The organism is Adhaeribacter sp. (assembly GCF_057359045.1).
Map to the genome: position 1 here is coordinate 1 of NZ_JBMQUD010000030.1, position 46,556 is coordinate 46,556.

The following is a 46,556-nucleotide window of genomic DNA, read 5'->3' on the forward strand; positions in this document are numbered from 1 at the left end:
TGCGCTTCGGTAAAAAGCATAAAGGTCTTCCCGTTCAAATCGCCCGTAATACCCGACCGAACCACAAAGTATATTTCTTCGAATTCGTCGATCACATCGGGTAAAACCTGTGGTTCAATAATTTTTACTTCCGGCACATTCAGCAACACGCCGGATTTAGAAAAATCAGAAAAAGAATCGGCTGCCCGGGCTAAACCAATGCTGATTATTTCCCGCAGCACATCTTTTTCCAACTCATTTATTATAATATACATCTTTAAAAAACTAAATTTCAAATCCTAATGACACAAGTTCATTGCTTTAACGCCATCAGCTACCCTGTATTTAAACGTAGGTATAAATACGAACACAATTTTAAAAAGTAAGTTTTAAACAGAAAAATATTTGAGCAACATTTTATTATTTTTAGCTGATAATCAACTATTTCAACCTACCTGTTTATCTGCTAAGCAAGCGCCGCAGTCATTTACATACAAGGTTACCGCAATTATACTTGCCCAAGCGCTGGTTGCCGTAACGTTTTTTTTCACCTGCAACTGGCTGGCCAAATGACGCAACCAATACAGCTATTGAAGTAATCTGGCTCAAGTCCAAACAAAGAAGAACTAATAACAGCAAAACTGATTTAATGTTTTTTCAGAAGCCACTCCTACGTATTTATCTTACCATCTTTGTTTTAATAAGTTATAAGTTGCCGCATTATTACTTAGAATATCAGCATTAGCAAGAACCAGAAAGGCTGTACCTTCCAAATAAAGAAAGGCGCCACTACAAATATCAGCATACTAATTTTTTAATTATCAGTCGTTTGTAAATCCAATAATTTACCTTAACTTTGCACCTCCTTTTCAGAATACCTGAACAGGAAATCATTCATTCATAACCATTTAACCATAAATAATGGATCATTTAAGTTATAAGACGCTATCAGTTAATAAGGCGACCGCTAATAAAGGTTGGGTAGTGATAGACGCCGGAGACGCAACATTAGGCCGGGTAGCCAGCCAAATTGCTAACATTTTAAGAGGCAAGCACAAAGCTTCTTTTACCCCTAACGCCGATTGTGGCGATAACGTAATTGTTATCAACGCGGTTAATTTACGGGTTACCGGTAAAAAATTAGACAACAAAGTTTTTGTTACGCACTCTGGATACCCCGGCGGACAAAAACATACTACCGTTCGCGAACTGAAAGCCAAATCTCCGGCTAAAGTAGTAGAAAGAGCGGTACGTGGTATGTTGCCCCGCACCCGTTTGGGTCGCGAGCAATTCCGCAACCTGTTTGTGTACGATGGCGCGGAGCACCCGCACGAAGCACAACAGCCTAAACAAGTTAAAATCAATTTATAATCATAATTAATGGAAGTTCTCAATACATCTGGTAGAAGAAAAACCTCGGTGGCGCGTATTTATATGACGTCTGGGCAAGGGAATATCACTATTAACGATAGAGATATAAAAGAATACTTTCCGAGCGAAGTATTACAAACAATCGTTAATCAACCACTTAAAACCTTAGATGCGGTTGGTAAATACGACGTACGGGTTAACGTAAAAGGTGGCGGCACCAGCGGACAAGCCGAAGCTATTCGGTTAGCCATTGCCAAAGCCCTTATCACAGAAAATGCCGACAGCCGTCCGGCGCTGAAGAAAGAAGGCTTCTTAACCCGCGACCCACGTATGGTAGAGCGCAAGAAGTTTGGTAGAGCGAAAGCAAGACGTTCATTCCAGTTCTCTAAACGTTAATATTTAAGGTGTATCAGAAAAATGGCTAGTACAACAAATTATAAAGAATTACTTGATGCTGGTGTTCACTTTGGGCACCTTACCCGGAAATGGGATCCGAAAATGGCTCCTTACATTTTCATGGAGAAAAACGGCATCCACATTATCGACCTGAACAAAACCGTTGCTGCGCTCGACGAAGCCGCTGCGGCAATCCGTCAGATTGCTAAATCAGGCCGTAAAATCATGTTCGTGGCTACCAAAAAACAAGCCCAGGATATTGTTGCCGAAGAAGCAAAACGGCTGAAAATGCCTTACGTTACCGACCGTTGGTTGGGTGGTATGCTTACCAATTTTGCTACCGTACGTAAGTCGTTAAAGAAAATGTCGACCATTGATAAAATGGTAAAAGACAACACCGCTTATGCTGCTATGGCAAAACGCGAGCGCTTAATGTTAAGCCGCGAGCGGGAAAAATTATCGCGGGTATTGGGTGGTATTGCTGATTTATCACGTTTACCAGCTGCTTTATTTGTAGTAGATGTTAAGCGCGAGCACATTGCTATTAAAGAAGCTCAGAAATTAAACTTACCGGTATTTGCTATTGTAGATACCAACTCAAACCCGGATTTAGTTGATTTCCCAATTCCGGCCAACGACGATGCTTCTAAATCTATCTCCCTGATTGTACGGGTAATGGGTAAAGCTATTGAAGACGGCTTATCCGAAAGAAAAGTAGACAAAGAAGATACCGAGCGTAAGCGTTCTGAAGAAGAAGGCATTGCTGAAAAAGTAGCTGCTGATTCCGGAGAATAATCTTTTATATAATAAAACTTTTAAAACTGAACATTGGAAATATTACTTCTGATGTTCAGTTTTTTTTAAACTATTAATTTAGATGTTGGATGCTGGATACAAAGTAGGGGGCGCTAGGTACTAGACCCTGGATTTAATATTCACAAAATCTAACTTTTAACTTTTCACTCATAACTTTAAACTAAATAAAAAAATGGCTATTACAGCACAAGACGTAAACAGACTCCGTCAGGAAACCGGGGCCGGTATGATGGATTGCAAAAAAGCACTTACCGAAGCGAACGGTGACTTTGAAGCGGCTAAAGATATTCTGCGCAAAGCAGGTCAGAAAATAGCCAGCAAACGTGCCGATAATGCAACGTCAGAAGGAGTTGTTCTGACGCAGGTAAGCTCCGATGGTACTATCGGTAAAGTAGTTGCTTTAGCTTGCGAAACCGAACCCGTATCTAAGGTAGCCGATTTCCAGAGTTTAGCCAAAGCTGTTCTGGAAGCTGCTGTTTCTACCAATGCTGCTACCAAAGAAGATTTACTTGCCGCTGCCCAAGCCGATGGTCGTACTTTACAGGACCACATTACCGATTTAATGGGTAAAATAGGCGAGAAAATTGATGTAGTTTCTTACGAAACCGTTACTGCCGACCAAGTAGTAGCTTACAACCACTCTAATGGTAAATTAGGGGTACTGGTAGGTTTAAAAAACACCAATGGTACTGATGTAACCGAAGTTGGTAAGGATGTAGCTATGCAAATTGCGGCCATGAAACCAATTGCTTTAGATAAAGATGGCGTAGATTCTGCTACCATTGAGCGCGAAATAGAAATTGGTAAAGAACAAGCCCGGGCTGAAGGCAAACCAGAAGCAATGCTGGAAAAGATTGCCATGGGTAAACTGAACAAATTCTACAAAGAAAATACTTTGTTAAACCAGGAGTTTGTAAAAGACAATTCTTTATCGATTGCCCAGTTACTAGATAAAACCAGCAAAGGCTTAACCGTTAGCGAATTTAAACGCGTAGCCATTGGTTAATTAAATAGAAATTATAATCTATAAAAAAGCCTTCTGGTATTCCGGAAGGCTTTTTTTATGTATTGGCGCTAAGTGTACTAATCAGTAATAAATTTATTCTCGAGTAATTGCTCCTGCCGGAAAAAAATAAGTCTAAAATCTTTGTCTACCCGGGCCCGCACCCGGGCCGTTGTCTCCTGCTTTTGCCCTTTCGATTTTCGGAAAGCTTTACCGTGCTCAATATAAGTTACTTCAAAACCGTTTTCGTCTTTGCTTACCAGCTTTATGGTTCCGTCTTCAATACTAGATTCACTGTCCTGAAACTCGGGGAAGTGGTAAGTATTAATATTTTCGTTAATGGCTTCGGGCGTAGTATTGGTTAACGTATAATACCGCTCTACACTGGGGGCAAAATGATTTTGCGCCGCAAACGGGGCCGCCTTCATATCGTTATAATAGGCTTGCAAACGATCTTTTATCCGGTTTACAGCTTCCTCATCGGTTACGCGGGCCACAGGCGCCGCCGGAGCGGGTGTAGTAGCCGGCGTAGCATTGGGTGCTTCAGCAGCCTGGTTATCGGTGGCAGTAGGTGTTGCGCCAGGTAAGGTAGTGGCAGCAGGCTCACTTCCCGGCACCGGGGTAGCAGCAATAGTATTGGGGGAGGTAGATTCGGTAGTCATAACCGGCTCGTTTTCTGCAGCAGTTTCGGTAGTTGCCGGTGTTATTTCTGTTTCAGCATCTGGTCCGCTGGTACTGGTAAGGCGTTCCGATTCGGGATTACTTAAAAGCTGATAGGCCACCAAACCAATAAGTAAAACGGCGCCTAACGAAATAAGAATAGTCAGAAGCCAATCGCGGCTTTTTACTTTTTGCAGTTCGTCGGGTTGGTTAAAGTTGTTTTCGTTTAAAACAGTATTCTCAGTATCGGGCGCATCGTAAACGGGTGTTTTACTAGTAGTTGTTACCCGTTGGTACTCGGGCGTAACCGGATTACCTTCTACGGCAACCGGCGGTATAGCTTCCTGCGCAGGTGGCGGCGGCACCAAATTTTTACGTTCGCCGGTACCAGGCGCTACGGGCGGTGTTAAAGGTACGGCTCCATTTCCGGATATATTATTTCCAAAAATAATTTTTCGTTTAAGAACCTCATACTCCTGCGGCGTTATGGCACCAGAATCAAGCAGGTTTTTTAATTCCTGAATAGATTTTATTGCCGAAAAATCATTCTCCATTAGTTTATATCCGGTTTTAATATTTTTGTCTTTATACTAAACCTTTTACGCAATAAAAAGAATAGCAGCTAAATTGTCTTACTTGTGTTGGTTTGCGCTTAATCTAAACGGGCCTGCGCCGCCTGTAAAGATTTCCCCATATCAGAGAAGCGTTCTAAAGCGGCATTTATAAATTCTTCGTCAATTAATTTTAGCAGGTCGGATTCCTGCAGAATATCCATTTCACTTACTTTAAAAGTTTGCTCCAGCGGCCCGCGCTCCAGTTTTATTAAATACTTACCGTTCCAGGCAAAAACTGTTATTTTAACCGCCGGGTGCGGCACTTCTGTAACTACGCGCATATTTATATTAATAAAATAATTAAGGATAATTAATTTGCAGTAAGTAACAGGCAAAATTATTTTGCCCTGTTTATTTATATAAATAATTAAAAGCTAACGCTTTAAAAGGTTATTACTTCTAACTTAAATCTAACAACTTACTTAATTTTCTAAAGCCAATATTTAAACGTCTGGCTGTCCGGTTAAATAATCTGAATGGTTTTAAGTTGCCGGTTTTTATTTAATTTATACGTTCGTTTCTGAAAGCCCCGGAATAATTGCCCTACTAGAAAAGCACTTAAACCACTCTGCGCAGTTACCCGGCCATCTTCGCGGTCTTCTGGCTTTAGCAGGTAATTACCCGCGCCCACTAAAAAAAACAAACCACCCGCTCCTCGTAATACATTACCTACCCCGGTTAATAGCCGGCCCGAATTGCTCCGTTGCGGTATTGTTATGCGGGCTATTTCGTTTAAAGGAATTTGGGTATAGTGCACCACAATTGCTTGCGGGGTGATAGCTGTTATTACGCCGGTGTAATCGTGCTTTTCGTTTGTAAGCCGGAAATTTATCCGGCTACCTACGTAAAATCGTAACCTTTTCACTTTCCCGGGTTTATCTAATACCAAATAATATTTCTTTTCCAGTACCGGATTATCAGATAAGGAATCGGTATCCTGAGCGGCGGCCCCGGTTAACTTACCTAACCACAAAAACAAAACCAAAAGTATGCATTTTGCCATATTTTAAAGTTTAGGTAACTTCAATTGGTATAGCTTACAGCTAATTCACGGGCAGCTATTTTTATTAAGTTTGGGCAGAAGCACAGCAAAAATAAAAGCTTACTTAAAGCTGCTATTTTTTTAGCCAGCTTTAACAAATACTTCATTTAGCTTTCCATTTCAATACCCATTAACTGCATAAGTTTACTCGCATTAAAGCTGTGGCACAGGCCCGGTTGCAGTTTATAATCAAACAATATTTTATCTTCTTCAATGGTACTGTTAAAACTGTAATTAGTTATGTACTCGGGGTGCTCTTGCTGCATGTTACCCAATTCAAGGTCGTGGGTAGATACCAGGCCAGCCGCGTTGCGTTTATGCATTTGCCGGATTAGAGCTTTGGCGCCGGCGTGCCGATCGCGGGAATTGGTACCTTTCAAAATCTCGTCTAATAAATAAAATACTGGTACGCCGGCAGCTGCCAAATCCAGGAGCAGGCGCAGCCGTTTTAGCTCCGCGTAAAACGATGACGTGCTTTCGGCCAGGTTGTCTTCGGTGCGCATGGCCGTGTACACCTGCATAGGATAAACCTTAAAATTACGGGCACAAACCACCGCACCCGATAAGGCCAGCACCATATTAATGCCTACCGTCCGCAAAAAAGTACTTTTCCCCGACATGTTAGAGCCCGTTATAATGGCTGTTTTACCTACGCCAATTGTCCGGAAATTATTAGTAATCCGTTGGGCTGTAAAAATTAGCGGGTGACCTAAGGCTGTTGCATCTATTTCAAAAGGCGCGTCACTTATTTCGGGTACAACAAACGTTGGGTTTGCGTACCGGAATGCGGCCAAACTGGCTAAAGCTTCCGTTTCGGCAATTACTTCCAGCAACTGTTCCAGATTGGGGGCCACTTGCTTTTTCCAGTTTTCGAGGCGGTATATCCAGAAAAAATCCCACATCAAAACGGCGTTCAACACAAAACTAATATACACATTCATGCGGGCCGATAAATATTCTACAATAGTAGCAAGCCGGTGAATTTGCGCTGATGCCGGTTGGGTATGCACTACTAAATCTTGCTGTAGTGTTTTTAACTTAGGGGCGGCGCAACTCCGGTTTTCCAGGTGCTGGAGTAAATCGCGGTAGCTACGCAAAACATCGTACATGCCACTGCTTTGCTCGTAATAATTATCGCGGTCGGTGGTGTATTTGTAGCAAAGTAAATATTGCAGCACCAAAAAAGCCATGGCCGGATAACCGCTACCACCGGCAAAAAAAAGATAAATAGCCGCTATGGTTAATACAGGTAAAATAAATACCGCTACTTTTAGCCAGGTTTTGCCCAGGTAAAAATCGGGGGCTTTTAGCCAGTCGAAGAAAGTAAAAGGCGCTTCTACCTGTTGTTTGTAATGCAGGGCTTTGGCCTGCAATTGCTGGCGCCAGTCAATATCCGGCGCTAACTCAGAGATAGCTTCCTGCCTGGCCAGAATTTCGGGAGCGGCTGCCGCTGCTTTTAACCAGTTGCCTAGTTTTTGCTGTCCTATACTGGTTACCGACCGGTTAAGTAACTGGTAAACAGAATGCTCGCCAAAAATATCCAAATCGGCGGTATAAGGGTGTTTAGCGTCTTTAAATTGCGCGCCCGGTGAGAATATTTGCAAATTACCTTTTAACCGCTCGGTTTCATCGGTATTAATATTTTTAAGAAACCGATTATGCCTTTGCAGATATTGCAGTTTTGTATGTTTTTTTAGTGCTACTAAAAAAATGATATAGGCCAGCACCAGTACCCCAAAGCCAAACAAATTTTGATTGGTATAAAATAAATACCCGCAAGTGGCGGCTCCAGCCAGAAAAATAGTTAAACGTAGCCAACCCATGGCCTGCGCCTTACTCTTATAACGTTCTTCTTCCTGCGCAAAACCCCGACTACGGCTACTAAATATTTCTTCCGGCGAATCAATCATATTATTTAAAATTATAGCGCCAGGGAAAATAAAAGCGCTTTACTTTATACTCTTTACCATCAATACTCATCTTTATTCCGGCCCCAGAATATTCCTAAAAATTAAGGTATGGCTGAATATTATGTAAGATTTGGTTTAAAGCCCAAAGTTAAAACCTTTATTTTTAAGGACGTCTAGGTTTAAAAACTCGTTTAAAGATAAAAAGCTATTTATTACCAGAAATTATAGCCGGCAAATAGCTTTACAAGTTTATTCTTTTAATATACTTAACCGTAAAAATAATATGAGCGAACAATGGCAAGAATTTATCCGGCCTGATTCCCGGCTGGTTTTATTCCAGGGTGATATTACCAAAGTAAAGGCCGATGTTATTGTAAATGCAGCCAACAGTTCTTTGTTGGGTGGCGGCGGCGTAGATGGCGCTATTCACCGGGCCGGCGGACCCGCTATTTTAGAAGCTTGCCGGGAAATCCGGAACCGACAGGGCTCCTGCCCGCCCGGCGAAGCTGTAATTACCACCGCCGGTAAGTTGCCCGCAAAAAATGTTGTTCATACGGTTGGCCCTGTTTGGCAAGGCGGCGAAAAAGACGAACCGCAAATATTAGCAAAATGCTACCGCAACAGCCTTAAGCTGGCTACCGAGCACCAGGCACAAACCATAGCCTTCCCGAATATTAGTACCGGGGTGTATGGCTACCCCAAAGATAAAGCCGCGAAAGTAGCGGTAGAAACTGTTAAAGGATTTCTAAACCAGGACGCTCGTTTGGCTTATGTTATATTTGTAGTATTTGATCACGAAAATTTCCGGCTTTACCAGCAATTATTATCCTAAGCCAGTTTAAATATCAAATTTTATACCTTGTGCCAGGGGTAGTTCGGTACCAAAGTTAATCGTATTGGTTTGGCGGCGCATGTATATTTTCCAGGCATCGGAACCTGACTCGCGCCCACCCCCTGTTTCTTTTTCGCCGCCGAAAGCACCGCCTATTTCGGCGCCGGAAGTACCAATATTTACGTTGGCAATTCCGCAATCAGAGCCCCAGGCCGATAAAAAGGTTTCGGTTTCGCGGATGTTGTTCGAAAATATAGCCGAAGATAATCCCTGGCGCACTCCGTTCTGAATAGCAATGGCATTCTCTATAGAACCACTGTATTTAATCAGGTACAACACCGGCCCAAAGGTTTCTTTCTGCACCGTGGGGTAATCGTTTTGCGCTTCTACCAGTGCCGGTGTAACGTAAGTACCGGTTTCGTACCCTGTGCCGGTTAATATTTGGCCACCGGTTAGCAAAGTACCACCTTCGGCCTGCACACTCTCAATAGCGTTTACAAAAGCCTGAGCAGCGGTTCTATCTATAAGCGGCCCTACCAGTTTATTTTCTTCCAACGGATTGCCAATCGGCAGATTCCCGTATACTTTAAGTAATCTTTCTTTTACCTCTTCGTAAATGGTTTCGTGAATAATCAGGCGCCGGGTAGAAGTGCAACGCTGGCCGCAAGTGCCTACTGCCCCAAATACAACCGCCCGGATAGCCATTGCCAAATCGGCGTGCGGTGTAATAATAATCGCATTGTTGCCGCCTAATTCCAGCAAAGCCCGGCCCAACCGCGCGCCTACGGCAGCCCCTACTTTTTTCCCCATAGGTGTAGAACCGGTTGCCGATACCAGTGGAATGTTTTCGTCGTGGGACATTAAACTACCTATGTGGGCATCGCCTAAAATTAAATTAAATATTCCTTCGGGCAATTGATTTTCCCGGAGTACTTCTTTTAAAATATGCTGACAGGCAATAGCCGTTAGAGGTGTTTTTTCGGACGGTTTCCAAAGGCATACATTGCCACAAACTGCCGCCAGCATGGCATTCCAGCTCCAAACTGCCACCGGAAAATTAAACGCCGAAATAATGCCCACAATACCCAAAGGGTGATACTGGTCGTACATGCGGTGACTGGCCCGTTCGGAGTGCATGGTAAGCCCGTGGAGCTGCCGCGATAAGCCAACCGCAAAATCACAGATATCGATCATTTCCTGCACCTCACCTAAACCTTCCTGCAGTATTTTACCCATTTCGTAGCTTACCAACCGGCCCAGAGCCTCTTTATGATGGCGTAATTTATTCCCGATTTGTCGCACAATGTCGCCGCGTTTTGGTGCGGGCACCTGCCGCCACGTCTGGAAAGCCTCTTGGGCAGTACTAACTATCGCGGCATAGTCGGTGGCGGTAGCCATCCGGACAGCGGCCAGGAGGTTACCATCTACCGGAGAATAAATTTCTTTTACCACTGCGTTATTATCGCTGCCCCAAACCAAACCGGTACTCCAGGCATTATTTACGGCTTCTATGCCTAATTCTTGTAAAGTAGCTACCGGGAAATAATTCTTAACTAAAGTAGATTGGCTCATGTTTTAATGGGCTGATGTATAAATATGCGAATGTGCTGGTTAAAAAAATGTGCTAATGTATTTACGTAAAAATTTAAGAATGTGGCAAAGCAGTAAAAGATTACGGGTAGGTTAGAGCAAAAAAAAGCTTCTGTAAAAATACAGAAGCTTTAAGCAATTTGTTTTGGCTAATTATCTGCGGCCAATGGGATAGTAAGCACGTCGGCCATCGGGATATACACCTTCTACCAGCACGCCTTCATCCTTAACGTTTTTAAGTATACGCTCTACATCTTGCGGCTTTTCTACTTTAGCTTTATCGATACGGGTAATGATAAAGCCGTCTTCCATGCCGGAACTTCTAAATTGGCTGGCCTTAATATTAGAAACTTTGGCCCCGCCATTCAGGTTTAATTTATTTTGTTCTTCTTTGGAGATTGGTTCAAATTTAGCGCCGGCCAGGGTTACAGCTTTAGCAACTTCGCGTTTTACCACATTGGTATCGCCGAGGCGGTTGCGCAAAGTGGCGGTAACCGTTTCGGTTTCGCTGCCGCGCACAAAAGTAACTTTAATTTTATCGCCGGGGCGGTAACGGGCTACCTGTTCTTGTAACTGGGCCGCCGTATTTACCGCTACACTATTAATATGAGTAATAATATCGCCTTCTTTCAGACCGGCCGCTTGCGCCGCGCTGTTTTCGGTTAATTTAACTACATAAATACCGTTCAGATTCTTGATTTTCTTTTCGGCCGCTAACGTGGCATCTACTTCTCGCATTTGTACGCCCAATAATGCACGTTGTACTTCGCCAAACTTTAATAAATCATCTACTACTTTACTTACAATAGAAGAAGGCACCGCAAAAGAATATCCCTCAAAAGAACCTCTCCGGCTGGCAATAGCGGTATTAATACCAACCAAATCGCCGTTTAAGTTTACCAAAGCGCCACCACTGTTACCAGGGTTTACTACGGCATCGGTTTGCAGAAAAGACTCAATACCTGTATTCTGGTTTTTCTCGTCTACCGCCTGAATAATACCTACACTACGGCCTTTGGCGCTAATAATACCAGCTGTTACAGTAGAGTTTAAGTTAAACGGATTACCTACCGCCAGTACCCACTCTCCTACCCGCAAGTTATCGGAGTTGCCGTAACGTATAGTGGGCAAATTATTCGCTTCTACTTTTAAAACTGCAATATCGGTGCTGGGGTCGGTACCCACTAAAGTAGCTTGTAGTTTACGCTTATCATCCAGCACTACTTGAATTTTATCAGCTTTATCAATAACGTGGTTGTTGGTTACAATGTAACCGTTCGACGAAATAATTACCCCTGAACCTGAACCTTCAGAAGGCCCTTGCTGCCGGTGATAATTTTCGAAATCGTCACCAAAAAAATCGCGCAGAAACGGATCCATCATGTCGCGTTGCCGCGAAGAACCGCCGCTACGTGCCGATTGTACGCCATACTCGGTCATGACGTGTACTACAGCCGGGGTAACTGACTCGGCCGCGGTAATAAAATTAAGGCCTTCCGGCACTTTTATATCGCTATCGCGCAATAAGCTGGAGTAGCGCACATTTTGATTTTGCAATTGTATTGGTTGTGTCTGTTCCTGGTCCTCCAGAAGTTTATAGCCTCCAATGGCCATACCGCCGCCCATAACAGCAGAAAGCACGAGGCCAAACATAAATTGTCTTGCTTTCATTTCTTTATAAATATTAATGGTGTTATTATGAAGATAAATATAATAATTCTTTCTAAAATTTTGTACCTGTTAATAGGCCGATGCTGCTATAACGACTAATATATTTTAATCGGTATATAATTTTTACAGCTATATTTTATTAACGGTACTAAAACAAAAAAGACGCCAAAATTTGCGTCTTTTTTGTTTTATTTCAAAATATTATTTTACTTCTATTTGGCGCTTTAATACCTTTTTCTCGTCTTTTGGTACTACTACATTTAAGATACCATTTTCAAAGTTAGCTTCAATGGCACTTGCTTCAATGTTATCGGGCAAGATAAACGACCGGCTAAACTGGCCGTAATTGGTTTGTACAAAATGGTACTTTTTTTCTTGCTGCTCGTGGTTAAACTTACGTTCGCCGGAAATGGTTAATTTACCTTCCTGAAATTCCAGGTTGATGTCTTCTTTTTTAAAGCCTGGCAATGCTACCTGAATTAAATATTCTTTTTCTGATTCAATAGCGTCGGCTTTGGGAATAAATTTACCTAAACCTGGCTTAGTGGCTGCGCCTTCGGTAAAAAATTTATCGAACAAAGAACCGTAAGTTTCAGGTAATCTATCAAGTAAATGCGGGTTTACAGTGGCTAATTTCATGACTTTTATTTCTATAGTTTTAAGTTTCTTTTTTAATACACTATCTATAGTAAATTTTGTACCAAAGCTAAAATGCACTTAAATCAGGCCAAAATGACGCAATAACTAAACCCAAAACACAGACAATGCGCCATAAAGTCATGAGGCTAAAATAATATTAAGCTAGCATTACTTAAACTAAAATTAATTACCATTTACAACCACCTGCTTTCTTTAGAGATATAAAATGGTTAAACTAATGATTCAGCAATAAAAGCTTCTGGATTATTAGCGATTGATTTTAATTGCCCGCGGGAAGGGTGTACCGCCTTTAAATAAGGTGTACCGCAAATCTAGGCCAATAATTGGGGTTATATAATTTTGATCGCCGCCCCGCCGGACAATAGTATTATCGGCATCGTATGCAGGTTCTATCACCAGGAAATCGGATTGGCGGGTAAAGAAGGGCGTGATAGCAATGTGATCATTCAGTGGGCATAACACCTCCAACCGTAACCGAGCCCGATCTACCCAACGATTAATATCTTTTAATTCCGGGTTGGGCGAATAATCTAAGTTAAAGAAAAATTCATAAGCTATTCGGGGTCTTAGGGTGCGTTTCCCGACCTTAAAATCGTGGTCAATATCGGCCCGGAGGCGCACCCTACCGTAAGTAGGGCGCCCCCATTGCACAATATGTTCGAACGAAGCCCGCTGGGTAAAACGTGTTTGCTTAATAGTACCCAGGTGCCGCAAGTATACTTCGTTAAATAATATTTTACGGGTACGTTCAACGGCGTAAGCTTCGGCAATACCGCCACTCCAGTGGTGGTTAAACATGTGCTCAAAACCGGCTCTAAACTGCCAACGTTCGAGCACTTTTAAAGGCCCGTTTTCCCGTACCTGGTTAAAATCCGGATCGAAATTATGGCGGTACTGGTTCCGGAAATATAAGTAGCTGGTACTTTTAAAAACGTACTCTAGCTGTAATTCGGGCCACGCTGCGCCACTCCGCTGCACACGGGTCTGAGCTTTTCCTTCCTGGGCAAAACTTACCAAACTGCCAATACCGAGTAAGGCAATTACAAATCGTGAAATCATACCTTCAAACGCCGCTGGCCAACAACTGATTTCTAAAAAATTATTTATTCAGGCTTATTTATTTAACTCCTGTAAAGCCAACCAAGCCATTAAACCCATACCAGTTTCCAGAGAATCTTCGTCTACGTCAAAAGTTGGGGTATGCACCGATGAAGTAATGCCGCGCGCTTCGTTGCGGGTACCTAGCCGGTAAAAGCAAGCATCTACTTGCTGGGTATAATACGCAAAATCCTCGGCGGCCATCCAAATATCTAAATCTACCACGTTCTCAGGGCCTAAAAAGTCTTCGGCAGCCACCCGCATACCGGCTGTAAGTTCCGGCGAATTTTGCAGATAAGGATAACCATTCCGAATATTAAACTCACAACTACCACCCATGGCTTCCGCCATTTGTTCCGCCATTTTTTTCATTTTAGCATGGGCTTCTGCGCGCCAGGGTTCGTTCATGGTCCGGAATGTACCTTCTATTTTTACCTCATTTGGTATAACATTGGTAGCGCCATTGGCAATTACTTTACCAAACGATAAAACCGTTGGTATGCGCGGACTGGCGTGCCGGCTTACAATTTGCTGCAAGGCCACAATTATATGCGCGGCAATAACCACTGGGTCGATATTTATTTCGGGCATGGCACCGTGACCACCCTTACCTTTAACGGTTACATACAATTCGTCGGAGCTGGCCATGTACATACCCGACCGCACCCCTACTTTACCGGCAGGCAGCATTGGAAAAACGTGTTGCCCAAAAATGGCGGCCGGAGCCGGATTTTGCAGTACCCCTTCTTTAATCATAAGCGAAGCGCCACCGGGTATTACTTCTTCGCCGGGCTGAAAAATAAGTTTAACGGTGCCTTCAAAATCATCGCGCAATTGGTTTAAAATACGGGCAGTTCCCAGCAAAGAGGCCGTATGAGCATCGTGGCCACAGGCGTGCATTACACCTTCGTTTTTAGATTTATAAGGTACTTCGTTCTGTTCCAGAATAGGCAAAGCATCCATATCGGCACGTAAAGCCACGGTTTTTTTATCGGGGTTTTTACCTTTAATTAAAGTTACCACGCCGGTATCGGCCATAACTGTTGGCTCCAGACCATACGCTTGTAATTGTTCCTGTACAAAAGCAGCCGTTTGATGTTCCTGGAAAGATAATTCGGGATTAGCGTGTAGGTGGCGCCGGATAGCTACAATATCGGCAGCATAATTGGCTGCCATTTGTTTAATTGCCTCTTTTAGATTGGCCATACGAAAATGAATATTTTTTTATTAGGATGTAGTACTAAAAATATGCCTGGTTAAAACCTGATTTCTGGTTTAGGTACGAAGGGAATAAATTTTTATGGAGGAGAAAAGCGAAATTCAATATTTTTTGTATTTACCCGAAAACTGATAAAGTTTAGTTACTAAAATGTTGGTATTGGCAATATTATATCGGTAAAACAAACCGTACAAAAGATTAATCCTAGCTATGATTATTTAACATTTATCTGGTCGGCAACAATTATGGCGCTGGGAGCTACATCTTTAATCCGGAGCAAAACTTGTTGGGCCTCTATTCTACTAAAATAATCGCCGATTTTTAACCGGTAAGTAGGCTGCTTGTATTGCAGATAATCTTTTTCTTCGGGTACCCGCCGTACAATTTCGTTCCGGATATCCATAGCTGCTTTCCGCTCAATACCAGAATAAGCCAGAATGCGGTAACCTTCGGCGTACCGGATACTTTTATTCATAATGGTAGCCGTATCGAGCAGAGTCGTAACTTTGGCATTGGCATGGCGGGTGGGCATGTTACCCGTGTTGGTATTAGTAGCAGGAGTTGCGGTATTATTACCCGCTGCAGCCGGTATATTAAACTGCGGCCGGTATTTACTTAAATCTTCGGCAGCGGTTTCGGTGGTGCTGCCCCCCGTACGATTGGAAGTACTGCTGCTACTGCGCCCGGCACTGGCACAACCAACCCCCAAAAACAGGAGCAACAAAAAAAATATAAAATTATAGTATTTATTTCCCATTCTGCATAAGTTTTATTCCGGCAGAAGTGCCAATCCGGTCGGCCCCGGCTAAAATAAGTTCGGTGGCAAAAGCCAAATCCCGGATGCCTCCGGAAGCCTTTATCCGGATATTATCGGGCAGGTTATCGCGCATTAATCTTATATCGGCTACCGAGGCTCCTCGTCCCGCAAAACCCGTTGAAGTTTTTACAAAATCTGCTTCGGCTTCGGCACAAATCCGGCAGGCGTCTACAATTTCGTCTTCTGATAGTAAAGCCGTTTCAATAATTACTTTTAGCTCGGCATTTTTAAAGTGACATAAAGTAGCCAGTTCGCCAATTTCGTTTTCTACCTCGGCATATTGCCCCGATTTAAAAGCCGCAATATTCATTACCATGTCTATTTCGGCAGCTCCGGCGGTAATGGCTTTGTGGGCCTCAAAAAACTTTACTTCGGCCGTTTGGTAACCCAATGGAAAACCAATAACAGTGGCAATTTTTACTTCCTGGCTACTAAGTACCTTAGCAGCTACTTTTACAAAGCAAGGCGGAATACATACGGCCGCAAATTTATACTTCTCAGCTTCTTTACATAAAGAAATGATCATACGCTCATCTGCGTCCGGACGCAGAAGCGTATGATCAATATAAGCTGCTATATTATTTACCGTTTTTATAGGTTTATTTATTCAATAATCACACAACGATTATTGGTTACGTCTTGTTCTACGTTTTTAAACTTAACATCCCGTACCACGCGGCCATCATTATACCTAACGCTAACCTTATCGTTACGGCCAGCTACTTTTTGGGCCCGCACCGGCATAACTTTTTCCGGTTCTGCGGCTGGTATGCCATTGCTGCTACTGCTGCCATTACTTCCATCTAAAGAAGAATGTGCTTCTTCTTTCTGCAACTTAAGCGCAGGTGCTTTGGGCTGCGGCCGGGGTTTAACTTCCTGTACTTCTTCCGGTTCCTGTACCGGTATGTCGGCCCGGAAAAGGAAAGAAATTGTTTCCTCATTTACTTTGCCAATCATCCGTTTAAATAACTCAAAAGATTCGAACTTGTAAATTAGGAGCGGATCTTTTTGTTCATAAACGGCATTTTGTACCGACTGTTTCAAATCGTCCATTTCGCGCAAGTGCTGGGTCCAGGCAGTATCGATGGTAGAAAGGGCAATAATTTTTTCCATTTCCCGGATTAACTCTTTACAATGGCTCTGAACCGCTTTTTGCAAATTGGCTACTACGGTAATTTGTCGGCGACCATCAGCAAACGGCACGGCTACATTCTGAATAATATCGCCCCGGTTGTGGAATAAATCAGAAATAATCGGGAATGAATGCTCACCAATCTGGTTATTTTTAGCGATATAATTTTCCAGGGCTTCGTTATACAGGCGTTCGGTTAATTGCTCAGGCTGTAAACGTTGCATTTCCTCGTCGGTAATATTGGTATCAAAACCAAAAACCCGGATAATATTCAGTTTAAAGTCATTGTAATCGCCGCTACCTTTATGATTTAGCGAGATATCCTCGGCCGTGTCGTAAATCATGTTCCAAATATCGAGTTCCAGGCGCTCGCCGTACAAAGCATTGCGGCGGCGGCGGTAAACTACCTCCCGCTGAGCATTCATTACGTCGTCGTACTCGAGCAGGCGTTTACGGGTACCAAAGTTATTTTCTTCTACTTTCTTCTGTGCCCGTTCAATAGAATTTGAAATCATAGAGTGCTGAATTACTTCGCCTTCTTCCAGACCCATGCGGTCCATAAGGCGGGCAATCCGGTCGGAACCAAATAAGCGCATCAGGTTATCTTCCAAACTCACGAAGAACTGCGAAGAACCGGGGTCTCCTTGCCGGCCGGCACGACCACGCAACTGGCGGTCTACACGGCGCGATTCGTGGCGTTCCGTACCAATAATGGCCAAACCACCGGCAGCTTTCGATTCAGGTGTTAATTTAATATCCGTACCCCGACCGGCCATGTTGGTTGCAATAGTTACCGTAGACGGCTTACCGGCTTCGGCCACAATTTCGGCTTCGCGTTGGTGTTGCTTGGCATTTAATACCTGGTGCGGAATTTTACGCATTTGCAGCATGCGGCTTACAATTTCCGAAATCTCTACCGAGGTAGTACCCACCAGTACCGGACGACCCGCTTTGGTTAGTTCTACAATTTCTTCGGCTACGGCATTAAACTTTTCGCGAACGGTTTTATATACCTTATCGTGGTGGTCCTGGCGCTGGGTAGGCCGGTTGGTTGGAATTACCACCACATCGAGTTTATAAATTTCCCAGAATTCGCCGGCTTCCGTTTCGGCTGTACCGGTCATACCGCAAAGTTTGTGGTACATCCGGAAGTAGTTTTGCAAAGTAACCGTGGCGTATGTTTGGGTTGCATCTTCTACCTTCACGTTTTCTTTGGCCTCAATGGCTTGGTGCAAGCCATCGGAATACCGGCGACCTTCCATTACCCGACCGGTTTGCTCATCTACAATCTTTACTTTACGGTCTTCGGTGAGAATATATTCTACATCGCGCTCAAATAAAGTATATGCTTTTAAAAGCTGGTTAATGGTATGAATCCGCTGCGATTTCTCGGCAAAGTCGTTCATCAGCTTTTCCTTGCTGTGCAGTTTATCTTCGTGCGAGAACCCGCTGTTATTTTCGATGTTGGCTAATTCGCTACCAATATCGGGCAAGATAAAGAACTGGGGATCTTCGCCCTGACCGGTAATCATATCAACGCCTTTTTCGGTTAGCTCAATGTTGTTGTGCTTTTCGTCGATGGTAAAGTACAGCGGTTCATCGGCTTCCGGCATCTGGCGGGCATTGTCCTGCAGGTAAAAGTTTTCGGTTTTCTGCAAAATGGTGCGTACGCCAGTTTCGCTCAGGAATTTAATAAGTGGTTTATTTTTAGGCAAACCGCGGTAAGCCCGGAATAAAGCCAGACCACCTTCTTTGTCGTTGCCTTCTTTAATGAGGCGTTTGGCTTCTACCAAAAAATTACCTACTAATTTTTTCTGGGCTTCTACCAGCATCGAGATACGGGGTTTCAGCACGTAGAACTCGTGTTCATCGCCGCGCGGTACTGGTCCCGAAATAATCAAAGGCGTACGGGCATCGTCAATCAAAACCGAGTCTACCTCATCGACCATGGCAAAATGATGTTTGCGCTGTACTAACTCATCGGTGTTGCGCGACATATTATCGCGGAGGTAATCAAAACCAAATTCGTTGTTGGTACCATAAGTAATATCGGCCTGGTAAGCGCGCCGACGGGCATCGGTATTGGGTTGGTGTTTATCGATACAATCGATGGTAAGGCCGTGGAACTCAAATAAGGGCGCCATCCATTCAGAGTCACGTTTGGCCAAATAGTCGTTTACGGTTACTACGTGTACCCCACGTTTAGCCAGAGCATTTAAGAAGGCGGGCAAGGTAGCTACCAAAGTTTTACCTTCACCGGTTGCCATCTCGGCAATTTTACCCTGGTGCAATACAATACCGCCAATTAACTGCACATCGTAATGCAACATATCCCAGGTAACTTCGCTGCCGGCCGCAATCCATTTATTATGCCAGGTAGCTTTGTCGCCGTTTATCTCTACGTTAGATTTGCGACTCGCAAAATCATGGTCCAGGGGGGTAGCCGTTACTACCAATTGTTTATTTTCTTTAAAGCGGCGGGCCGTTTCTTTTACAATAGCAAAGGCCTGGGGCAGCACTTCCATTAAAACGGTTTCCAGGTCTTTGTTGCGCGTCTTTTCCAGCTCGTCTATCTGGTTAAACACCGCTTCTTTCTGCATAATATCCAGCTCCGGATTATCGGCAACCTGCTGGTGTAGTTCTTTTATTTTATTATCAATTTCGGCCAGACGCTCGTCTATCTGGGCTTTAACGGCTGCGGTACGAGCCCGCAAATCATCGTCGGAGAGTGTAGCAAGTTTACTATATTCCTGATTTATTAAGCTAACGTAAGGCGTAATCTCTTTTATATCGCGCTCAGATTTTGTTCCGAACACTTTGGCAATGGTTTTTCCGATAAAATCGAACATTTCTTATCTACTTTAGAAAATTATGATAATCGTCAAAAATACGTTGTTTTTCCGAATAATTCTTAAGAATTCGGTTTAAAACAACGTATGAGCGAACAAGTTATAAATCCTCAGCATTATTAATCATAACAACGCTAAGCTTTATACGGATATTTACCCTTAAAACGATGTTGGCTATAAATGAATTCCAAATTTTAGGGCAAAGATTATACCTGTGTTTTAAAATACGGTACTATGCTTATAATTACTGCCAAAATTTCCTAAAAAATAATGCCGGCGTAAGTAAGAATTTTACATACGTCGGCATTATTAATAATTTAGAACCAATATTTAATTGGTTCCGGTATGGGTAGATTGGGAAATATTATCCAATTCAGGCTGCGGTAACTGTTTTCCAATCTGGCTTCTCTCGTGTTGCATTTGTAATAAAATATCGTGTACACAACGATACAAAGCTTCTTCTACAGTTGGCATTAAATCGGCTTTTATACTGGTTAATACTGAGTTTCTGGGCCGGTAAGCCGGCAAACTCAATTCTGCAACCGGTAGCTCTTCCAAATCGGGGCTTTCAATCCGGGCAATTTCAGCAATTAAACGGGCCAGTTCGGCCCAGGTATAAGCGCCTTTATTGGCCAGGTGCCAGATACCACAAGCATCGTCGATGAGCAAATCCAAAGCCGTATTTACTAAATCCGGCACAAAGGTAGGCGCAATGGCTACATCATTGGCCACCGTTAACCTTTTACCTGACACAAAGGCATGCAGAGCCTGGTACACAAAATTGTGTTTATCCCAAATACTAAAGAAAGCGCTGGTACGCACTACCAAAGCGGCAGGTAATATTTGTAATACTTCCTGCTCGGCCAACATTTTACTGCTACCATATATATTACGCGGTTGCGGAATATCTGCTTCGGTGTAGGCCTCTGATTTTTCTCCTGCAAATACCAAATCCGAAGAAAAGGTAAGCAGTTTAATTCCATATTCCTGACAGTTGGCAGCCAGAATTGCAGGGCCATCGGTGTTTTCGCGATAACACTGATTAGGTTCACTTTCGGCCTCATCTACCCGCACGTAACCAGCCGCGTTAACAATAGCCCATGGCCGGAACGACTGAATAGCGGCAGCAACTGATTCTTGGTTAGCAATATCTAGTTCCTGCCGATTCAGGAGTTTATACCGCAAGCCCCGGTTTCGGCAAATACGCGCAAAAGCCTGGCCCAACGTTCCAGTAGCTCCGGTAATTAAAATAGGTGGTACCTCTTTGTGCGGATGCTGCGATTGATGTTTGATAGAACGGATATAGCCGGTTTTATGCTTATACACATATCTTTCTTCCCGATCCCACCAACCTCTGGTACCTAAAACCGGATGTTGGTAAGCGCCGGTACAGGCTAAACTTGTAAGCATAGCCACCATAGCCGTTGGCCGGGGCTCACCAGACCGTAAATCAAATACGCCGTTTTCGTAAAAGTTACGTTCTTGGGTAAGTAAGCTGTTCCAGTCGAAAGCACCCAACAAAGCCCAGGCTGTTACTGCTTCCAGGTTAACATCCTGCGCTTTTAAGGTTGTAGCCACATCCCAAATTTCTTTAAACCAACGCATTTGCTCTTCGCGGGTACAGCAAATATGGGCTTCGGTAATGCTTATGGGTAATTGATACCGCTCCCATACTTGCTGGAGCAGGTTCTGAATACCTATGCGTTCTACCCCCTGCACGCGTACAGTTTCAACATCAGCATATTTATGCCATCCGTTAGAACCATGGGTATGCATTGGATAAGCAATCAGGTGTTCGTCTAAGTAGCGCTCGCTGGTAATGTAGTGGTTTATACCAATAATATCGGGAGGTAGTGGACTATCCACCAATAACAGCAGTTCTTGTTCGGTTAAACCAGCTTGCTGTAAATAATTCCAGAGCGGATGCTGGGGCGTTACTTTACCACAGAGTAAATCGAAGGAAAGCCACCGCCGGTTATTATCGAAAGTAGCTTGGTAGGCTAAAAGAGGTGTACTTTGGGTTTGCCCCAGGTCTTCGGTCTGGACTAATTTAGCCGTTGGATTTACCTTCCGGATAGCTTCCATGGCTAATTTAGTACCCAGCACCTGGTTATACAAGGCCCGTACAAATTGCGAATCGCTTTTGCCGTGCGGATACCAGAGGCCATATAGACCACTAAAGCGCGCCGTAGTTAAGGGCTCGTTAACCGGGGTATAATATTTAACCCACGGGTAACGGGCGGCTACCAGGCCGGCAAAAGTAGCCAAACCTTCGGCAAAATTATCACTTACTAAGCTGGTGTAGGCCGGACCACTTCCGTGGTGGACCAAACCCACAATTGGTTCTATGTTTAACTCCTGTAAACGGGATAAGCGCTCATCTGTCCAAGTCCAATTGAGGTTATCCAGGTTTTCGGGAGCAATTTGCTCCCAAAGTACCGGATAACGCAACTTCTTTATACCCAAGGCGGCAAATAAATCCAGATCAGAAAGGCGGCGGTCGTGCCCGCTACGGCTTAACTGATTAAAGTACTTATCGCCTACCCGATTGTAACTGCACTCAATCCCTCCCCAAAGTTCAACCTGCTCCATTCGAACTGATTTTGATGGAAGATCCGTTTAGCGACGACTTGCCCTGCACTATTTTCTCTATCTCTGCAATCGTCTTATCTTCTTCAACTTTCTCAGTTATTTTTTTATACAACGTTAAAGCCTGGGCCACTACCTGGTCCATGTTATAATACTTATAGGTGGCTAAGCGGCCTACAAAATGCACCCCTGGCGTTTGATCGGCCAGTTTTTTGTATTTGTTATACAATTCAGCATTTTCGGGCCGGGGTACCGGATAATATGGGTCACCGTCGGCTTGCGGATACTCGTATACCACACTGGTTTTTGGATGCTTCTGACCGGTTAAATATTTAAACTCGGTAATCCGGGTGTACGGCTGCTCATTCGGGTAATTTACTACCGCTGTTGGCAAGAACGTTTCGGTATTCAGGGTTTCGTGTTTAAATTCGAGCGACCGGTAAGGCAGCTTACCAAATTTATAGTCGAAATATTCATCTACCGGACCGGTAAAAATCATTTCTTTGTAAGGAATTACATTCATGATTTCTTTGTAGTCGGTATTGAGCATGATTTTAATGTTCGGGTGCGACAGCATGTTCTCGAACATTTTGGTAAATCCGTGCAGCGGCATTGCCTGGTAGCTATCGGTAAAATAGCGGTTATCGCGGTTGGTGCGGGTTGGTACGCGCGAGGTTACCGATTTATCCAGCTCCGATGGATCCATGCCCCACTGTTTACGGGTATAATTGCGGAAGAACTTTTCGTATAATTCGCGGCCAACTTTACTTACTACTACGTCTTCCGAAGTTTTAATAACCGGTGTCGATTCAGCTACCGACTCAAACCAATCTTCTAATTCAAAAGAAGTTAAATTTAAGCCGTACAGCTTGTTTATGGTATCCAGGTTAATCGGAATAGGCACTAATTGTCCGTCTACGCTAGCCAATACCCGGTGTTCATACGAGCGCCAGTCGGTAAACTGTGATAAATAATCAAAGACATCTTTAGAATTGGTATGAAAAATATGCGGACCATATTTGTGAACCAGTATGCCTTCTTCGTTATAATGGTCATAGGCATTACCGGCAATATGCGACCGTTTGTCTATGATAAGTACTTTTTTATTAGATCTTGTGGCAAGACGCTCTGCCAACACACTACCGGCAAAACCAGCTCCGACGATTAGGTAATCAAACATATTTATATACGTTATAATTTATTGTTATTTTTCTGTTTAGTTAAAGGTAATTAGTTAAGCGGTGCGCTCTTTTCAGTTAAGGATATGTGCATCAGGCAAACCATGTTCTGCCAGGTAATGTCCCAGGAAATACCCGCCAGGAAATCATCTGTTTTGGTTTGCCATTCCACATCAGTCCGTTGGGCCAAAGCTTTCTCTATGGCAGCTACAAAATCATCGGGCGTATCGGCTATGTGTACCAAACCAAGCTCGCTGTAAGGCCGCACCACATCTTTTATAGAAGTAGATACCACCGGTTTGCCAGCTGCCAAATATTCGGGTGTTTTGGTAGGACTAATAAATTTAGTTGATTCGTTCAGGGCAAATGGTAACAGGGCCACATCCCAACCGCTTAGGTACAGCGGCAACTCTTTATAATTTTTACCGCCGAGGTAATGAATATTTTCGGCTTGTGGCAAAATAGCCGGATCAATTTTTACTACGGGGCCAATTATTACAAAATGCCAGTCGGGCCGTAGGGCCGCTATGCCGCGTAATAATTCAATATCAAAACGCTCATCTACTACGCCGTAAAAGCCAAAACGCGGATGCGGAATATTCGCCTGGTCGGCGGGATCCGCAATAGTTTGGCGGGCCTGGGCAAAATGCGCTTTATCAATACTGCTGGGGAAAGCATAAACCTCTGGGTGGTGGTCTTTTTTAGCTTCGTAAATGCTTTGGCCACCGGTAAATACCAAGTCTGCCAAACCAAACATTTCGGTTTCCAGTTCGCGCAGCCGCGGCGGTGCCCCTTTAAATGCCGACAACTCATCCATACAATCAAAAACGGTTAATACCGGCTTTAACTGACGGGTTATCTCTAATGCCATGGGGGTATAATACCAAAGAATAAAGCGGTTTAAATTTCGTTCGGCAAAAAAGGCATTAATCAATTCTATTTGTTTAGCATCCGATTCTTGTGGTGTTAGCCCATTAGGCAAATGAGCCACCACAATATTTATATTACCGCCCTCACGGGTAGTTAGCTCTAAACGGGGTTCGGCGCCATCATAAAAATATGGCTCCTCAAAATAGTACAAATTACTATGCTGCGAAAAACGAGTTAATAAATGTTGCGGTCTTTGGAATACAAAATCCCAGCGTAAATGCGACATACAAACAACATCTGGCATATCGGCTAAGAAACTTTGAATATTATTTTTTTGAGCAACTGGCGCTTGGCTAAGGGCATTTTCAGCCGATGCCGCGTCTGAAGGTAAGTTGGTGTTATTGGCCGTATGGTTTTGGTCAAATTTTAGCATAGTAATTTTAGTGTTTTTTAAAACCTTATATATAATTTATTAGAAATTATACGGAAAAAGATGTAACTAAAACCAGTTAGGTAGGTTTAGGTTTTGCTTACAGAAGAGTTGTACGGATTATTAAAAAAAAGGCTGTAAAAAAAATCAAATTATCTTTGGATTTTTAAGCAATATCCGTATAAGCCTGAAAAAAAGATAAGTATTTATACTAGTTTTTACCGTAACTTAAGATTAAACCGCAATTGCATTAGTTAAATTATAAATTATAGGCAGGCACCAGTAGCTTAGATAAATTAATAGTAATACAATTTTATTAACAAGAGTTAATTCCTAACAGACTTATCTTAATTTATTTACAATGCTTAATATAAAATTAATATTAAAATAATTACAAAATATAAGCTAGCTGCTATAATATAATATATTTAATATATTGTAGCCTTCTGTTTTTATATAGAAAGAATTTTGTAAAGAGAGGATGATTACAGCTATAAAGTGCTGGGTACACTAATTATTGATAATGCTCAGCCTAATTAAAGTATCTAAAATATCTTCTGGTATTCTTCTACGTCTTCCCAACCCACGGGAGTTCTGAGCCATTGTTTCCGAAGGCCAATTAGGGTAAAACCTACTCCCCGGAAGAGCCGCAGGCTAGCTTGGTTACTCACTGGTATGGTGCAATATACCTGGTGCAGCAGTAAAATTTGCTGGCAGTAGTGCAAAAATAATTCTAATGCATTACGGGCTATTTTTTGTTGCCGGTAGTCTGCATCGATTATAATGCCAATACCGGCCCGCTGGTGCTGGGGTTCAAAATCGTATAAATCTATGGCACCAATCGGCTGGTGATTGGGAGTACAGATTATAAGACGTAATTGCCGGGCACTGTAAATATCAGCGGCATTCTCTAAATACTTTTCCAGGAGTTCCTTCGCAAAAGGAGCAACTGTATTACTTACCCGCCAAACCTGCACGTCGTTTTCCAAACGGTACAAAAAGTCCAGATCGGTACTTTCCAAAGCCCTTAAGTACAACAAATCTGATTTCAGGAACACGGTTTTAGTTGTTAGCGCTTAGTTATTAGAGATTAGCTTTTAGATGTTAATTATAAGTTAGTAAGTATTTATTGCCTGGTAAATTACTGTAAAATACATAACCATTGTTAAAGCTTGTAGTAATTTTAAAAATTATTACTAACTACTAATAGCTAACAGCTAAATACTAATCTTTCCTTCAAACACCAAAACGGCCGGGCCAATCAGGTAAATATCTGTAACCTGCTCGCCTTGCCGGTTAAAGGCCACTTCTAGGTTGCCGCCCAAGGTTTTAATTTTTACCGGACTAGCCTGCCCCCGGAAAGAAGCGGCAATTGCAGCAGCCGTTACGCCTGTTCCACAAGAAAAAGTTTCGTCTTCTACACCTCGCTCGTACGTGCGTACAAACATGGGTTCATCGGCTGCAGGTAACTGGGCAAAATTCACATTGGTACCTTCGGCCCGGAAGCGATCGTTGTACCGGATACTCCGCCCTTTTTCAAATACTTCGTAACTGCTCAGGACATCTACAAACGCTACGTAGTGCGGCGAACCGGTATTTAAATAATAGAAACTGTCAGCACATTCAATGGTCTGCACGTCGTTCATTTTTAACGAAATATCTCCATTAGGCAAAATAGTTGCGTAATGATCGCCGTCGGCAGCCAGAAAATAAGCTTTGTCAGTAATAACGCCAAGCTGCTTTGCAAACTGCACCGTACACCGTCCCCCATTTCCGCACATCGAGCCTAAACGCCCATCAGCATTAAAATAAACCATTTCAAAATCGTAGCCGGGTCGGTTTTGCAATAAAATCAGCCCATCGGCTCCAATACCTAAACGGCGTTCGCATAAGTGCGCCACCAAAGCTTGGTCGTTCCGGTCAAAATGTTCCTGCCGGTTATCAATCATTACAAAGTCGTTGCCGGTGCCCTGGTATTTATAAAAAGTAATTTCCATAATAATCTAAATGGTACTACGTACGAGCCGTTAAATTACACACCGCAGAAATAAACGAGCAAAGGTTTTTAGTGGGATAAACCTGTACCGGGTACTAAACCGTTAAGCCCTACTTAATTTATGCTTATATTTGCCGCGCTGTTTTTATATTTTTTTTGTAAAGATAAAATATTAAAGCCGCAATTTAGCCGCAGGCAGGTACAATTCGTAAATGTCGGGTTTAAAATGATTATTTAATAGTTTAAGCAGGATATTAGTTGCATGTATACCTTTCTGACGGTACAAGACTGGGCAGACTACGAACTACTCGATTCCGGTGATTTTGAGAAACTGGAAAGATTTGGGCAGTATGTTTTGGCGCGCCCCGAGCCGCAGGCCATCTGGAGTAAAAGTTTACCCAATGCCGAATGGGACCGGTTGGCGCAAGCAGTTTTTAAAAAAGAAAAAGGCAGTTCCGAAAAAGGCCAATGGCTCCTGAAAAAAGGGATGCCGGAGCAATGGTTTATCTCTTATAATTACCAAAACCTAAACCTGCGTTTCCGGCTGGGATTATCGTCTTTTAAACACGTAGGTTTGTTTCCGGAGCAAGCGCCCAACTGGCAATTTATTTACAACCAAACCCAACAGTTACAAACAGCTAAGCCCAAGGTTTTAAATATGTTTGCTTATACCGGCGGGGCTTCTTTGGCCGCGCGGGCAGCCGGTGCCGATGTTACACACCTAGATGCTGTAAAGGCCGTAAATTACTGGGCACGCGAAAACATGGAAGCCAGTAATTTAAGCGATATCCGGTGGCTGGTAGAAGATGCCATGAAATTTGCCCGTCGTGAAGTAAAAAGAGGCAACAAATACCAGGGCTTAATTCTGGACCCGCCGGCTTATGGCCGCGGCCCAAACGGCGAAAAATGGCAAATAGAAGACGAGCTAAACGAACTCATGTACCTGTGCAGCCAACTAATTGACCCTCAAGACAATTTCTTTCTGATTAACTTATACTCGCTGGGCTTTTCGGCTTTTATTTTGGAAAACCTGGTAAACCAGCATTTTGCTACCGAGTCGCGGCAAATGCCGGAATTTGGAGAACTTTATCTTCTGGATAAAACCGCGCATAAGCTACCTTTGGGTACCTTTTACCGGTTTAGTACGCACAGCAAAATTTAGACGAAAATGGAAGAAACCAAACGGCTGGCATTAATTGATATGGGAACCAACACGTTTCACCTGCTGATTGTAGCGGTAGAAAACAGCAATGTTCCCCAAACGTTGTTAAAAATAAAAGAACCGGTAAAGTTAGGCGAAGGCGGTATCAGCCACGGCGAAATAACCCCGGCAGCTTTTAATCGGGCCCTCCAAACCATTAAGCAGTTTAAAGAATTAATAAACCAGCACCAAGTGCAACAGGTTACCGCCTTAGCCACCAGCGCCGTACGCAATGCCGCTAACGGCCCCGATTTGGTAGCAACTATTGCGGGGCAAACCGGCATAAATGTAGAAGTAATTACCGGCGACCGCGAAGCAGAACTCATCTATTACGGTGTTAAAGCAGCCCTCGAAATTGGTACTGAAAAAAGCCTGATTATAGACATTGGCGGCGGCAGTGTAGAATTTATCATTTGCAACGATCACCAAATATTCTGGAAACAAAGTTTTGAAATTGGTGCCCAGCGCTTGCTCGATAAATTTTTTATTACCGATCCTATTTCGGAGCATTCGGTAGAAGCATTAAAAATTTATTTGCAGGAACAATTAGTACCATTAACCGAAGCTGTGGAGAGATGTCAGCCTACCGCCTTAATTGGTTCCTCGGGTTCGTTCGATACGCTATGCGACATCCATACCCAACGTTCCGGCATTAACCGGGAGCAGGATACCAGCCCGGAAGCCGATTTGGCGCTGGCCGATTTTTACGAAATTTATGAGGAAATACTACGGAAAACCCGGCCCGAACGCTTGGCGATACCGGGTATGCTGGCCATGCGCGTAGACATGATTGTAGTAGCCGTAATCCTGATTGATTTTGTGCTGGAAAATTATGCGCTAAATAAAATCCGGGTTTCGGCGTACGCCCTAAAAGAAGGCATGCTCCAGCAATTACTGCACAACGATTAAAATTATCGGCGTATACCTTTATAGCCGGTAAAACTATATTTTATTTTTAGCATCACCTTTAATTTAATCTTGCAATTACCTTCCCGGATATTTATATACTAATAACAACTTTATTCATTTATTAACCGCAGCTTTCAATGTTTTCTTATCCTGTTCTGCATCAGTTTACCCAAAATATATTCCAGAGCATTGGTTTATCCTTAGAAGATGCCACCCTGGCAACCGATGTACTGCTTTCCGCCGATTTGCGGGGCATCGACTCGCACGGTGTTGCCCGCTTATCGGGTTATGTACGCTTATGGGAAGCCGGCCGGATAAATGCGCAACCCAACATACAAGTGGTACACGAAACCCCCAGCACAGCAGTAGTAGACGGTGACCGTGGCCTGGGATTAGTAGTTGGGCCCAAAGCCATGCAAATTATTATAGATAAAGCCAAGCAGGTAGGCACCGGCTGGGTATCGGTTAAAAATTCTAACCATTTTGGTATTGCTGGTTACCATGCCATGCTGGCGCTGGCCCACGATATGATTGGTTTAGCTATGACAAATGCTAGCCCGTTGGTAGCACCCACGTTTTCGGTAGAAAGATTATTAGGTACCAATCCCATCGCGGTAGCCATTCCGGCCAATGAACAACCTGCATTTGTGGCCGATTTAGCCACTACTACGGCTGCTAACGGTAAACTAGAAATATTACAACGGAAAGGATTAGATGCCCCCTTGGGCTGGATTCAGGATGCTGCCGGTCAAAACACCACCGATACGCACGCATTAAAACACGGCGGTGCCTTAATGCCTTTGGGCGGCGAACATGGTAGCCACAAAGGCTATGCTTTAGGAGCTATTGTTGATATATTTTCAGCGGTTTTATCGGGTGCCAATTACGGGCCGTGGGTACCGCCGTTTGTAAGCTTTTTGCCTTTACCAACCAACCCGGTGGGCGAAGGTATTGGTCATTTTTTTGGCGCCATGCGCGTAGATGCTTTCCGGCCGGCCGATGAATTTAAATCCCACATGGATAACTGGATAAATACTTTCCGCTCCGCCAAAACAAAAGAAGGTCAGGAAGCCGTACTTATTCCGGGTGATCCGGAGCGCAAAACTTCTGAAGAAAGATTAAAAACCGGCATTCCGCTCTTAGAACCCGTGGTAAAAGACCTGGAAGCTTTAGGGAAAAGATTTAACGTAAACTTTTAATATACTGCAAATAAAAGCCGCCGCTCTTATTCTATAAAAGCGGCGGTTTTTATTTTATTAGCTCTTATGTAATTAAATATCGGCTACGGGAGAAATCTCTGAAAAAAAGGAATTCATAGCTACATCGGTATTTAAAAACTGAGAATCATAATCAGCGTTAGAAGCGTGCAGGTATAATACCGAACCACCTTTAATGGTATTGATAACTTCCCGGTAATTTTCCATAGGTAATGCCGGACATCCCTGGCTCCGGCCCAATCTGCCGTGCTGCTTCACAAATGCTTCACTTACATAATCAGCACCGTGTACTACAACATTCCGGTCAAAAGCATTGGTGTTGTATTCCTCGTCCAGGCCGCTTAATTTCAACGACAAGCCGTGTTTACCCATATAGGTATCTTGCGTTACGTAAAAGCCCAAACTACTCATTTCTGATTGGGGTACATTCGAAAATTTCTCAGCTCGTTCCCAGCCCGAGTTTTTCCCGTGTGCAACCAACGACTGGTGCAGAATTTTACGAGCACCTAAATCGATAACCCAAAATCTTTGCTCCGCCGAATGCTTATCAAAATCGGCAATGGTTAAAATATTTTTATTCTCTATTTTTCCGGCGTGTACCAGGTTTAAGAAGCCCACCATAGCCTTATTAAATACCTCTAAGTTTAAGCCAGCTTTCTCAAGACCTATTTCTTCGTACATGTTGTATACTTCCAATTCAAACTGCACAAATTTTAAGGCTTCGGCAGTAGGCGCATGAGTAGCCGCCTGCGGCTTATGGGCCATATTGCCGGCAGGCAACGGGAACTGGGCCAGGAAAAAGGAGGCAAACAACGGAATAGCTTTACGGGCGTGTTTCCGGTTCCACTTACTGCGCATTTTTTCTTTTTGTTTTTTCATGACACCAGGATTTAGAACAATCTCACCAGATATTCTTACGAATATTATCTTGTTGAGATACAATTATTTACCCTACTATAACATTCTATACATCTAAATAATTCAAATAATACAGTTTTATTAATATAGTACTATACCATTATAGCTTAATATTAAAGTTACCTTAGCGGCTTTTACTACTATTCAAAATGGTGGTTTTTAAACGCTTCTCGTTAACTTTATGCTTAATTTTGCTGTTTCATATTCGCTTTAATGAAAGCACTTACGTTAATTCAAAATGGCTAAAGTCGCAATAAACCTGTCTACGGGTACAATACAAAAAGAAGAAATTATTGTTGGTATAGATTTGGGTACAACCAATAGTCTGGTAGCTTACTTTCATCCGGAAGAAAACAGGCCTATTGCCATTAACGACCAAGGTTTGGGTACCATTGTACCCTCGGTGGTGCACTTTGTCCCGGCCGGTGAAGTACTGGTGGGCAACGAGGCCAAAGAATATCTAATTACCGATCCTGCCCATACGATTTATTCGGTAAAGCGTTTGCTGGGTAAATCTTACCATGACTTAGGCAACCACAAAAATTATTTCGGCTATAAAATTATTGATGATAATACCGAAGGCTTAGTTAAAATACGGGTCGGCGACCAGTTTTATTCTCCGATTGAGCTATCGGCCGAAATATTAAAAGAACTGCGTAAACGTGCCGAACACGCCTTAAAAACGCCGGTAAACCGCGCGGTAATTACGGTACCGGCGTACTTTAACGATTCGCAGCGCCAGGCTACCCGCGATGCCGGCAAACTAGCGGGGTTAGAGGTTTTGCGCATTGTAAACGAACCAACGGCGGCTTCGCTGGCTTATGGCATTGGCTTAGACCCTGCCGAAGAAAAAACCATTGCCGTTTATGATTTAGGCGGAGGTACTTTCGATATTTCTATTCTGCGCATTCAGCAAGGAATATTTGAAGTTTTAAGTACCAACGGCGATACTTATTTAGGTGGCGATGATTTTGACCGGGCTATAGTAGATTACTGGCTCCAGGAAAATAATATTCCGGCTGCGGAATTGACCGAAAATAAAGAATTAGCCCAGAGCTTGCGTTTAAAAGCTGAAGAAGCAAAAAAAGCCTTAAGCTCTGCAGATGAATATTCGGCTACATTGGGCCAGGTAAACTGTCGGTTATTCCGCGCAACTTTTGAAGCACTTATTAGCCCTACTGTAGAAAGAACCATAAAGGCCTGCCAGCAAGCCATGGCCGATGCCAATTTGCAAAAACAGGCCATAGATGCCGTGGTAATGGTGGGCGGCTCTACGCGGGTTCCGTTGGTTTACCGCACCGTTTCCGACTTTTTCGGCAAAGAAGCTAATAACTCACTTAACCCCGACGAAGTAGTAGCTTTGGGAGCCGCCATTCAGGCCGATGTATTGGCCGGTAACCGCAAAGATATTTTACTATTAGATGTAACACCGCTTACATTGGGTATCGAGACCATGGGCGGTTTAATGGATAGTATTATTCCGCGTAACTCTAAAATACCTACCAAAGCCGGCCGACAATATACCACTTCTATCGATAGTCAGGTAAATATGAAAATAGCCGTGTACCAGGGCGAGCGCGACCTGGTAAAAGAAAACCGGAAACTGGCTGAATTTAATTTAACCGGTATACCTGCTATGCCGGCCGGCTTGCCTAAAGTAGATGTTAATTTTATTTTAAACGCCGATGGTATTTTAAAAGTAGAAGCCATTGAACTGCGTTCGGGTGTAAAACAGCAGGTAGAAGTAAAACCCCAGTATGGCCTTACTGACGCCCAAGTAGAACAAATGTTACTCGATTCGGTAATGCACGCCCGCGAAGATGTTGCTACCCGCATGGTAATTGAAGCCCGTACTACCGCCGAACAATTACTTTACCAGGTTGATAGGTTTGTGCAAAAAAACCAGGTACACTTAACCCCTGCCGAATTGGAATTAACAGCTCAGAAAAGAAAATCCGTAGCCGAAATATTAAATTCCGGCGACAAAGATGCCATTCTGAAAGCAGTAGACGAATTAGAAGAAACTACCCGGCCATTTGCTGAGCGCGTAATGGATATTTCGATAAAAGAAGCCATGACCGGCAAGAAAATAGAATAAAAATATTCCACACTTTTGCTTAATCAAAAAGGCCGTCTAAGATTAGGCGGCCTTTTTGATTTATATGCTTTATTCTTTTACAGCTTACTATCACACAATTTATTTGTGTTTATCTTCTGTTTTCATAATAATAAATAAATCTTCAGTCGGCCTTTTCATTTGATACTTTTCTCGGGCATACTTTTCCAGGAGCTCAGAATTACTCAGCAATTCCTCTCTATCTTGTTGCACTTCGGCAATTTTATGCTGATAGTGTTCCTTTTCATCTTCCAGATCACTTAGTTTTTTGCTCATGTGATACTGGGTTACAAAATCATTCGAATCAAAAAACACCATCCAAACCAGGAAGAACAAGGTAAAAAGAAAATAAAAGCTTCGGAAAAACTTTGGGATTCTATTTAACATACGCATAAGCTCTAATGAAAAAGGGCTGCCAAACCACTGGTTTAACAGCCCCTAAATTAAAAAATTCCGGGTTATAAATTACATTTTTTTACCGGGGAAGTAAGCCGTTTCGCCTAATTCTTCCTCAATCCGGAGCAATTGGTTGTATTTAGCCATCCGGTCGGAGCGAGAAGCCGAACCAGTTTTAATCTGTCCGGTATTTAAAGCTACGGCTAAGTCAGCAATTGTATTGTCTTCGGTTTCGCCGGAACGGTGCGACATAATGCTCTTGTAACCATTTCTGCGACCTAAATTTATAGCATCAATAGTTTCGGTAAGCGTACCAATCTGATTTACTTTAATCAGAATAGCATTGGCTATTTGCTGATCAATTCCCTGCTGCAAGCGATTAACGTTGGTAACAAATAAATCATCGCCTACTAACTGCGTAGTTTTACCAATAGATTCTGTTAAAGCTTTCCAGCCACTCCAGTCATCTTCGTCCATACCGTCTTCAATAGAAATAATCGGGTATTTCTTACTCCAGTCGGTCCAGAAATTAACCATCTCCGAAGAAGTTAATTTATCGCCGGTCGATTTTTTGAAGTGGTAAGTTCCCGAAGAGGCATCGTAGAATTCCGAAGCCGCTGCATCCATGGCAATCATCACTTCCTCGCCGGGCTTGTAACCAGCTGTTTCGATGGCCTGCAATACCACTTTGATGGCTTCTTCGTTAGATTTAATATTTGGTGCAAAACCACCTTCGTCGCCTACGTTAGTAGATAAACCTTGCTTGTGCAATACATTTTTCAGGTGGTGGAATATTTCAGAACCCCAGCGCAATGCTTCTGAGAAAGAAGGGGCACCCACCGGCATAATCATAAACTCCTGGAAATCGATAGAATTATCGGCATGGCTACCACCATTCAAAATATTCATCATAGGTACCGGTAAAGTATTTGCATTTACTCCACCTACATAGCGGTACAACGGCATATCTACCTCCTGGGCAGCAGCCCGGGCAATGGCCAATGACACCCCTAATATGGCATTAGCACCTAATTTACCTTTATTGGTTGTACCATCTAACTCCAGCATTATTTTATCTAATAAGCTTTGTTCCAGCACACTAAACCCGATTAATTCTTCGGCAATGATATTGTTTACATTAGTAACAGCCTGCAATACACCCTTACCCATGTATTTAGATTTATCACCGTCGCGCAACTCTACTGCTTCGTGTTTACCAGTAGATGCACCGGATGGTACTGCCGCCCGGCCTAAAAATCCATTTTCGGTAATTACATCAACTTCAACAGTAGGATTTCCTCTGGAGTCGAAAATCTGGCGGGCGTGTATGCTCTCTATTAAACTCATTTTTATCAATAATTATAAGTGAAATTCAAAATTATTAAAACAACAACGTATAAGCCTATTCCTGGCCTTTATACTTTTTTAGCAGCTGAATAAATTCATCGAATAAATAAGCCGAATCGTGGGGGCCCGGAGAAGACTCTGGGTGATATTGCACCGAAAAAGCCGGTTTACCTTTAACCCGGATACCTTCTATGGTACCATCATTTAAGTTAATGTGGGTTATTTCTACTTTAGGGTTGTTCTTCACCTGGTCGGCATCTACCGCAAAACCGTGGTTTTGCGAGGTAACTTCGCACTTACCGGTAATTAAATTCTTAACCGGATGATTTAACCCCCGGTGACCATTGTGCATTTTGTAGGTAGATATTCCGTTTGCTTGCGCTAAAATCTGGTGCCCCATACAAATACCAAATAATGGCTTTTCCTCCACCAACATTTTGGTTACATTCTCTAGTGCCTGCGTAGTAGCCGCCGGATCGCCGGGTCCGTTAGAAATAAAATAGCCATCTGGTTCCCATTTTTCCATTTCTTCAAAACTGGTATCGTATGGGAATACCCGGCACTCGCAACCGCGTTGGGTAAAATTATTTAAAATATTCTTTTTAACCCCTAGGTCCAGAATGGCCACTTTAAATACTTTCTCTGGCGTATCAATATTATATTCCGACGTAGTGCTTACCTTAGAGGCTAATTCTAAACCATCCATAGAAGGGGTTTCTTTTAACCGCTGTTGCAGCGTTTCAATGTCGGTGCCGTCAGAAGAGATGATGGCATTCATGGCACCTTTACTCCGGATGTGCCGTACGAGTTCCCGGGTATCTATTTCACAAATGCCAATAATATTGGCTTGTTCAAAATATTCCTGTAAAGAACCTTCGGCTGATTTACGGGAGAAATAATCCGAAAATTCTTTACAAACCAAACCTTTGATTTGCACCTGTCCGGATTCTACTTCTTTCCGGACTACGCCATAATTACCCACATGTGGCACAGTAGTTATAATAATCTGGCCAAAGTAAGAAGGGTCGGTAAAAATTTCCTGATAACCGGTCATGCCCGTGTTAAAACATAGTTCACCGGAACTGGTACCAATTTGGCCTAAACTTTTACCCCGGTAAATTTTGCCATCTTCTAATAAAAGAACGGCTTCTGTACTTTTGATTTCTTTCATAATAATTCTATTACCGCAAAAATAAAAAAAGGGATATGATAAATATCATATCCCTTAAATTTATTACCTGAATAATTCTTTATTCTGCATCTGGAGTTTCAGTTGAAGCAGCAGGCGTTTCATTAGCAGTGTTAGCTGCACCTGAATCTTTTTTTCCACGAGAACGTCTTCTGGTTTTAGCTTTACCAGCCGGCGTAGTAGCAGCTACTAGATCTTCATTGAAATCAACCAACTCAATAATACACATATCGGCATTATCCCCTAAACGGCCACCTAACTTAAGTATACGGGTGTAACCTCCCGGGCGATTAGCAATTTTACCAGCTACTTCATCAAATAATTCTTTGATAGAATCTTTGTTTTGCAGGTAAGAAAAAACAATACGTCTGGAATGGGTGGTATCGTTCTTAGACTTTGTTAATAGTGGCTCTACAAATTTACGTAAAGCTTTAGCTTTGGCCACTGTTGTAGAAACGCGTTTATGCAATATTAAAGAGGATGCCATGTTTGATAACATAGCTTTCCGGTGCGCCGACGTTCTACCTAAATGGTTAATTTTTTTACCGTGTCTCATTTTACTTTTTGTGCACGTGCATACCGTCAATCAACCCAGTCGGGGATCGGGAATTATGCCGTTAATTAATTAATTAATCTTCGTCTAATTTATATTTGGAAAGATCCATTCCAAACGTAAGTCCTTTTTCCTGAACCAGGTTTTCCAACTCGGTTAAAGATTTTTTACCAAAGTTCCGGAACTTCATCATGTCCTGCATGTCTAATTGTACCAGGTCACCTAGAGTACGAATATCAGCAGCTTTCAAACAATTGTAAGCCCTAACTGATAAATCCATATCGTTTAAAGGTGTTTTAAGTACTTTACGCATGTGCAGCATTTCTTCGTCAACCGCTTCCTCTTCTTCAGGTTTCGCTGTTTCAAAAGTCATGGTATTATCAGAGAACAACATAAAGTGCTGAATCAGAATATGGGCTGCGCCTTTTAATGCATCTTCCGGATGAATAGATCCATCTGTCTGAATATCAATTAAAAGTTTTTCGTAGTCAGTTTTCTGTTCAACCCGGGTATTTTCAATGCTATATTTTACGTTTTTTATTGGCGTAAAAATGGCATCTATGGCAATTTGGCCAAATACCTGGTCATTTGGTTTGTTCTCTTCAGCCGGTACATAACCTCTTCCTTTCTGAATGGTTAATTCAAAATCTAAGGAAATACTGTTATCTAAATGGCAGATAACTAAGTCCGGGTTCAAAATCTGGAAACCATTGGTAAACCGGTCTATATCACCGGCGGTAAAAGTATCTTGATTTTTGATAGAAACCGTAATCTTATCTTCTATGGCATCGTTTATTTTTTTAAAACGAACCATTTTCAGATTAAGAATTATTTCTGATACATCTTCTATCACTCCTTCTATAGTAGAGAATTCATGCAGTACACTAGGAATACGCACCGAAGTAATAGCATAACCTTCCAATGAAGAAAGTAAAATTCTTCTGAGTGCGTTGCCAATGGTAACTCCATATCCCTTCTCTAAGGGTTTGAATTCAAATTGTCCATTAAAGTCGTCGGATTTCTCCATTACAACTTTCTCAGGCATTTGAAAGGCTAATATAGACATATAAGACTATTTTATTAGTTATAATTTTTACTAAGGAACTATTACTTAGAGTAAAGTTCCACAATTAATTGTTCCTGAATTTTCTCAGGAATCTGGTCGCGTTGCGGGGCAGAAATAAATTTACCTACCATTTCTTTACCATCCCACTCTAACCAGTTAAACTGGCGGGCATTGCGGGCTGATAAACTAGTGGTAATTGCCTCTAAAGATTTAGATTTCTCACGAACACCAATTGTTTGACCAGGCTTTAAAGAATATGAAGCAATATTTACTACTTCGCCATCTACAACAATATGTTTATGCAATACCAACTGACGGGCAGCACGCCGGGTTGGCGCAATACCTAAACGATAAACCGTATTATCTAAACGCGACTCGAGTAAAGCCAATAAGTTTTCACCGGTAATACCACCTTTACGGGCAGCTTTATCAAAAATATTAGCAAACTGTTTTTCTAAAATGCCATACAGGTATTTAGCTTTTTGCTTTTCCATTAATTGGATAGCGTATTCAGATTGCTTTTTTCTTCTGCCTCTGCCGTGCATGCCCGGAGGGTAAGCTTTCTTTTGTAAAGCTTTACTTGCACCAAAGATAGGCTCGTTAAATCTTCTGGAAATTTTGGTTTTTGGACCAGTATATCTTGCCATTTTTATCTACTATTTAAATAAAGCTAATAAACACCAGCTCTATTATTACTATTAAACTCTTCTCCGTTTTGGTGGCCGACAACCATTATGCGGCAGCGGGGTAACATCTTTAATGGTTGTTACTTCAATACCAGCATTTTGAACCGTTCTGATAGCAGACTCACGACCAGCACCCGGACCTTTAACAAAAACCTCTGCTTTACGCATACCCAGTTCATGTGCTACTTTAGCACAATCTGAGGCAGCCATTTGTGCGGCATAAGGGGTGTTCTTTTTAGAACCTTTAAATCCCATCTTACCAGCCGAAGCCCAGGAAATTACCTGACCATTGTTATTAGTAATAGAGATAATAATATTATTGAAAGAAGCTTTGATATGAACTTGTCCGGTAGACTCAACTACTACGACCCGTTTTTTAGCTTTATCTTTTCTCTTTTGAGCCATTTTATATTACTTATTTAGTAGCTTTTTTCTTATTAGCAACTGTTTTACGTTTCCCTTTTCTAGTGCGGGAATTGTTCTTAGTCCGCTGACCTCTCACAGGCAAGCCTTTTCTATGACGTAAACCTCTGTAGGAACCAATGTCCATCAAACGTTTAATGTGTAACTGCACCTCAGAACGCAATACACCTTCGGTTTTGTGTTCGGCTGCAATAACTGACCTGATAGCACCAGCTTCTTCTTCAGTCCACTCACTTACCTTTTTATCATAGCTTACGCCTGCTTTAGTAAGTATAGATTGCGATGCTCTACGGCCAATACCGTAAATATAAGTCAAGGCAATTTCGCCTCTTTTTTTATCCGGAATATCTACTCCTGCAATTCTAGCCATTTTTATAAATTAACCTTGTCTTTGTTTATACCGTGGGTTCTTCTTGTTGATAACATAAAGTTTACCCTTGCGCCGGATAATCTTACAGTCCTCACTTCTCTTTTTAACTGATGCTTTTACTTTCATTTTATTTGTATCGATAAACTATTCTTCCTTTGGATAAATCGTATGGCGACATTTCAATCTTTACTTTATCGCCAGGTAAAATTTTGATGTAGTGCATCCGCATTTTACCCGAAATATGCGAAACTACCTGGTGTCCATTTTCTAATTCAACCCGAAACATAGCATTAGACAATGCTTCTACAATGGTTCCGTCTTGTTCTATAGATGACTGTTTAGCCATATAATATTATGCCCGCTGCTCTATGTATTCAAAAGAGGTTAAAACTTCTGCTTTATCCTTTCTAATTACAATAGTATGTTCAAAATGAGCCGATGGTTTATTATCGCGTGTCCGAATTGTCCAGCCATCAGCTTCCTGAACAATATTTTTTGTTCCTAAATTAACCATTGGTTCCACTGCTAAAACTAGTCCGTTTTGCAACTTCAATCCTTGGCCGCGCTTACCATAGTTAGGCACTTCAGGTCCTTCGTGCAAGTTGCGACCAATTCCATGACCTACCAACTCTCTTACCACTGAAAAACCTTCTTTTTCAACTTCCTGCTGAATAGTAGCAGACATGTCACCCAGACGATTACCAGCTATTGCTTTTTCCAAACCTTTGTAGAGAGAAGCTTTGGTTACTTCCAACAACCGCTTCACATCCGGCGAAAGTTCTCCAACACCATGGGTGTAAGCGCAATCGCTATGAAAGCCATTTTTAAGAACACCACAATCAATAGAGACTATATCGCCACTTTTGATTATATATTTCCCCGGCATACCGTGTACAACAGCCGAATTGACCGAAATACACAAACTATAAGGAAACCCATTGTAATTTTTAAAGGAAGGTTTTCCGCCGTGATCCCGTATAAATTCTTCAGCTCGTTTGTCTAACTCTAAAGTTGTAACTCCTTCTTTGATTAAAGAAGCTACTTCGCCGTGAGCTTTACTTAAAACATCAGCACTCTCCCGGATAATCTGAATTTCTTCTTCTGTTTTGTAATTAACCATTATCAGGATGCCATCGCAATATTTTGCGTCCGGCCTTTCAACTTACCTGATTTCATCATACCATCGTAGTGACGCATTAACAAATAACTTTCAACCTGGTTAAGGGTATCTAACACTACACCTACCATAATAATAAGCGAGGTACCCCCAAAAAATGCTGAAAACTCACGCGTGATACCAAACAACATTGCAATAGAAGGTAATATAGCTATAATAGCCAAGAACAAAGCACCAGGTAAAGTAATACGATCCAAAACCTGACCAATGAATTCAGAAGTTGCTAAACCTGGTTTTATACCCGGTATAAAGCCGCCGCTTCTTTTTAAATCATTCGAAATTTGGTCGGGGTTTACACTTATAGCGGTATAGAAATAAGTGAATACAATGATTAGAATACCAAAAAGTAAATTATATTGCCATGATGTAAAATCAGAGAAGGTTGTGCCAATAGAAGCCGCTAATTCTGATGTATCACGCCATATCGAAGCTATCAATGATGGAATAAACATTAAAGATTGGGCAAATATAATGGGCATAACTCCCGCTGCATTCACTTTTAAAGGAATAAACTGGCGCTGACCACTATATTGTGTAGTTCCTCCTACTTGTTTAGCATATTGAATGGGTATCCGACGAATTGCTTGAGTAAGCATTACTACCGCCATTACCACAAAATACAGAACGATTAGTTCTAAAATAAATATTAAAGCTCCGTTCAGACGTTTAGAAAGAGCTTCTGCAATAAGGGCACCTGGCAAACGGGATACAATACCAATCATAATCAGCATAGATATACCATTACCAATACCTTTATCGGTAATTTTCTCGCCTAGCCACATACAAAACATGGTTCCGGCTGTTAAAACAAAAATAGAAGTTACCCCAAACCAAAAGGGATCAACTACTATCGCTTCAGCATTAATGGTTTGTATAAACCCAAATGATTGCGCAGCAGTGATAATAATGGTAAGTACCCGGGTGTATTGGTTGATTTTCTTTCTTCCGGATTCGCCTTCCTTCTGCAGTTTTTGAAAATAAGGTACCGCAATGGTTAAAAGCTGCAAAACAATAGAAGCAGAAATATATGGCATTATACCTAATGCAAAAATAGAAGCATTGCTAAATGCTCCTCCTAATAAGGTATCCAATAATCCAAATATTCCTTGCGAATTAGATTGTAACCGATTAGGGTCTATACCGGGTAAAACAACATAAGAACCAAGCCGGAATATTGCAATAAAGCCTAAGGTATTCAGAATACGAATCCTTAGGTCTTCAATTGCAAAAATGTTCTTAAAAGTTGTAATCAACTTCTTCATATAAGCTATTATAGCGAAACCACTTTACCACCTGCTTTTTCAATAGAAGCAATGGCAGCTTTAGAAAAAGCATGAGCATGAACCTCTACTGTACTGTTTAATTCTCCACGGCCTAAAATTTTAATTTTAGCATTTTTGGAAACTAAACCATGCGACTTTAAATAAGCAAAGTCAACTGTTTGGGCATTATCGCGCTCAACTAAAGATTGAATAACATCCAGGTTAATGCCTGCGTATTCAACCCGATTGAAGTTTTTAAAGCCAAATTTAGGAACCCGTCTTTGTAATGGCATCTGACCACCTTCAAAACCAGTTTTCTGGCTATAACCTGATCTGGATTTAGCTCCTTTATGACCACGGGTTGAAGTACCTCCTCTGCCGGAGCCTGTACCTCTACCAATTCTTTTTCTGTTTTTTACCGAACCTTCTGCAGGTTGTAGTGAACTTAAATTCATCTTATTATTATTTTACCTCAACCAGGTTATGAACTTTTTTGATCATACCCAAAATCTGAGGAGTTCCTTCTACCGTAACAGTCTTATTTATTTTGCCTAAACCTAAGGCCTGAATCGTCTTCTTCTGTCTTTCCGGACGATCAATAACACTTTTGATCTGAGTTATTGTTACTTGTGCCATAATACTAACCGTTAAAAACTTTTTGCAGACTTACTCCTCTTTGCTGGGCTACTGCTAATGGATCGCGCATTTTAGATAAAGCATCAAACGTAGCTTTAACTACATTATGCGGGTTAGAAGAACCTTTAGACTTTGCTAATACATCTCTAATACCTGCACTTTCTAGTACGGCGCGCATAGCACCGCCTGCCAATACACCTGTACCAGGTGCAGCAGGTTTAACAAGCACAAAACCACCAGAATATTTACCTTCCATGGCATGGGGAACAGTGTAATGATACATTGGTATCTTTACCAGATTTTTCTTCGCATCATCAATACCTTTGGCAATAGCATCGGTTACCTCATTAGCTTTACCTAAGCCATAACCAACTGTTCCATTGCCATCACCTACTACCACAATAGCAGAGAAACTAAATCTCCTACCACCTTTCACTACTTTAGCTACACGCTTGATCGCCACCACTTTTTCTTTGAGGTCAATCTCACTCGCTTTTACAACACGTATGTTATTTTGTGACATATATTAAAATTTAAGGCCGGCTTCTCTGGCACTATCTGCTAATGTTTTAATCCGACCATGATAAAGGTAACCTGAGCGGTCGAAAACTACTTCGGTAATACCTTTTTCTTGGGCTAAGGTAGCCAATTCTTTACCTACTGCCAAAGACAGCTCTGATTTTGCGGAATTATCTGAAGCAATTTTAGCAGAAGATACTGCTACTAATGTTTTACCCGCAATATCATCAATTAACTGCGCATAAATATTTTTATTACTTCTGAAAACCGATAGCCGTGGTCTTTCCGGAGTACCCGAAATTTTGCTCCGGATACTTTTCTTAATTCTGGTTCTTCTTTCTAATTTATTGATAGCCATGAAAGTTCTTATTTAGAAGCTGTTTTACCTGCTTTTCTTCTTACAACTTCATTAACAAACCGAACGCCTTTACCTTTGTAAGGCTCTACTTTTCTTAATGATCTGATTTTGGCAGCTACCTGTCCTAAAAGTTGCTTATCATTGGATTCTAAGGTAATCAGAGGAGCTTTACCTTTTTCAGTAACGGCAGTAGCTTTTACTTCAGCTGGCAGAGCCAGGAATATATTGTGGGAATAACCTAAAGATAACTCTAAAGTATTGTTAGCAACAGTTGCTTTAAAACCAACCCCAACCAATTCTAAAGATTCTTTATAACCTTCACTTACACCAACTACCATGTTATTGATTAAAGAACGATATAAACCGTGCATGGCTTTATGACGTTTTTGCTCAGTAGGGCGGGTAACTACTATATTACCATCTTCATTGGCAATGGTAATATCGCGGTCAACCAGAGTTGACAGGGTACCTTTAGGTCCTTTTATTGTAACTAAATTATTGTCGGCCAAAGTAAGTTCTACGTTGGCAGGCAAGGCGATGGGTAATTTACCTATACGTGACATGATTTACTCTTTTTTAATAAACGTAACACAAAACTTCACCACCCACATTCAGTTCTTTTGCCTCTTTCTCGGTAATAACACCTTTAGATGTAGACAAAATAGCTACGCCTAAACCGTTAAGTACCCGTGGCAAGTTTTCGTTATGAGTATATTTACGTAAACCAGGCTTACTTACTCTTTCCAGATTTACAATAGCAGATTGCTTTGTACTTGGATTATATTTGAGAGCTATTTTAATAGTTCCCTGTACACTAGAGTCATCAAACCGATAGCTTTGAATATACCCTTTCTCATGAAGTACTCTGGTTATTTCCTTCTTGATTTTGCTGCCCGGAATTTCAACCACCCGATGATTTGCTTTTATAGCATTTCTGAGTCTGGTTAAATAATCTGCTATTGGATCTGTATTCATTATAATAAAATTATTGTAGCTCTTTAAAAAGAGCCGCAAAGATACTAATATTTTTTAAATTAAATAACTTATTAGCAAAAAATTACCAGCTAGCTTTAGTTAAGCCAGGGATCTTTCCATCAGAAGCCATTTCGCGGAAAGTAACCCGGGAAATGCCAAACTTACGCATATAACCCCGTGGACGCCCGGTTAAGCGGCAACGGTTATGTAAGCGAATGGGAGAAGCATCTTTTGGTAATTTATCCAGGGCATCCCAGTCACCAGCTTCTTTTAATGCTTTTCTTTTTTCAGCATATTTAGCAACCATTTTCTGGCGCTTTAATTCTCTTGCTTTTACGGATTCTTTAGCCATTTTTTATTTCTTTAAATTAACGAATGGCATACCAAAAGCTTTCAGCAATTCGTAACTCTCTTCGTCGTTTTTAGCTGTGGTTACAAAAGTAATATCCATACCAGATATAGCTTTGATTTTATCTATGCTAATTTCCGGAAATATAATTTGCTCTTTAACGCCTAAGGTATAATTACCTCTGCCGTCAAAGCCTTTTTCACTGATACCTCTGAAGTCACGTACACGGGGTAATGCTATGGTCATTAAACGATCCATAAATTCATACATTCGCTCGCCACGTAAAGTTACTTTAGCACCAATCGGCATTCCTTCTCTTAACTTAAAGTTAGAAACGGAAGTTTTAGCTTTGGTTGGTACTGCTTTCTGGCCGGCAATGGTAGTTAATTCATCAACTCCGATATCAACTAATTTTTTATCCGAAACAGCATTGCCAATACCTTTGTTAATGCAAATTTTCTCTATGCGAGGTACTTGCATTATACTTTTATACTGAAACCGTTCTCTTAATTGTGGAACAATTTCTTTGGTATATTTTTCTTTTAAACGTGCAGTTGCCATATTAAATTAAATCTCCTGTCTTTTTAGAATAACGCTGCAGTTTACCATTATCGGCCAGTTTACGACCAGTTCTAACGGCGGTGCCAGAAGCATCTACTAACATTACATTACTTGCATGGATTGGAGCCTCTTGCTTAGATATACCACCATTCGGTGATTTAGCACTTGGTTTGTTATGCTTGGTTACCAAGTTAACACCTTCCACTATTACTTTATTTGTCTTGGTTTTAACGGAAACAACTCTTCCGGTTTTACCTTTATCGTCGCCGGCAATTACTTTAACAGTATCACCAGTTTTAACGTGCAATTTAACTTTTTCTAATTCTTTCATGCTACAATACCTCCGGAGCTAAAGAAACAATTTTCATGAACTGTTTTTCACGCAATTCTCTGGCTACTGGTCCAAATATACGGGTTCCTCTTGGCTCATCGTTATTATTTAACAATACCGCTGCATTGTCATCGAAACGAATATAAGAACCATCCTTGCGGCGAATTTCTTTTTTGGTTCTTACAACAACGGCTTTAGAAACAGAGCCTTTTTTAACGTTACCTGATGATAAAGCTGATTTTACAGTAACTATAATTTTATCGCCAATAGAGGCATATTTTTTTCCTGTACCGCCTAACACCCGGATAACTAAAACTTCTTTAGCTCCACTGTTATCGGCCACAGATAATCTTGATTCCTGCTGTACCATCTTATTTAGCTCTTTCTATAATTTCAACTAATCGCCAGTTCTTGCTCTTGCTCAAAGGCCGGGTTTCCATTATCCGGACTAAATCACCTTCGCCGCAATCGTTATTCTCGTCGTGGGCTTTAAACTTCGTAGATTTATTTACAAACTTCCCATAAATGGGATGTTTCATTTTGCTTTCTACGATTACGGTGATTGTCTTATTCATCTTATTGCTGACAACTCTACCGGTTCTTTCTTTTCTTAGATTTCTCTCTTCCATTTTCCTAATTATTTAGAAGTTCCCTCTAATTCTCTTTTTCTTAATTCGGTTTGTAACCGGGCAATTACTTTCCGGTTTTGGGTAATGCGCAGGGGGTTTTCTAAAGGAGAAATAGAATGGGCAAATCTCAGGCTTTGCCGGCTGGCAGTTTCCGCGCTAATTCGCTCTTTCAGCTCTTCTAAAGAGAGCGCTTGTATTTCTGAATATTTCATGACTTCTACTCAACGTAATCGTTACGTACAACAAATTTGGTTCTTACTGGTAATTTTTGAGCAGCTAATCTTAATGATTCCTGTGCAGTTTCCAAAGGCACACCATCTGATTCAAATAAAATGGTGCCTGGCTTAACTACTGCTACCCAATACTCAGGGGAACCTTTACCTTTACCCATCCGAACCTCGGCAGGCTTTTTAGTTATTGGTTTATCAGGAAATATTCTGATCCAAACCTGACCTTCCCGTTTCATGGCGCGGGTCATGGCAATACGAGCTGCTTCTATCTGACGGCTGGTTATCCAGGATGCTTCTAATGATTTTATAGCAAATGAACCAAAGGAAATGGTGCTACCACGGTGAGCAAGACCTCTTACTCTTCCTTTCTGCATTTTTCTATATACTGTCCTTTTCGGCTGTAACATCTTTTAAAA

52 protein-coding genes and 1 pseudogene are annotated in these 46,556 nt (G+C 42.0%); 9 read left to right on the top strand and 44 right to left on the bottom strand.

Features of this window, described 5'->3' with window-relative positions; genetic code table 11:
* Positions 1-254 (bottom strand): annotated as a pseudogene (locus ACO1R6_RS05015) (chemotaxis protein CheC); the annotation flags it as partial.
* 646 nt (positions 255-900) lie between these two features.
* Here ACO1R6_RS05015 and rplM point away from each other — a divergent pair.
* From rplM to tsf, 4 genes are all read left to right on the top strand, one after another.
* On the top strand, positions 901-1,350 hold the full coding sequence (gene rplM / locus ACO1R6_RS05020; protein WP_486262723.1) for a 50S ribosomal protein L13: 450 nt from the start codon (positions 901-903) through the stop codon (positions 1,348-1,350).
* Positions 1,351-1,359: 9 nt separating this feature from the next.
* Entirely contained in the window at positions 1,360-1,746 is a 387-nt protein-coding gene (gene rpsI, locus ACO1R6_RS05025; RefSeq protein ID WP_486262724.1) for a 30S ribosomal protein S9, read from the top strand.
* A gap of 21 nt (positions 1,747-1,767) precedes the next feature.
* The gene (rpsB, locus tag ACO1R6_RS05030) at positions 1,768-2,541 is read left to right on the top strand and encodes a 30S ribosomal protein S2 (protein ID WP_486262726.1); all 774 of its coding nucleotides are present in this window, start codon (positions 1,768-1,770) and stop codon (positions 2,539-2,541) included.
* A 193-nt stretch (positions 2,542-2,734) separates the two neighbouring features.
* A complete protein-coding gene (tsf, locus tag ACO1R6_RS05035; protein WP_486262728.1) occupies positions 2,735-3,568 on the top strand; it encodes a translation elongation factor Ts in 834 nt (277 codons plus the stop codon).
* Positions 3,569-3,645: 77 nt separating this feature from the next.
* Here the strand turns inward: tsf and ACO1R6_RS05040 are convergent, their stop codons facing one another.
* From ACO1R6_RS05040 to ACO1R6_RS05055, 4 genes are all read right to left on the bottom strand, one after another.
* Positions 3,646-4,779 carry an SHOCT domain-containing protein gene (locus ACO1R6_RS05040; RefSeq protein WP_486262729.1) on the bottom strand — a complete coding sequence of 378 codons (1,134 nt, stop codon included), beginning with the start codon at positions 4,777-4,779 and terminating at the stop codon, positions 3,646-3,648.
* A gap of 98 nt (positions 4,780-4,877) precedes the next feature.
* Positions 4,878-5,120 carry a hypothetical protein gene (locus ACO1R6_RS05045; protein WP_486262730.1) on the bottom strand — a complete coding sequence of 81 codons (243 nt, stop codon included), beginning with the start codon at positions 5,118-5,120 and terminating at the stop codon, positions 4,878-4,880.
* Between the two features lie 182 nt (positions 5,121-5,302).
* Positions 5,303-5,842 (bottom strand): hypothetical protein, encoded by a 540-nt coding sequence (locus ACO1R6_RS05050; RefSeq protein WP_486262732.1) that lies wholly within the window; start codon positions 5,840-5,842, stop codon positions 5,303-5,305.
* 146 nt (positions 5,843-5,988) lie between these two features.
* Positions 5,989-7,791, bottom strand: coding sequence for a MutS-related protein (locus ACO1R6_RS05055; RefSeq protein WP_486262734.1), 1,803 nt, complete (start codon positions 7,789-7,791; stop codon positions 5,989-5,991).
* 283 nt (positions 7,792-8,074) lie between these two features.
* Here ACO1R6_RS05055 and ACO1R6_RS05060 point away from each other — a divergent pair, with 283 nt between their 5' ends.
* On the top strand, positions 8,075-8,623 hold the full coding sequence (locus ACO1R6_RS05060) for an O-acetyl-ADP-ribose deacetylase (protein ID WP_486262736.1): 549 nt from the start codon (positions 8,075-8,077) through the stop codon (positions 8,621-8,623).
* Positions 8,624-8,629: 6 nt separating this feature from the next.
* Here the strand turns inward: ACO1R6_RS05060 and amaB are convergent, their stop codons facing one another.
* The 13 genes from amaB to dapF all read right to left on the bottom strand — a co-directional run bounded on the left by amaB (position 8,630) and on the right by dapF (position 26,723).
* The gene (amaB, locus tag ACO1R6_RS05065) at positions 8,630-10,195 is read right to left on the bottom strand and encodes an L-piperidine-6-carboxylate dehydrogenase (protein ID WP_486262737.1); all 1,566 of its coding nucleotides are present in this window, start codon (positions 10,193-10,195) and stop codon (positions 8,630-8,632) included.
* A gap of 171 nt (positions 10,196-10,366) precedes the next feature.
* Entirely contained in the window at positions 10,367-11,884 is a 1,518-nt protein-coding gene (locus ACO1R6_RS05070) for a Do family serine endopeptidase (RefSeq protein WP_486262739.1), read from the bottom strand.
* Between the two features lie 201 nt (positions 11,885-12,085).
* Positions 12,086-12,523 carry an Hsp20/alpha crystallin family protein gene (locus tag ACO1R6_RS05075; protein WP_486262741.1) on the bottom strand — a complete coding sequence of 146 codons (438 nt, stop codon included), beginning with the start codon at positions 12,521-12,523 and terminating at the stop codon, positions 12,086-12,088.
* 267 nt (positions 12,524-12,790) lie between these two features.
* Complete coding sequence (locus ACO1R6_RS05080; RefSeq protein WP_486262742.1) at positions 12,791-13,603, bottom strand: porin family protein; 813 nt, start codon at positions 13,601-13,603, stop codon at positions 12,791-12,793.
* A gap of 54 nt (positions 13,604-13,657) precedes the next feature.
* A complete protein-coding gene (locus ACO1R6_RS05085) occupies positions 13,658-14,818 on the bottom strand; it encodes a M20 metallopeptidase family protein (RefSeq protein ID WP_486262745.1) in 1,161 nt (386 codons plus the stop codon).
* Between the two features lie 257 nt (positions 14,819-15,075).
* The gene (locus tag ACO1R6_RS05090) at positions 15,076-15,618 is read right to left on the bottom strand and encodes a sporulation protein (RefSeq protein WP_486262746.1); all 543 of its coding nucleotides are present in this window, start codon (positions 15,616-15,618) and stop codon (positions 15,076-15,078) included.
* Entirely contained in the window at positions 15,608-16,285 is a 678-nt protein-coding gene (deoC, locus tag ACO1R6_RS05095; RefSeq protein ID WP_486262806.1) for a deoxyribose-phosphate aldolase, read from the bottom strand. The genes ACO1R6_RS05090 and deoC overlap by 11 nt, the downstream gene beginning before the upstream one ends.
* Complete coding sequence (secA, locus tag ACO1R6_RS05100) at positions 16,282-19,659, bottom strand: preprotein translocase subunit SecA (RefSeq protein ID WP_486262748.1); 3,378 nt, start codon at positions 19,657-19,659, stop codon at positions 16,282-16,284. Before secA ends, deoC begins: the two co-directional genes overlap by 4 nt.
* Before the next feature lie 330 nt (positions 19,660-19,989).
* A complete protein-coding gene (locus ACO1R6_RS05105; RefSeq protein WP_486262750.1) occupies positions 19,990-22,251 on the bottom strand; it encodes a family 1 glycosylhydrolase in 2,262 nt (753 codons plus the stop codon).
* A complete protein-coding gene (glf, locus tag ACO1R6_RS05110; protein WP_486262752.1) occupies positions 22,238-23,428 on the bottom strand; it encodes a UDP-galactopyranose mutase in 1,191 nt (396 codons plus the stop codon). The genes ACO1R6_RS05105 and glf overlap by 14 nt, the downstream gene beginning before the upstream one ends.
* A 50-nt stretch (positions 23,429-23,478) precedes the next feature.
* Entirely contained in the window at positions 23,479-24,729 is a 1,251-nt protein-coding gene (locus tag ACO1R6_RS05115; protein WP_486262753.1) for a glycosyltransferase family 1 protein, read from the bottom strand.
* 542 nt (positions 24,730-25,271) lie between these two features.
* On the bottom strand, positions 25,272-25,784 hold the full coding sequence (locus ACO1R6_RS05120) for a GNAT family N-acetyltransferase (protein WP_486262755.1): 513 nt from the start codon (positions 25,782-25,784) through the stop codon (positions 25,272-25,274).
* A 159-nt stretch (positions 25,785-25,943) separates the two neighbouring features.
* Entirely contained in the window at positions 25,944-26,723 is a 780-nt protein-coding gene (gene dapF, locus ACO1R6_RS05125; protein WP_486262756.1) for a diaminopimelate epimerase, read from the bottom strand.
* Between the two features lie 261 nt (positions 26,724-26,984).
* Between dapF and ACO1R6_RS05130 the strand changes: the two genes are divergently transcribed.
* The 3 genes from ACO1R6_RS05130 to ACO1R6_RS05140 all read left to right on the top strand — a co-directional run bounded on the left by ACO1R6_RS05130 (position 26,985) and on the right by ACO1R6_RS05140 (position 30,031).
* On the top strand, positions 26,985-27,884 hold the full coding sequence (locus ACO1R6_RS05130) for a class I SAM-dependent methyltransferase (RefSeq protein WP_486262758.1): 900 nt from the start codon (positions 26,985-26,987) through the stop codon (positions 27,882-27,884).
* A 6-nt stretch (positions 27,885-27,890) separates the two neighbouring features.
* Entirely contained in the window at positions 27,891-28,832 is a 942-nt protein-coding gene (locus ACO1R6_RS05135; RefSeq protein ID WP_486262759.1) for a Ppx/GppA phosphatase family protein, read from the top strand.
* Positions 28,833-28,969: 137 nt separating this feature from the next.
* On the top strand, positions 28,970-30,031 hold the full coding sequence (locus ACO1R6_RS05140) for an Ldh family oxidoreductase (protein ID WP_486262761.1): 1,062 nt from the start codon (positions 28,970-28,972) through the stop codon (positions 30,029-30,031).
* A gap of 72 nt (positions 30,032-30,103) precedes the next feature.
* On the opposite strand, the gene ACO1R6_RS05145 is transcribed toward ACO1R6_RS05140, so the two are convergent.
* Positions 30,104-30,928, bottom strand: coding sequence for a murein L,D-transpeptidase catalytic domain family protein (locus ACO1R6_RS05145; RefSeq protein ID WP_486262763.1), 825 nt, complete (start codon positions 30,926-30,928; stop codon positions 30,104-30,106).
* Between the two features lie 277 nt (positions 30,929-31,205).
* On the opposite strand from ACO1R6_RS05145, the gene hscA reads away from it, so the two are divergent.
* The gene (hscA, locus tag ACO1R6_RS05150) at positions 31,206-33,065 is read left to right on the top strand and encodes a Fe-S protein assembly chaperone HscA (protein ID WP_486262765.1); all 1,860 of its coding nucleotides are present in this window, start codon (positions 31,206-31,208) and stop codon (positions 33,063-33,065) included.
* 99 nt (positions 33,066-33,164) lie between these two features.
* Here hscA and ACO1R6_RS05155 read toward each other — a convergent pair whose 3' ends face one another.
* The 25 genes from ACO1R6_RS05155 to rplP form a co-directional block, all read right to left on the bottom strand.
* Positions 33,165-33,470, bottom strand: a complete 306-nt coding sequence (locus tag ACO1R6_RS05155) for an FtsB family cell division protein (protein WP_486262766.1) — start codon at positions 33,468-33,470, stop codon at positions 33,165-33,167.
* 78 nt (positions 33,471-33,548) lie between these two features.
* A complete protein-coding gene (gene eno, locus ACO1R6_RS05160) occupies positions 33,549-34,826 on the bottom strand; it encodes a phosphopyruvate hydratase (protein ID WP_486262768.1) in 1,278 nt (425 codons plus the stop codon).
* Between the two features lie 55 nt (positions 34,827-34,881).
* Positions 34,882-35,997, bottom strand: a complete 1,116-nt coding sequence (gene carA, locus ACO1R6_RS05165) for a glutamine-hydrolyzing carbamoyl-phosphate synthase small subunit (RefSeq protein WP_486262769.1) — start codon at positions 35,995-35,997, stop codon at positions 34,882-34,884.
* Positions 35,998-36,076: 79 nt separating this feature from the next.
* On the bottom strand, positions 36,077-36,571 hold the full coding sequence (gene rplQ, locus ACO1R6_RS05170; RefSeq protein ID WP_486262771.1) for a 50S ribosomal protein L17: 495 nt from the start codon (positions 36,569-36,571) through the stop codon (positions 36,077-36,079).
* Between the two features lie 73 nt (positions 36,572-36,644).
* Positions 36,645-37,634 (bottom strand): DNA-directed RNA polymerase subunit alpha, encoded by a 990-nt coding sequence (locus ACO1R6_RS05175; RefSeq protein WP_486262773.1) that lies wholly within the window; start codon positions 37,632-37,634, stop codon positions 36,645-36,647.
* Between the two features lie 41 nt (positions 37,635-37,675).
* Complete coding sequence (gene rpsD, locus ACO1R6_RS05180) at positions 37,676-38,281, bottom strand: 30S ribosomal protein S4 (RefSeq protein WP_486262775.1); 606 nt, start codon at positions 38,279-38,281, stop codon at positions 37,676-37,678.
* 51 nt (positions 38,282-38,332) lie between these two features.
* Positions 38,333-38,725 carry a 30S ribosomal protein S11 gene (rpsK, locus tag ACO1R6_RS05185; protein ID WP_486262777.1) on the bottom strand — a complete coding sequence of 131 codons (393 nt, stop codon included), beginning with the start codon at positions 38,723-38,725 and terminating at the stop codon, positions 38,333-38,335.
* A 10-nt stretch (positions 38,726-38,735) separates the two neighbouring features.
* Positions 38,736-39,113 (bottom strand): 30S ribosomal protein S13, encoded by a 378-nt coding sequence (gene rpsM, locus ACO1R6_RS05190; protein WP_486262778.1) that lies wholly within the window; start codon positions 39,111-39,113, stop codon positions 38,736-38,738.
* A 9-nt stretch (positions 39,114-39,122) separates the two neighbouring features.
* Entirely contained in the window at positions 39,123-39,239 is a 117-nt protein-coding gene (gene ykgO, locus ACO1R6_RS05195) for a type B 50S ribosomal protein L36 (RefSeq protein ID WP_191040229.1), read from the bottom strand.
* A 1-nt stretch (position 39,240) separates the two neighbouring features.
* Positions 39,241-39,459: a translation initiation factor IF-1 gene (gene infA / locus ACO1R6_RS05200; RefSeq protein ID WP_486262780.1), complete on the bottom strand. Its 219-nt coding sequence runs from the start codon at positions 39,457-39,459 to the stop codon at positions 39,241-39,243.
* A gap of 6 nt (positions 39,460-39,465) precedes the next feature.
* The gene (gene map / locus ACO1R6_RS05205; protein ID WP_486262782.1) at positions 39,466-40,233 is read right to left on the bottom strand and encodes a type I methionyl aminopeptidase; all 768 of its coding nucleotides are present in this window, start codon (positions 40,231-40,233) and stop codon (positions 39,466-39,468) included.
* A gap of 2 nt (positions 40,234-40,235) precedes the next feature.
* Entirely contained in the window at positions 40,236-41,552 is a 1,317-nt protein-coding gene (gene secY, locus ACO1R6_RS05210; protein ID WP_486262783.1) for a preprotein translocase subunit SecY, read from the bottom strand.
* 8 nt (positions 41,553-41,560) lie between these two features.
* Positions 41,561-42,007, bottom strand: a complete 447-nt coding sequence (gene rplO, locus ACO1R6_RS05215) for a 50S ribosomal protein L15 (protein ID WP_486262785.1) — start codon at positions 42,005-42,007, stop codon at positions 41,561-41,563.
* A 7-nt stretch (positions 42,008-42,014) separates the two neighbouring features.
* Positions 42,015-42,188, bottom strand: a complete 174-nt coding sequence (gene rpmD / locus ACO1R6_RS05220) for a 50S ribosomal protein L30 (RefSeq protein WP_486262787.1) — start codon at positions 42,186-42,188, stop codon at positions 42,015-42,017.
* A 4-nt stretch (positions 42,189-42,192) separates the two neighbouring features.
* Positions 42,193-42,711: a 30S ribosomal protein S5 gene (gene rpsE / locus ACO1R6_RS05225; RefSeq protein ID WP_486262789.1), complete on the bottom strand. Its 519-nt coding sequence runs from the start codon at positions 42,709-42,711 to the stop codon at positions 42,193-42,195.
* A gap of 3 nt (positions 42,712-42,714) precedes the next feature.
* Positions 42,715-43,065 carry a 50S ribosomal protein L18 gene (rplR, locus tag ACO1R6_RS05230; RefSeq protein ID WP_486262791.1) on the bottom strand — a complete coding sequence of 117 codons (351 nt, stop codon included), beginning with the start codon at positions 43,063-43,065 and terminating at the stop codon, positions 42,715-42,717.
* A gap of 8 nt (positions 43,066-43,073) precedes the next feature.
* Positions 43,074-43,628, bottom strand: coding sequence for a 50S ribosomal protein L6 (gene rplF / locus ACO1R6_RS05235; RefSeq protein WP_486262792.1), 555 nt, complete (start codon positions 43,626-43,628; stop codon positions 43,074-43,076).
* A gap of 13 nt (positions 43,629-43,641) precedes the next feature.
* On the bottom strand, positions 43,642-44,040 hold the full coding sequence (gene rpsH / locus ACO1R6_RS05240; protein ID WP_486262794.1) for a 30S ribosomal protein S8: 399 nt from the start codon (positions 44,038-44,040) through the stop codon (positions 43,642-43,644).
* Positions 44,041-44,122: 82 nt separating this feature from the next.
* Positions 44,123-44,392, bottom strand: a complete 270-nt coding sequence (rpsN, locus tag ACO1R6_RS05245; RefSeq protein WP_486262796.1) for a 30S ribosomal protein S14 — start codon at positions 44,390-44,392, stop codon at positions 44,123-44,125.
* A gap of 3 nt (positions 44,393-44,395) precedes the next feature.
* Positions 44,396-44,950 carry a 50S ribosomal protein L5 gene (gene rplE, locus ACO1R6_RS05250; RefSeq protein WP_486262798.1) on the bottom strand — a complete coding sequence of 185 codons (555 nt, stop codon included), beginning with the start codon at positions 44,948-44,950 and terminating at the stop codon, positions 44,396-44,398.
* A gap of 1 nt (position 44,951) precedes the next feature.
* Positions 44,952-45,281, bottom strand: a complete 330-nt coding sequence (rplX, locus tag ACO1R6_RS05255) for a 50S ribosomal protein L24 (RefSeq protein ID WP_486262799.1) — start codon at positions 45,279-45,281, stop codon at positions 44,952-44,954.
* A gap of 1 nt (position 45,282) precedes the next feature.
* Positions 45,283-45,651: a 50S ribosomal protein L14 gene (gene rplN, locus ACO1R6_RS05260; protein ID WP_146894474.1), complete on the bottom strand. Its 369-nt coding sequence runs from the start codon at positions 45,649-45,651 to the stop codon at positions 45,283-45,285.
* A 1-nt stretch (position 45,652) separates the two neighbouring features.
* Positions 45,653-45,910, bottom strand: a complete 258-nt coding sequence (rpsQ, locus tag ACO1R6_RS05265) for a 30S ribosomal protein S17 (RefSeq protein ID WP_486262801.1) — start codon at positions 45,908-45,910, stop codon at positions 45,653-45,655.
* A gap of 8 nt (positions 45,911-45,918) precedes the next feature.
* Complete coding sequence (gene rpmC / locus ACO1R6_RS05270) at positions 45,919-46,122, bottom strand: 50S ribosomal protein L29 (protein WP_486262803.1); 204 nt, start codon at positions 46,120-46,122, stop codon at positions 45,919-45,921.
* A 5-nt stretch (positions 46,123-46,127) separates the two neighbouring features.
* Positions 46,128-46,547 carry a 50S ribosomal protein L16 gene (rplP, locus tag ACO1R6_RS05275; RefSeq protein WP_486262804.1) on the bottom strand — a complete coding sequence of 140 codons (420 nt, stop codon included), beginning with the start codon at positions 46,545-46,547 and terminating at the stop codon, positions 46,128-46,130.
* Between the last annotated feature and the right edge of the window lie 9 nt (positions 46,548-46,556).

Bases quoted from the DNA above. Each gene is read 5' to 3' on its own strand.
- rplM (WP_486262723.1), top strand. From the start codon at position 901: ATGGATCATTTAAGTTATAAGACGCTATCAGTTAATAAGGCGACCGCT.
- rpsI (WP_486262724.1), top strand. From the start codon at position 1,360: ATGGAAGTTCTCAATACATCTGGTAGAAGAAAAACCTCGGTGGCGCGT.
- rpsB (WP_486262726.1), top strand. From the start codon at position 1,768: ATGGCTAGTACAACAAATTATAAAGAATTACTTGATGCTGGTGTTCAC.
- tsf (WP_486262728.1), top strand. From the start codon at position 2,735: ATGGCTATTACAGCACAAGACGTAAACAGACTCCGTCAGGAAACCGGG.
- ACO1R6_RS05040 (WP_486262729.1), bottom strand. From the start codon at position 4,779: ATGGAGAATGATTTTTCGGCAATAAAATCTATTCAGGAATTAAAAAAC.
- ACO1R6_RS05045 (WP_486262730.1), bottom strand. From the start codon at position 5,120: ATGCGCGTAGTTACAGAAGTGCCGCACCCGGCGGTTAAAATAACAGTT.
- ACO1R6_RS05050 (WP_486262732.1), bottom strand. From the start codon at position 5,842: ATGGCAAAATGCATACTTTTGGTTTTGTTTTTGTGGTTAGGTAAGTTA.
- ACO1R6_RS05055 (WP_486262734.1), bottom strand. From the start codon at position 7,791: ATGATTGATTCGCCGGAAGAAATATTTAGTAGCCGTAGTCGGGGTTTT.
- ACO1R6_RS05060 (WP_486262736.1), top strand. From the start codon at position 8,075: ATGAGCGAACAATGGCAAGAATTTATCCGGCCTGATTCCCGGCTGGTT.
- amaB (WP_486262737.1), bottom strand. From the start codon at position 10,195: ATGAGCCAATCTACTTTAGTTAAGAATTATTTCCCGGTAGCTACTTTA.
- ACO1R6_RS05070 (WP_486262739.1), bottom strand. From the start codon at position 11,884: ATGAAAGCAAGACAATTTATGTTTGGCCTCGTGCTTTCTGCTGTTATG.
- ACO1R6_RS05075 (WP_486262741.1), bottom strand. From the start codon at position 12,523: ATGAAATTAGCCACTGTAAACCCGCATTTACTTGATAGATTACCTGAA.
- ACO1R6_RS05080 (WP_486262742.1), bottom strand. From the start codon at position 13,603: ATGATTTCACGATTTGTAATTGCCTTACTCGGTATTGGCAGTTTGGTA.
- ACO1R6_RS05085 (WP_486262745.1), bottom strand. From the start codon at position 14,818: ATGGCAGCCAATTATGCTGCCGATATTGTAGCTATCCGGCGCCACCTA.
- ACO1R6_RS05090 (WP_486262746.1), bottom strand. From the start codon at position 15,618: ATGGGAAATAAATACTATAATTTTATATTTTTTTTGTTGCTCCTGTTT.
- secA (WP_486262748.1), bottom strand. From the start codon at position 19,659: ATGTTCGATTTTATCGGAAAAACCATTGCCAAAGTGTTCGGAACAAAA.
- ACO1R6_RS05105 (WP_486262750.1), bottom strand. From the start codon at position 22,251: ATGGAGCAGGTTGAACTTTGGGGAGGGATTGAGTGCAGTTACAATCGG.
- glf (WP_486262752.1), bottom strand. From the start codon at position 23,428: ATGTTTGATTACCTAATCGTCGGAGCTGGTTTTGCCGGTAGTGTGTTG.
- ACO1R6_RS05115 (WP_486262753.1), bottom strand. From the start codon at position 24,729: ATGCTAAAATTTGACCAAAACCATACGGCCAATAACACCAACTTACCT.
- dapF (WP_486262756.1), bottom strand. From the start codon at position 26,723: ATGGAAATTACTTTTTATAAATACCAGGGCACCGGCAACGACTTTGTA.
- ACO1R6_RS05130 (WP_486262758.1), top strand. From the start codon at position 26,985: ATGTATACCTTTCTGACGGTACAAGACTGGGCAGACTACGAACTACTC.
- ACO1R6_RS05135 (WP_486262759.1), top strand. From the start codon at position 27,891: ATGGAAGAAACCAAACGGCTGGCATTAATTGATATGGGAACCAACACG.
- ACO1R6_RS05140 (WP_486262761.1), top strand. From the start codon at position 28,970: ATGTTTTCTTATCCTGTTCTGCATCAGTTTACCCAAAATATATTCCAG.
- ACO1R6_RS05145 (WP_486262763.1), bottom strand. From the start codon at position 30,928: ATGAAAAAACAAAAAGAAAAAATGCGCAGTAAGTGGAACCGGAAACAC.
- hscA (WP_486262765.1), top strand. From the start codon at position 31,206: ATGGCTAAAGTCGCAATAAACCTGTCTACGGGTACAATACAAAAAGAA.
- ACO1R6_RS05155 (WP_486262766.1), bottom strand. From the start codon at position 33,470: ATGTTAAATAGAATCCCAAAGTTTTTCCGAAGCTTTTATTTTCTTTTT.
- eno (WP_486262768.1), bottom strand. From the start codon at position 34,826: ATGAGTTTAATAGAGAGCATACACGCCCGCCAGATTTTCGACTCCAGA.
- carA (WP_486262769.1), bottom strand. From the start codon at position 35,997: ATGAAAGAAATCAAAAGTACAGAAGCCGTTCTTTTATTAGAAGATGGC.
- rplQ (WP_486262771.1), bottom strand. From the start codon at position 36,571: ATGAGACACGGTAAAAAAATTAACCATTTAGGTAGAACGTCGGCGCAC.
- ACO1R6_RS05175 (WP_486262773.1), bottom strand. From the start codon at position 37,634: ATGTCTATATTAGCCTTTCAAATGCCTGAGAAAGTTGTAATGGAGAAA.
- rpsD (WP_486262775.1), bottom strand. From the start codon at position 38,281: ATGGCAAGATATACTGGTCCAAAAACCAAAATTTCCAGAAGATTTAAC.
- rpsK (WP_486262777.1), bottom strand. From the start codon at position 38,725: ATGGCTCAAAAGAGAAAAGATAAAGCTAAAAAACGGGTCGTAGTAGTT.
- rpsM (WP_486262778.1), bottom strand. From the start codon at position 39,113: ATGGCTAGAATTGCAGGAGTAGATATTCCGGATAAAAAAAGAGGCGAA.
- ykgO (WP_191040229.1), bottom strand. From the start codon at position 39,239: ATGAAAGTAAAAGCATCAGTTAAAAAGAGAAGTGAGGACTGTAAGATT.
- infA (WP_486262780.1), bottom strand. From the start codon at position 39,459: ATGGCTAAACAGTCATCTATAGAACAAGACGGAACCATTGTAGAAGCA.
- map (WP_486262782.1), bottom strand. From the start codon at position 40,233: ATGGTTAATTACAAAACAGAAGAAGAAATTCAGATTATCCGGGAGAGT.
- secY (WP_486262783.1), bottom strand. From the start codon at position 41,552: ATGAAGAAGTTGATTACAACTTTTAAGAACATTTTTGCAATTGAAGAC.
- rplO (WP_486262785.1), bottom strand. From the start codon at position 42,007: ATGAATTTAAGTTCACTACAACCTGCAGAAGGTTCGGTAAAAAACAGA.
- rpmD (WP_486262787.1), bottom strand. From the start codon at position 42,188: ATGGCACAAGTAACAATAACTCAGATCAAAAGTGTTATTGATCGTCCG.
- rpsE (WP_486262789.1), bottom strand. From the start codon at position 42,711: ATGTCACAAAATAACATACGTGTTGTAAAAGCGAGTGAGATTGACCTC.
- rplR (WP_486262791.1), bottom strand. From the start codon at position 43,065: ATGGCTATCAATAAATTAGAAAGAAGAACCAGAATTAAGAAAAGTATC.
- rplF (WP_486262792.1), bottom strand. From the start codon at position 43,628: ATGTCACGTATAGGTAAATTACCCATCGCCTTGCCTGCCAACGTAGAA.
- rpsH (WP_486262794.1), bottom strand. From the start codon at position 44,040: ATGAATACAGATCCAATAGCAGATTATTTAACCAGACTCAGAAATGCT.
- rpsN (WP_486262796.1), bottom strand. From the start codon at position 44,392: ATGGCTAAAGAATCCGTAAAAGCAAGAGAATTAAAGCGCCAGAAAATG.
- rplE (WP_486262798.1), bottom strand. From the start codon at position 44,950: ATGGCAACTGCACGTTTAAAAGAAAAATATACCAAAGAAATTGTTCCA.
- rplX (WP_486262799.1), bottom strand. From the start codon at position 45,281: ATGAAAGAATTAGAAAAAGTTAAATTGCACGTTAAAACTGGTGATACT.
- rplN (WP_146894474.1), bottom strand. From the start codon at position 45,651: ATGGTACAGCAGGAATCAAGATTATCTGTGGCCGATAACAGTGGAGCT.
- rpsQ (WP_486262801.1), bottom strand. From the start codon at position 45,910: ATGGAAGAGAGAAATCTAAGAAAAGAAAGAACCGGTAGAGTTGTCAGC.
- rpmC (WP_486262803.1), bottom strand. From the start codon at position 46,122: ATGAAATATTCAGAAATACAAGCGCTCTCTTTAGAAGAGCTGAAAGAG.
- rplP (WP_486262804.1), bottom strand. From the start codon at position 46,547: ATGTTACAGCCGAAAAGGACAGTATATAGAAAAATGCAGAAAGGAAGA.